Raw genomic sequence first — 57,671 nt, 5'->3', positions numbered from 1 at the left:
AATTTTAATTCAATATTTTGTTGTTGGTCTTGGATAAAGCTCACGACTTTGGAAGCAAGACGATTTTGTTTAACTGTGTAGTGGCGAAGCTGATCAAGCCAAGGTGTATTGCTTTCAACAATCTGATTGGCAAGCTGTAGGCTGACTTGCTGAATCTGAGGATTGTGCTGTAAGTTTTCTTGAAGGTAGTTGCGGAGTTGTTCAAGTTCTAAAATCTTGAACATCCATAATTCAAAGGATTCATCAGAAAGTAAATCATTGATAACGGTCTGGCTACCAATTGCATATTGATGAATTTTTTGCGCAACGACACCAATAAACTCAAGAATATCAGCGCCCAAATTCAGTTCAAATGCGTATTTTTGAACAACTGAAGATAGTTGTTCGAGTTGTATCACGTTTTTTAAAAGAATTTTGTCAGCATTCTGATAAGTTTGAGAAATAAAATTTTGAATAAATTGAGGATTTTTTTGATCGAGTAATTGTTGTTTGGTATAGCGAACTTGCTCAAGCAAAAGTGCTTGAGCAAGTTCCTGAGCAAAGCTCGCTGGGAGTGAATTATCCACATTCACGGGGCTTATACACCAGGTTTCCAGCCGTTTACAATCGGATAGCGACGTTCACGACTGAATGCACGTGAGCTGATACGCGGTCCAATTGAACCTTGACGGCGTTTGTATTCATTACGGTCAACCAGACGAATCACTTTTTCAACAACTTCACGTTCAAAACCTTTGGCAATGATGTCTTCTTGGCTTTGTTCTTCTTCGATATAGGCGTATAGAATTGCATCGAGTATATCGTAAGCAGGGAGTGAATCTTGATCTTTTTGATCTGGACGGAGTTCAGCTGATGGCGGACGAGTAATCACACGTTCAGGAATCACAGGCGTTTCTGAAATGCTGTTACGGTATTTCGCCAATTCAAACACAATGGTTTTATAAACATCTTTAAGGACAGCAAACCCTCCCACCATGTCACCATATAAAGTACAGTAACCCACAGAAAGTTCTGATTTATTGCCTGTTGAAAGCACTAAATTACCAAATTTATTGGATAAACCCATCAATAATGTACCACGTGCACGTGCTTGAAGATTTTCTTCTGTTGCATCAGCAGGTGAGTTGCCAAAGAATGGGTATAGTGTTTGCATGAAACTATTTACAATCGGGTGAATTTCAGCGATGCCAAATGTAACCCCCATACGCTTGGCTTGTTCAGTGGCGTCTTCAACACTAATTTGAGAGGTATAGGTATACGGCATCATCACTGCTTGAACTTTATCCGCACCAATTGCATCAACAGCAATCGCAAGTGTTAAAGCAGAGTCGATACCGCCGGATAAACCAAGAATTACACCAGGAAAGCCTGAACGTTGAACATAATCACGTGTTGCTAAAACTAGACCTTGGTAAATCTCGGCCATCGTACTTAAAGCAGGTACAGTTTCGACAACTTGATAACTTTTATTTTCAACTTGGTATTCTGCAAAGTAAAGATCTTCAGTGAAACTTGGTGCCTGTAATGCAACCTCACCTGATTGGTTAATCACAAAACTTGTGCCATCAAAAATAAGATCGTCCTGTCCACCAACTTGATTGACATAGACCAAGTGCAGATTCAATTGTTTTGCTAATTCCTTGAGCGTTACGATACGGTGCTGAGGTTTGCCAACTTCATAAGGTGAAGCATTCAGTACCAGTACGCTTTCGACATTCAGTTGAGCCAGCTGTTGAACTGTATTGAGCGACCAAACATCTTCACAGATCAATACACCAAACTTATGCCCCAAGTATTCAAAAACGAGATGTTGATGACCTTCGTTAAAATAACGTTTTTCGTCAAACACACTATAGTTAGGTAAATTTTGTTTATTATAAATACCCAGTACTTGACCATCTTTCATGACAGCAGCAGCATTATAGCGTTGACCGTCTTCCGTAAGATTCACAAAGCCAAAGACCAAAACGATATCTTTGATCGCAGCTAATTTTTCAAAAGCCTGTGCTGTACGTTTAGCTAAGCTTGGGCGTAGAAATAAATCTTCAGCCGGATAACCGATAATAGAAAGTTCAGGAAAAACAATAATTTCAGCATTCTGTTTTTTTGCTTCATTGGCTTGCTCAATCATCTTTTGAACATTTGAATCAAGATCACCAATGAATGGAGAGAATTGCGCAAGAGCAATTTTAAAACTTTTCATTTAAACCAAATCCTATTCCAATAGGGTAATTTATATACATTTTGTTGATTTTTAAAATGTAGTTATTCAACGTATGTATATATAGACACAACAAAAACTGCCAAAGGGCGAAGCTATAAAATCATCAAAAAATCATCAAAAATCTTTATTTTTTTGCAATGCAAAAATTTCAGACATTGAGTATTTTAACTAAAAAAATGTCAGAAGCTAGTGATTCATCAAGTTTATTCAGTACAGCATCAATGACACCATGAATTTAGAGTATTTTATTTGTAGAAACTAGTGATTTTTCATTATTTTTTGGTTTTTATATCGGAATTGATATTCTTTTTGAAGAAATTATGAAATAGATCACAAAAAAGTTCGAATGAAACTAAAAGTTTCAAATTTTAGTTTGGATTTACTGCAAAATGATATTTTTGATCCGATTTAAATAGATATCTTTAGCGATGTCGCCTTGCTGTTCGATATTATAGTCAAAATAAGATTTTCCCTGAACCAAGGTATAGCGGTAAGGATTATATCGTCCAAAACTAAGATACATTGCAGACTGTAAAATTGCGCCTTTTAGCAGTACCTTTTCATGACGTTGATATTGATAGACGTGTGCCATTTCATGAATGAACACAGCTTGATAGGCTAAACTCATGCAGGAAAAATCTTCACAATAATCAGCATCTTTTAAATGTATATAGCCATTCGGTGCCATTAAGATGCCGACAGGTTGCCATGGCAGGTAGGGATGATTCATGATTTTAACCTGATCGTAATCAATCAGGTCACCAAACACAGTCTGGCTAATTCGGATTTCCCCATTCGTCAATGGGCGATATTTAAACTGATCAATTTTGAGTAGTTTTGCCAAACGCCAAAAATAATTCAACATTGTTATTAGAGGTGATTAAAATAAAGTGAGCATCAGTTTAGCATTGAATACAGAGTAGCCAAATAGGAATTGCTTGTGAATCGATCAAAATGTTTTAAGGGATATTAATGAAAGAGTAAACTTTTAATATAAATAACTTATTATTTTTTATAAGTTTCTACTCAATGTATTTAGAAGATTTATCTTAGTATCAAATATAAATTTTTTATGAAAATACTCACAACCTGCATTTTTAATTTTGTGAAATTTCAAGTACTTTTTTTGCTTTATTTAATTGTATAATAATTTGATCCTCATCTAATAAAAAATCTCCTCCACCTGGAACATATAAAGCTATCATTAAAATTAAATCATCAATTACTTCATTATCAATACCTAGGTTATTCAACAAGAAATCAATTTCTTGAGCATTTTTTATTGAAATATCTTTTTTTTCAATAAAGTTTTGAATTCTATCATTCAGTGTAATTAGTTTCATATTATTTAGCTCTTGGATTTATCACAGTGATAATTCTATTACCTGTTTGGGCATCAACTACAACTTGAGGACTTCCTAACATATTTTTATTTTGAATAGTTAAAGTATCTCCATAAATATTGTAAGTCATCTTTCTAATATTAGTCGCTCCATCAAGTACGGCATCTATCTCTTTTGGAGACATTGGTATTCTTCCTTTGGGTGGATAAACCATTCTTTCAGCAGCATGAAAATTAATAGAGCGACCAGCAGGAGTTGTAGTTGTACCTAAAATCTGTCTAGTTGCATAAGCGCCATCCCATAAAATAGGGCTCGCCCCTTGTAATGCTGATGGAGTCAACCACACTACAGGTGAAATTGATGCACTATTCTGTACTATATTATAATAGCTTAATTCCGCAGTCGACATTGAAGCTAATCTTGCTGAGAATAGTAAGGAAGCTCCTCCATAACCAGCTATAGCAGCATCACCAATACCGCTAGGTAGTAAATTGTTTGCATTAGGTGTATCGGATCTAAGATTGTCAGCAATCCATAATACTAGTGGAACAAAAGCAACTTGAGCAGCCTGACCACTAGGATCTTTGAAGCTATAACTGTCATTCCAGCCATATTGATAACGATTGGTCTGTCCATGCCCATTTATAATGAAAGTCACAGGATCAGGCTGATAAAATCGACCTAATACTGGGTTATAGTAGCGTTGCTGCAAATAAATCCAATCATTTGTATCTTGAATTCCCCCAACAAAAGCATTTGGATTCTTTAAATTACTTGGTTTTTTGTATTGCAGTTGTTGACCAAAAGGTGTGTATTGATAAGACTGGCTTACAACCCCTTGTTCATTAATCACTTTTAAAGTCGAAGCATCAAAGTTTTGAACATGGTATTGAATTCTATCTTTAGCAAAAGATAAGGAGCTGAATATTAAGGTAATACTTATTATGATCAAATTAAATAAGTATCGATAATAATTTTTCACCATAATTTGCCTATATATTTTAATACTCAGTCTAATTATTTTATTTAAGATATCATAAATAGTGAATTTACCAATATTAAAAAAACTAGGTCAAAATGAATGATTAAAAATGTCCTTGCGGGTCATTATTTATCCGCAAATACACTCATTTAAGGCGCTTGTCGGACACTTTGCTGAATAGTCATAAATTGCCAATCAAATGACCGTAAATGCTAATGGTCTTTCGATCATTATGTCTTAATTTCGCCATTATAAAAGCATGGTTTTGACTGGAAATGTGAATTTGTATTGAATTTTTAGACAAAGCTTTGCGCCATAGATAAACAGATGAGGTTTTATATGTTGCTTGCTAAACCAGTCAAAAAGGTCTTTGCAAAAGTTTTTCCAAGCCCATTGGTGGATTTAACTGAGCAGGTCGCTAATATTCCCATTCGTCACTTTGATTTCAAATTCAGCCCTGATGAGCTGGATGTTAAATTTTTTATGCAAAAAGAATGGGCAACAGCTTATTTTGCTGCACTTTCCATTTTTTTGACCTATGGTGAAGAGCTGGTGATTGAAACTGCACGCCACCATCGTGACCAAATCAAAGATCCGATCTTAAAACAGCGTTTAACCAGTTTGATTGGTCAAGAGGCGATTCATTCTAAAGTCCATGAAGAATACAATGAAACCATGATTCCCAATCACTTGCCTGTGCAATTGTACCGCTTTCTTGCAGAGCAAGTATTCAACAACACTTTCCTGAAATTCCCGCAGCCCTTAAAGCTTTCAATGATGGCTGGAATCGAGCATTTCACTGCTGTTTTTGCCCAATATGCAATGACGCACCAAGACATTTTCAATCATTCTCTTGATGAAAAAACACGTGCCTTGTGGTTGTGGCACATGCTTGAAGAGTCTGAGCACAAAGATATCGCATATGATACTTATCAAGTCCTTTCTGCAAACTACAGCTTACGTATTTTAGGATTTTTTATTGCATTGATTACGCTTGGGTTAGGTGTAGGTGCCGGCGCATTATTTTTACCTTTTTTACGGCGTCCGAAAAATACATTGAGCCTAAGTTTTTGGAGAGAAGCCAAGGGCAGTTGGGATTTACTTTTTGGCTTAAAAGAGGGGGTATTTGGAAGTAGTTTAGGGCATATTTTTGACTATCTACGCCCAAGCTTTCATCCGAATGATCATGATACCAGTGAGTTATTGGCGTATTTCAAAAAAGAATTACTAGATCCTGTGACAGGAACATTAAGTCCTTATTTTATTAAAGAATTCACGCCAGCGATTCGTAGCTCATCTACACACTAAACTGCATACCTTATAAAGAGGAGTAACTGAATTGTTGCTCTTCTCTCATGTCTTAAAAAGAATTTTTGATCAATTGTGATTTCTCAAGAAATTACAGAGATTGTCTTCATGGGACATTTTCTATCTGGAAGAACAAGGCTAAGGACTGATTGTTAGACAATCCGTTGTGGTTGTCATAATTTGCTAATCGAATGTCTGCATATGCCAATGGTAATTGACAAAGCATATCGTAATTTTTAGCAATCAAATTAGAGTTTTTACTCAAAAGGCAAGCTGTGTCATGTTTTAAATAGAACTGTACATGGATGACCAGATTAAATGAATAAAGAGTATTTGCTATGTTCATGAAACCGTTAAAAAATGCTGTCGCTAAAGTGTTTGCATCAGCACCATTTAGTTTGGAAAATCAAACGCCGATTATCCCTATTCGACATATGAAATTTGATTTTGATCCAGCAAAAATAGACCACAAATTTTATATGGATGCCGAGTTAGCAAGTGCCTACTTTGCTTCACTGTCAATTTTTTTGACACGCGGCGAAGACTTGGTGATTGATACAGCACGATATCATCGTGATTTCATCTCCGATCCTTTACTGAAGCAACGTGTAACATCATTGATTGGTCAAGAAGCCATTCATTCCAAAATGCATGAAGAGTTAAATGAAGCTTATCTAATTCGTGATTTGCCTGTAAAACTTTTCCGTACTTGGGCCGGGTGGGCGTTTGAATATGGATTTGAGCGTCTTCCACAGCCAATGAAACTTTCATTAATGGCAGGGATTGAGCATTTCACCGCTGTTTTGGCGGAATACATGATGAATCATGAAGAAATTTTCTTCCGTTCTCAAGATGAAAAACAGCGTGCAATCTGGATGTGGCATATGCTTGAAGAATCCGAGCATAAAGACATTGCCTTTGATGTTTTTCAAGAATTATCAAATAACTATCTATTACGTATTGCAGGATTTTTCCCTGCATTGATCACGATTCTTGTTTTGATTTCAGCTGCTTCATTTTTGGTTCCTTTCTATCGAAATCCAAAGAATTTAATCAGCTTACGTTACTGGAGAGAGATTCCTTATAATTTCGGTCTGATTTTTGGTTTAAAAGATGGTGTTTATGGCAGCAGCTTTAAGCATATTTTTGATTATCTACGTCCAGATTTTCATCCCAATGATCATGATACCTCGGAATTTTTGGAATATTACAAAGAAAAGTTGCTGAACCCAGAGACGGGTATTCTTACGCCTTATTTGACCAAAGAATTTTATCCGACATTGCGTTCGTAAAATAAAAAAACATATGGATTGAAGAGATATGGGATTTTTTTCTAAAAAAGTAAAACCTAGTCAAAACGCTTACGCAGTGGTGACTGGTGCAGGTAGTGGAATCGGACGTAGTTTTGCCATGGAACTTGCCAAGCGTGGTGGAACGATTGTTTGTGCCGATATTAATTTAGATGCTGCTCAAGAAACGGTAAATTTGATCGAATCGCAAACCACAGGAAAAGCTTTTGCTGTGCAATGTGATGTCGGATTGAAAGAGCAAGTCAAAGCGCTTGCTGAACATGCTGAACAATTAATGAATCATCCTGTGAGTCTGGTCATTAATAATGCGGGTGTGGGTTTAGGCGGTAAGTTTGATGAGGTTTCTTTAGAGGATTGGCAATGGTGTATGCATGTCAATCTTTGGGGGGTAATTCACGGCTGTCATTACTTTGTTCCCAAGTTTAAACAACAGGGTCGAGGCGCAATTATTAATGTGGCTTCAGCTGCTGGTTATACCGCAGCACCGGAAATGACGGCTTATAACGTGACCAAATCCAGCGTGTTGGCTTTGTCGGAAACTTTATCCGCAGAACTCCGCAAAGACAACATACGTGTCAATGTGTTATGCCCAACACTGGTCCCGACCAATATCATGAAAAATGGTCGTTTACCGGGGCATTATGCAGGGCTTGCAGATGATCTGCTAATGAATCATGCATTTACCACCAGTGATCAAGTTGCCATCAAGACCTTAAATAATTTGGATGCAAATAAGCTGTATACCATTCCTCAACCTGATGCAAAGCTGTTCTGGATCATGAAACGTGCTTCACCAGCATTGTATGCCAAGGTATTGGGCATTGGTTATCCACTATTTAATAAATATGTAAAATAAGATTTGAGTAGACGAATATGACAACAGAAACGACTCTAGATACGCTTCCAGAAGATAAAAGCGTTAAAAAGACCACAACGCAAACAACGCTTGAAGAGATGAAACATGTGACTCAACCGACTAAGGCACAATCACAAAGCTCACAAGATAAACAGGATGAATTAAAACCTGCGGCGAAGCCTGCTCAACGCTCCTCTACAGTTAATAAAAACGAGATTCAAACACCAGCTAAAGTTGCGATTAAGTCTGCTCAACAAAAAGTTGCAACTCAAACAAGCGTAAAATCAGCAAAGTCTGAGCAGACTGATGAGAAAAAAGTAACCGGTGCCCAGAAAAAACAGCCCGTACATATCTACGATACTATTGTTGTCGGGGCAGGTATTTCTGGGATTGCTGCGGCTTATCAAATGAATCAAGTGGGCTATCATGACTACGTTGTACTGGAAAAAGCCAGCCGTGTGGGCGGGACTTGGCGTGATAACAATTATCCAGGTTGCGGTTGTGATGTGCCCTCTGCACTTTATTCTTTTTCATTTTCTCCTAGCCATAAATGGAGCCATCTGTTTGCCAAACAGCCAGAAATATTAAGCTATCTAGAAGAGGTAGTGGAAAAATACGACCTTGGTGAGAAAATTGAATTTAATAATGAATTGATCAGTGCTAAATGGGATGAAGTACAACATATTTGGCATTTAGAAACATCTAAAGCTCAATACCAAGCCAAGACGGTGATTTTTACTACAGGTCCAATTACTGAACCTTCAATGCCTAAATTAAAAGGTATTGAAACATTCAAGGGCGAAATGTTTCACTCTGCACGTTGGAACCATGAGTGCGACTTAACGGGTAAGCGTGTGGCTGTCATCGGTACGGGCGCTTCAGCGATTCAATTTATTCCACAAGTTCAACCTCTAGCAAAACAATTGATTGTGTTTCAGCGCACAGCACCATGGGTGCTTCCTAAGGCTGATATGGAGTTAAATGAAACGGCGAAAGGAATTATTTCTAGGTTTCCGGTCATTCAACAGACCTGGCGTAATAGTATTGCGCAGATTTTAAACGGGATTAACTTTGGTTTACGCAATCCGAAAGTACTGAAACCTGTGAATTTTTTAAGTAAACAATTACTTAGATTACAGATTAAAGATGAAAAACTGCGTAAAGACGTCACTCCTAATTTTACCATTGGCTGTAAGCGTTTATTGTTTGCGAACAATTATTATCCTGCTTTGCAGCAAGACAATGTGACGCTTATTCCTCATGGTTTGGTGGAAATAGACGGCAATACGGTGATCGCAGCCAATGGTGAGCGTCATGAAGTTGATGTGATCATTTGGGGAACAGGTTTTGAAGTTTCTCATCCACCGATTGGTAAGCGTGTTTATGATGCTAATGGTCAGGTTCTTGCAGAACGATGGAAAAACAGTTCTCCAGAAGCGTATTTGGGAGCAAGCATAGAACATGTTCCAAATGCATTCTTGGTCTTGGGACCCAATATTCTGGTCTATGATTCATTTATTGGAATTGCAGAAGCGCAAGTCGGCTATATTGTCGATGGTTTACTCAAAATGCGTGATCAGAAGTTCACCCGTTTTGAAATTAAAGGTGATGTAATCACACAACATAATAGACGTTTACAAAAGCATTTAAAAACAACGGTATTTAATGCTGGCGGCTGTAAGTCCTATTATTTGGATGAAAATGGACGAAACTTTGCGGCATGGCCTTGGTCATTGCAAGAGCTTCGTAATCAGTTAAAGCAACTTGACTTAAATCATTACACGGTGACTCGAAAAGAATAAAATATTTGTTAAACTGTGTATGGTTATGCGAAAGCCCTAAATTTATTTAGGGCTTTTTTTGTTGGCGTGTAGATTTTACATGCAACCAAATGACTATGATTTCTGCAATAATTAAGTTGATTACCCAAGCTAACCAAGATTCTAGTTGATAGATATGTATAGGTGTCAGCCAATCAAAATAGGGCTGTAAGGTGTACAGCCCCATTTTCCATGTTCTTAAACTCAGTGCAGAAAGGCTGAGTGCGAAGCTGCGAATCATCCAGTCACGATGTAGCATCCAGCGTTTTTTTAATAAAAAATATAAAGCCGATAATGTGGTGATTGCCCACAGTAAGCTTAATAAAACAAAGCTGATTTGTGTAGAAAGACCTCCGGCTGCTGAAAAAGCCAAAATCAAGCCACTCGGTAAGGAGAACCCTAAAATGGTAATCAAATAGAGCCAACCGCTAACCCGATGAATTTTAGGATAACGTGTGCGAAAAATGCGAAAGAACTGTGTAAATCCAGCAATCAGTACCAAGCTGCTACTGACCACATGGATTTTAAAAGCCGATTGCCAAGGTTGAGTATTAACGACATCCTGCTTAAGCAACAAAAAATGCTGGTCTGTGCGCCATGGAAAATACTGTATACATATTGCCACCATGAGGTAGCATAAATAGGCATAAATCAGCAGTGAAATTGCAGCTAGACTCATATAGATAAAGCTTTTTTTTGCTTTGGTCATTATTTCTTGTAATACAATGGGATTGAGAAATTATAATCAAAGATTGATTCAAGCACAGTGATTATATTTGGAGAGAATTTGATTATTTTTACATGGTAGTCCACCACAAAGCGTATAATTTGATTTAAAATTACCATGAAAATGAATCAAATACTGTCATAACAATAGGAATAACAATGAATAAGCGATTAATAACATGCATAGGGTTAGCTGCAATTTTCACTCAAAGTAGCTATGCGCTGGATATCCAACAATTACCAAAATCTTGGTCAGGAAAATACGATGAGCAAAAAATTGGTGTATTTATCCAATCCATAGATCGTAATCAGGTCAAAGGATATAGTGTTCTGGGTAAAAATAAACAAAGCTTCTCCGGTAAGGTGCAGACCACAGCGCAAGGCTATAAAATTACTGCAACAGAAAGTGGTCCGCCATCAAGCAGTGGTGTATTTAATTTTGTTGTAAACCATAATCAACCCAATGTACTGGAGTCGAGTTGGGAATCTTCAACGGCAAAAGTTAAGCCCAAATATTTTGATTTGAAACCACAGCAATGTCGCTATCAAAAAGATGTGGGCGATTATCCTGTTGCTTCTCAGCGTTTATTGAAAGATCAAGATATACAAATTCCTGCTGAAGAGTTGGATTGGATGCGTAATGAAATTTATGCACGACATGGCTATTCATTTGCTAATCGAGAAATTGCCAATCAATTTGCCGATCAAAACTGGTATATGCCATGTAGCACCAATGTAGAAAACCAGTTGACTCAGATAGAAAAAACCAATATCCAACGCATTAAAAAAATACGTCCCTACATGGCTAAAATGGAATGGGGGCGTTAAGCACCCAATGGACCATAAAATCTGAGAATTTATCTTATGCATCATTTTTCTTCAGTTCGATGGAGTAGTGCGGTTTTTGTTCTATGTTCATCTGCCATGAGTTTTGCAGCAGCACCTACAGATCAAGCAGTGATCAACAGTATTACGAATTTGAACGATTCACAAGCGACACCAGCCAAAGCGATAATGATTGATCAGATGAAAGAGATTCATTTGTTGTCGGGAGAGCTGGCTTATCTGTCTGGTGTAACATTTGAAAATGCCGGGCGAAATTTTTGGGGCGGCTACATATTGACTCGCCCGAAGCTGAAACAATCACGAATACTTGAGTTCGGTGGTCAAGCCAATGATTTCACGGTACATACTGTGCAGTATCGGGCAAAACCAATCGATTTGGTTAAAATAGAATCCGCAGGTTCGGGGCAGGGGGAGGTTTCCCAAACGACCGATTTGGTCTATTTTGACGGGTGGAAAGCGAAAATTATTGCAACTGTTGAATCCTCTAGTGATCCTGGACGATTTAGTGAGCAGCTAGGTGAGGAAGATTGTAAAACAGGTCAAGAAATTGTCTCGAGTTTAAAGATTTTATCTGCGAGCAATGAAATTATTAAAACCATTCAATCATCGAATGCGTGTAAAAATGCAAAAGTTACAACCAAAACGGAAAAAATTAAAATCGTGTTATGAGCCATTTATTGCAAATAAAGCTTATGTCAAAAAGTATACTTTCTTGTATTAATTATTTTTAATCAATGATATACCACTTTTAAAAAGCCAAAATGGGAAAAAGATTCCTGTTTTTTTCAAAGCGCTTAAAATCAAAGATTTTGAGCGCTTTGTTTGATATAAAATGTTAAATTGCTTGGGTATGCTCATTCAACCAGTTTAAAACATCACCTTGTAAGTGAGGGGCTAATCGCTCTCGAACAGTTTGATGGTATTGATTGAGCCATGCTTTTTCATCATCATTTAACAGCTCTACAATAATACAGCTCAGGTTAATCGGGCACAGTGTCAGTGTTTCGAATTCCAGAAACTGACCATAAGTCGTATCTTCAAAATGCTTAATTTTATTGACGACAAGATTTTCAATTCGGATGCCATACTTTCCTTGATGGTATAAGCCTGGTTCATTAGAGCTAATCATACCTTCATGCATCTTGGTAAAAGATGTCGCTGGCGCATAATAAGAGATGACTTGAGGTCCCTCATGTACATTCAATGCATAGCCTACACCGTGACCTGTACCATGACGATAATCCAAACCATATTTCCACAGGGTTTGACGTGTGATCGAATCTAGAAGGGGTGATGCGATGCCTTCTGGGAAAACAGTTTGAGCAAGTGCAATATGACATTTTAATACAAGGGTATAATCGCGCTTTTGTTCAATACTTGTGTTGCCGATAGGAACAACTCGGGTGATATCTGTCGTACCATCTGCGTATTGCGCACCTGAGTCGATGAGCAATAAACCATTACCTGCAATATCACTAAAACTTTCTTCTGTTGCTCGATAATGGGGTAGCGCACCATTGGCATTAAAACCTGCAATCGTGGAAAAACTTAGTCCTAGAAAGCCTTGTTGCTGTGCACGGAATCCAGTGATCATTGTGTCGATCGTCAACTCATTGATGGATTCGCCATTTGTTGCGGCTGTATCGAGCCAATGAAAAAAATGGCACAACGCAACCCCATCTTTGATCATGGCGTGACGTATATGCTGAATTTCCGAGGGGTGTTTTTGGGATTTAAATAAAGTGCTGGGATTGATATCTTGAATGAGTTGATTATGCTGCTCGATCGCCTGTGCATGGGAAATAGAGACTTTATTTGAATCAATGAGGATTATTTGCTGTTGCAGATTGCTTAAATACTCAATTGTTTGGGCATAGGGCAAGAGTTCAATTTGTTCACTTTTTAACTGGTTTTTAAGCTCATCCGAGAGTTTGTGAGCATCCACAAAAATAGTGGTACGCTCAGCACTGATATATAAATGTGCTAAAAATACTGGATTATATTCCACATCACTGCCTCTGCAATTTAATATCCAAGCAATATCATCGAGTGCAGAAATAAAATGCCCCGTTGCTTTTTTCTGAATCAGTTTGTGACGGATCGCAGCTATTTTTTCTAAGCGTGTTTGCGCATTTAAATCATCTGCCATTTGCCAAATGGGTTGTAGGGGCAGTGCTGGGCGTTCAGTCCAAATTTCATCAATTAAATCCAAGTCTGTTTGAATGAAGAAACTGTGTTTTATTGCAAGTTCTGATAAAGCGCTGTATTGCTGAGTGGAAATGGTATTTCCATTGACTGAAATTTTTGCATCTTTGGGTAAATGTTGTGAAAGCCAAGACAGATGTGTTGAAGCCGGATCGGGTGTCTGCTTTTGTAAAACGTAACCTGTATTTTCCAGTTGCTGTTCCGCTTGTACCCAATATCGACCATCTACCCATAAACCTGCAAAGTTTTGAGTGACTACAATTGTGCCGACTGAACCTGTAAAGCCTGTCAGCCATTCACGTATTTTCCAGTAATCAGGTAGATACTCTGACATATGTGGATCAGCACTCATGGCGATAAAAGCGTCCTGCTGATATTTCTTCATGATTGTACGAAGGTTTTCTAGTTTGTTGGCAGGTGACGAAGCGTTCATACTTTTTCCAATTGCATATCAATAGATTTTTGAGAGGAGGGCGTTTGATTGAGTAATTTACGAATTGGTTTCTTCATTAACCATAGAACGAGTGCACCAAGAAGTAAAGCGATGACACATCGCATAAACAGGAGGGGTAATTGGTCAACTTCATGGATAGAAACATGACCACCGATTAAACCTGCCATCAGGTTTCCTAAAGCAGAAGCTGTAAACCAAAGCCCCATTACTTGTCCGCGAATGATGGTTGGAGCAAGCTTAGTCATCGTTGAAAGCCCAACAGGGCTTAAGCATAATTCACCGAGTGTTAAAAGCAGCAGACTGGATGTAATCCACAATGCAGAAACAGTTCCGCCATTTTGGGTGATCAAGTAACTGGCAATGCTCATCACGAGGAAACCACCCGCAGCGAGAAGTAAGGCAATAATCAATTTGGTGATATAGTTAGGATCACGATTTTGTTTGCCCAATTTAACCCAAAGCCATGCGAGAAATGGTGCAAAAATGATAATGAATAGCGGATTAATCGACTGAAACCAAACGGCGGGTATTTCAAAGCCAAAGAATTGGCGGTTTGTAAAGTCTTGGGCGAAAAGATTGAAAGATGTTGGTTTTTGTTCAAATGCAGACCAGAAAAGTGCAGCGGTGATCAGTAAAATAAAACAGATGATCATTTGTTTTTTCTCAGTACTATTCAAACCGGCAAAGAGCAATAGATAGCTGAAATATAAGGCTATACAAATACAAATCGTGATATATGTGGCGATCTGAATTGGATCAATGTTAATTATACCAAGAGAAACTAGACTGATAATCAACCCAACAACTGCAATAAAACCTATGATTATTTGGGGGGCTTTAGGATGGTAATGAACAGGACGAGCCCAGTTATTTTCACTGCATTGCCCATGATTAAATTGTTTTAACTGAGGCACAGTGATTAACTTAAAAATCAGCAAGGCGATTAACATTCCGACGCCACCGATTCCAAATCCCCAGTGCCAACCATGTTCTTTCACCAATAAACCCGTCAAGAGTGGGGCAATCAATGAACCTAGATTAATTCCCATATAAAAAATGGAAAATCCTGCATCACGCCGTGAATCTTGAGCCTGATATAATGTGCCAACAATGACGGAAATACAGGTTTTAAATAGACCAGAACCGATCACAATCAACACTAAACCAAAATAAAAAAAGAAATGTCCAAATAAGGCTGCCAATGCAATGGATAAATGTCCGAGTGCGATGATCAGTGAACCGTACCACACTGCGCGCTCCTGACCGAGATAATTATCAGCAACCCATCCACCCAATACGGTCATCAAATACATACTGCCTGCAAATAAGCCCACAATTGCTGATGCTGTTGGGCGATCTAAGCCGAGTCCGCCATCAGCTACTAAAGCCGCCATATAGAGGATTAGTAAAGGGCGAATCCCATAATAGGAAAAACGTTCCCAAAGCTCGGTAAAAAATAAACCTTTTAAGGGTTTGGGGTGACCAAAAAATGCTTGATCTTGGTCGTTTACTTGTTTGGATAAATGTTGGGACATCTTCAATTCCTTTGAAAATGTATGATAAAAATTTTTTAAACAATATATAAAATAAAGTTATCTTTTTGGAATTTTATAAAGTAGTGATTTGTAAGTTTATGGGAAAACCATAAGCCTAAGTTCTCTAGGCTCATTATTGATATTGTTATGACCTGATTCTAAATGAATTTTTAAATAAATAGATCCTATACCGATTGATATGAATAGCCAATAAAAAACCACCCCAAAGGGTGGTCTCTTGTTCGATCTGAACGCGTAACGAATTAACGTTTGATATCGCGTTGAGTTTCGCCAGTATAAAGCTGACGAGGACGACCGATCTTGTACGGACCGCTGTGCATTTCTAACCAGTGGCTGATCCAACCAACAGTACGTGCAAGCGCAAAGATCACAGTAAACATTTCTGTTGGGATACCAATCGCTTTAAGGATGATACCTGAGTAGAAGTCTACGTTCGGATAAAGTTTACGTTCGATGAAGTACGGGTCGCTGAGCGCAATACGTTCAAGTTCCATTGCAAGCGCAAGTTGTGGATCATTGATACCAAGTGCACTTAACACTTCGTCACAAGTCTCTTTCATCACTTTCGCACGTGGATCGAAGTTTTTATAAACTCGGTGACCGAAGCCCATAAGTTTAACTTCTTTGGTTTTAACTTTTTCCATGAACGGCGCAACATTTTCTACAGTGCCGATTTCATCAAGCATCTTAAGAACAGCTTCGTTCGCACCACCGTGAGCAGGTCCCCAAAGAGCAGCAATACCTGCAGCAATACAAGCGTATGGGTTTGCACCAGTAGAACCGGCTAAACGTACTGTAGACGTAGACGCATTTTGTTCATGGTCAGCATGAAGCGTAAAGATACGGTCCATTGCTTTCGCAAGAATAGGGTTAACTTTATAGTCACGATCTGCTGGAGTAGCAAACATCATGTACAAGAAGTTTTCAGCATAGCTTAAATCGTTACGTGGATATACGAACGGTTGACCGATTGTATATTTGTACGTCCAAGCAGCTAAAGTAGGAATTTTAGCAACTAAACGAACTGCAGTGATTTCACGGTGATCTACGTTTTCAACGTCAAAACCATTGTGATAGAACGCAGATAACGCACCCACTACACCACACATCACAGCCATTGGATGAGCATCACGACGGAAACCATTGAAGAAACGGCTTACTTGATCATGAACCATAGTGTGGTTGCGGACTTTGTTTTCGAAGTCTGATTTTTGTTCAGCAGTTGGAAGTTCACCGCTTAACAATAAATAGCAAGTTTCTAAGTAAGAAGCTTGAGTCGCAAGTTGAGCAATAGGATAGCCACGGTGTAAAAGAACGCCTTTATCACCATCAATGAAAGTGATTTTAGACTCGCAAGAAGCTGTCGCCATAAAACCAGGATCAAAAGTAAAGTGACCTGAAGCCAACACATCCTTAACGTCGATTACATCTGGGCCCAATGTGCCGCTGTAAATTGGTAATTCAATTTTTTTGCCATCAAGCTCTAGAACGGCTTTCTTGCCAGTTGCTGCAGACATTCAATAGATCTCCTGTCCTGGTGGATATTTTATCTAACTTGCTTAGTCATCTTGTAATGCACAAGTCAGACGGATCAAAAATTGCTATTTAGCTTAGTGAGTACTGAAATTTTGTCAATTATACTTATGGATGAAAAAGTCATGTTTTCATCTACAGTTAGTCCAACTTCAACCAGTCGGATTCAACATCAAATTTCAGAGTCGGTCAGTATAATAAGGTAAATTCAGAGTCAGGTGCAGAAAAATAATTAGGATTGCTAGACAGGAAATGGCATTTTTGACCAATATTTTGATGCTTTTGTAAGTTGAATTCCTCAGATTTCATGTTTTAAAAACATCTAAATTTCATGACTTACATAGCTTTTAATGTAATGGCAGTATGAAAAACATCCAAATAAATTGATGAAATATTTATTTTCATTTTAGTGCTTAATTGATTAAAAAATAGTTTTTACAATCTTATTTTGGGTATAAAAAACATCCAAAACAACTGTTAAATCAAGTTTTGTCTGCTGTTAAAACAAGCAAATATGCAGCATATTGATCAATCAAAATTGGATTATTCACAAACTAAGTCGTTCTTTCTTATTGTAAAGCTTCAGGTCAAATCACAGAATAAAATGATCTACATCAAAAATCAAAATAGAGCCATATTTAGAATCGACATAATAGGTATCTAAATCACTATAAATAGATGATTCGAGGTTACGATGTTGGGGGGAGAAAAGGAGAGGACGCTTTTGTCCGTATTGTTGTGCTTTAGTCTAAAATTATCAAAATAATATAAGTCGTGATTATCTCTAGAAGTATATTGTTTAAAAATGATAAAAAATAAAGAGATAGCGAAAAATGCATCAATAAAATCATGATCTTTGTGATACAAATGGATGTAAATGATTCTTATTTGAGTGTTTTTTAAAGAAAAAGCTATTTTCCACGGTTTGTAATTTGACAGTTCACGTTTTATAATTCAGTGTCGTTTAAAGTTCAGGCAATTTTATTTGTTTGACAATGCTAGCTTTCCTTCGAATTAATTCCAACAAACTCCGGATGGAGTTTTTACTTACAGGATGCCCGCTGTGAAAAGCAACAGACCTGTCAATTTGTCCATGGGTCAAGTTTTAGATGTAAACTTAAAATCCCCTGTGGCTATTGCATCAATTCTACACCGTCTTTCAGGTGTCATCGTATTTTTACTCGTACCGGTACTTTTGTGGCTTTTAGACAAGTCTCTGTCTTCGCCTGAAGGTTTTGCTCAAGTTCAGGCAATCTTTGGTGGCTTCGTTGTACGCTTTGTCGTATGGGTATTTGTCGCTGGTTTATTATTCCATTTCATTATGGGTATTAAGCATCTACTTGCTGACCTAGGTTTTGCTGAAGAGTTGCAAAGTGGTCGCGTAGCAGCAACTATTGCATTAATCTTGGCTGTGATAGCAATTATCGCATCATTCGTATGGATTGTTCTCTAATGAAAAGTGCTACAGGTTTAACGGGGTCAGGTTCTCGTGATTGGTATATCCAACGCGTAAGTGCTGTTGTTCTAGCTGTTTATACTGTTGTGGTATTAGGTTGGATTCTGTGCAATGGCGGATTTAACTATGAGCAATGGTTCGGCTTTATGATGACACTTCCGATGAAGATTTTATCTTTGTTGGCAGTCTTATCTCTTGTTGCGCATGCTTGGATTGGCATGTGGCAAGTATTCACTGACTATGTGACTACTCGTCAAATGGGGCCTTCAGCTTCAGGTTTACGCATCGTGTTAACTTCAGCAGTAATTATTGCTGTAATTGCATATGCGATCTGGGCAATCCAGATTTTTTGGGCGAATTGATAGGAAGATGTCATGGGCGCTTTAACCCCTAAAGAAGATTATTCAAATATTCCAAGCCAGTTCTTCGATGCAGTCATCGTTGGCGGTGGTGGTTCAGGTATGCGTGCTTCATATCAACTTGCTCAAGCAGGTTTGAAGGTTGCAGTGCTAACTAAAGTATTCCCAACACGTTCTCATACTGTTGCGGCACAAGGTGGTATCGGTGCATCACTTGGTAATATGCAAGATGATAACTGGCATTATCACTTTTATGACACGGTAAAAGGTTCTGACTGGTTAGGTGACCAAGATGCAATCGAGTTCATGTGTCGTGAGGCACCTAAAGTTGTTTACGAGCTTGAACACTTGGGTATGCCATTTGACCGTAACGCAGATGGTACAATTTACCAACGTCCGTTTGGTGGTCACTCTGCGAACTACGGTGAAAAACCGGTACCTCGTGCCTGTGCTGCTGCTGACCGTACAGGTCATGCACTACTTCATACGCTTTATCAAAGCAATGTGAAAATGGGTACTCAATTCTTCGTTGAATGGATTGCATTGGATTTAATCCGTAACGAAGCAGGTGATGTACTCGGTGTAACTGCAATCGACCAAGAAACAGGCAAAATTGCAGTATTCCAAGCCAAAGCAACGTTGTTCGCTACAGGTGGTGCGGGTCGTGTTTACCGTGCATCTACCAATGCCTATATCAATACGGGTGATGGTCTTGGTATGGCTGCACGTGCGGGTATTCCATTGCAAGATATGGAGTTTTGGCAATTCCACCCAACGGGTGTTGCCGGTGCGGGTGTATTGTTGACTGAAGGTTGCCGTGGTGAAGGTGCAATCCTTCGTAACAAAGACGGCGAACCGTTCATGGAACGCTATGCGCCAACCTTGAAAGATTTGGCACCACGTGACTTCGTATCACGTTCCATGGACCAAGAAATCAAAGAAGGTCGTGGTTGTGGTCCTAAAGGTGATTATATTCTTCTTGATATGACGCACTTGGGTGCGGATACAATCATGAAGCGTTTACCTTCAGTGTTTGAAATTGGTAAGAAATTTGCCAACGTTGATATTACCAAAGAGCCAATTCCAGTAGTACCAACAATCCATTATCAAATGGGTGGTATTCCAACCAATATTCATGGTCAAGTGGTGATTCCTGAAGCAGCTAAAAATGAACCAGGCTTCTATGCTGGATTTGATAAAGCAGCCAATGAATATACAACCAATGGCACAATGAATTACACAGTACCTGTAAAAGGGTTCTATGCAATTGGTGAATGCTCATGTGTATCTGTACATGGTGCAAACCGTCTGGGTACCAATTCACTTCTTGATTTGGTTGTATTTGGTAAAGCTGCGGGTGAGCACATCATTGACTATGTGACAAAACACCATGGTGATGATTATCAACCACTTCCAAATGATGTGCTTGAAAACACTTTGAAACGTATTCGTCATTTAGATGATTCGACTTCTGGTGAAAATGCTCAAGAAGTTGCCGATGCGATTCGTGACATTGTTCAGGACCATGCCGGTGTATTCCGTACTCAAGCCTTGCTTGATGAGGGCGTGAAGCAGATCCTTGCGATTGAACCGCGTGTTCGTAACATCCATTTGAAAGACAAATCTAAAGTATTTAATACTGCACGTATCGAAGCCTTAGAAGTTGAAAACTTATATGAAGTCGCAAAAGCAACCTTGATTTCTGCTGCTGCGCGTAAAGAATGTCGTGGTGCACATACGGTCGTTGATTATGAATTACCAGCTGATGATGCGCACTATTCATACGGTCGTCGTGATGATGAGTGGATGAAACATACATTATGGTATTCAGCGGATAATCATCTTGAATACAAACCTGTACGTTACAGTCCATTGTCTGTAGACCCAATTGAACCTAAACCACGTACATTCTAATCGGGAGAGATAAGATGAGTAGAGGTACTCGTACGTTCGAAATCTACCGCTATGATCCTGATAAGGATAAAGCGCCGTATATGCAAACTTTTAAACTGGAACTGACAGATAAGCACCGTATGTTGCTTGACGCACTTCTGGCATTGAAAGTACAGGACGAATCATTAACATTCCGTCGTTCTTGCCGTGAAGGTATTTGCGGTTCTGACGGTGTGAATATCAATGGTAAAAATGGTCTTGCTTGCTTGTGGAACCTGAACGATTTACCTGAAAAAATCGTCATTCGTCCATTGCCTGGTTTGCCAGTGGTTAAAGATTTAGTTGTGGATATGAATCAGTTCTACGATCAGTATGACAAAATTCAGCCGTTCCTGATCAATAATCAACCTGCACCACCTAAAGAGCGTTTACAGTCTCCAGAAGAGCGTGAACACTTAAATGGTTTGTATGAATGTATTCTGTGTGCATGTTGTTCAACTTCATGTCCATCATTCTGGTGGAACCCTGATAAATTCTTGGGTCCTTCGGCATTGCTGAATGCATATCGTTTTATTATCGACTCTCGTGATACAGCAACTCAAGATCGTTTATCACGTCTTGATGACCCGTTCTCATTGTTCCGTTGCAAAGGGATCATGAACTGCGTATCTGTATGCCCTAAAGGTTTAAATCCAACAAAAGCAATCGGTCATATCCGTAGCATGTTGCTTGACCAAGCAGGTTAATACGACGTCAATAAAGAGCGTACATCTTTGGTGTGCGCTCTTTTTTTTATGCACATTCCTCAAGGTGAGGGAGTGTTGTTTTTTATTGTGGAGAACTTGGTTGAGAGCGTTGAAAAAAGCAGAATTGACCCGATATAAATGGAGGGATAATAATTGATTATTTCTTGTATGTATTTCGCTAATTTATAGATGGTATGTGTCAAAAAAATCAATTGAAGTGGCAGATCATGTTACGATTTAACAAACCACTATATGTAAAAAAGTGACTTTGTTTTGGGTACATTTTTTCAACATAAGTGTGACTCAGAACGGTTTATAAATCTTTTAGATAGATGCCGTTTAGAACCGCTTTAGAAAAAGCAAAAAGCCTTTTGTTTTTTCTAAGTCGATTTGCAAAAAATTGCTCAGCCTCGGTTGAGTATATAAGTGAGTGATGATGCCAATGAGGGCGTTATGATTCATTGTATGCATTAGTAATAAGCTAATGTTTATAACGCCCCATGGTCATTAGTACCTGATGGGTGAATGTCAATTTACCGATTTGGCATTATCAATCATGGGAGTGCTTAAAAAGCACCCTCTAATGTTTTTGCAATAGGAAATGGGTCCACAAATGCAAGAAGTTGCTGACGCATTGCGTCTTGATACTGAACTTTCCGCTGACAGTGCAGCGTATATTGAAGAGCTTTACGAACAGTACCTTTCTTCTCCAACCTCAGTAGGTGAGGATTGGCGTCAATATTTCGATAAATTCCCTAAAGGCGACCAACCGCACGGAAATATTCGTGAGCAATTCTTATTATTAGGTCGTAATTCAAGTCGTGTTCAGCCAGTTGTTCAAAGTGAAGTAAGTACTGAGCATGAGCGTCGTCAAATTGGTGTATTGCAACTGATTGCAGCATACCGTAACCGTGGTCATCAAAAAGCAAAACTTGATCCACTTGGTTTGGCTAAACGTGAAGATGTGCCTGATTTAGACCTTGCTGCTCATGGGTTAACAAAATCTGATTTAGATACAGTGTTCAATGCGGGCAACTTGGCGATTGGTAAAACTGAAGCGACTTTGGGTGAAATGGTCAACGCAATGGAAGCAACTTACTGTGCTTCGATTGGTGCTGAATACATGCACATTGTTGATACCAAAGAAAAGCGTTGGATTCAACAGCGCCTTGAAAGTGCACGTGGTCAATTTGGTTTCTCGGCAGAACAAAAGAAACATGTACTTGAGCGTTTAACAGCGGCTGAAGGATTGGAAAAATATCTTGGTAACAAATATGTTGGTGCTAAGCGTTTCGGTGTAGAAGGTGGTGAGTCTTTCATTCCGATGGTGAACGAACTGATTCAGCGTGCTGGTTCAGTCGGCTGCAAAGAAGTCGTAATCGGTATGCCACACCGCGGTCGTTTGAACCTGCTTGTCAATATCATGGGTAAAAACCCTGCTGATTTGTTTGGTGAGTTTGAAGGTAAGGCGCTCAATAAAAAAGGTTCTGGTGACGTAAAATACCATCAAGGTTTCTCTTCAAATGTAATGACGCCAGGTGGCGAAGTTCACTTGGCATTGGCATTTAACCCATCACATTTGGAAATCGTTGGACCTGTAGTTGAAGGTTCGGTACGTGCCCGTCAAGTTCGTCGTAAAGATATTGGCGGTGATGATGTATTACCAGTGATTGTTCATGGTGATGCGGCATTTGCAGGTCAAGGTGTGAACCAAGAAACCTTCCAAATGTCACAAACTCGTGGTTATACCGTAGGTGGTACAGTCCATATTGTGGTCAACAACCAAGTGGGCTTTACAACATCTGATCCACGTGATGCACGTTCTACAGAGTACTGTACTGATATCGCGAAAATGATTCAGGCTCCGATTTTCCATGTTAATGGTGATGACCCTGAAGCAGTATTGTTTGTTTCCCAGTTGGCGCATGACTTCCGTCATACATTCCGTAAAGATGTTGTGATTGACATGTTCTGTTATCGTCGTCGTGGACATAACGAAGCCGATGAGCCGGCAGCAACTCAACCAATGATGTATCAAGTGATCAATAAAAAAGCGACAACACGTACGCTTTATGCAGATCAGTTGGTACAGGAAAAAGTATTAGATCGCGCTTCTGCTGATGCTTTAGTTGAAAAATACCGTGAAGATCTTGAAGCTGGCAACCACGTAGCAAATGCATTGGTACTTGAACCAAACAAAAAAATGTTTGTGGATTGGACACCATACCTGGGTCATGAATATACCGATGATTGGGATACGACATTCCCGATTGAGCGTTTAAAAGAACTGGGTACAAAAATGCGCGAGCTTCCTGAGGGCTTCGTGATGCAACGCCAAGTATCGAAAGTGATTGATGATCGCTTTAAGATGCAAACCGGTGAAATGCCACTTAACTGGGGTGCAGCAGAAACGCTAGCGTATGCTTCTATTCTTGATGATGGCTACTTGGTTCGTTTGACGGGTGAAGACGTTGGTCGTGGTACATTCTCACATCGACACGCAAAACTGCATAACCAAGTGGATGGTTCAGTATATATTCCGCTGTGTCATATCAAGGAAAACCAGCCCCGTACTGCAATTTATGACTCGCTATTGTCTGAAATGGCGGTACTTGCATTCGAATATGGCTATGCAACGACCTTACCAAAAAGTTTGGTAATCTGGGAAGCTCAGTTCGGTGACTTTGCAAACTGTGCCCAAGTGGTGATTGACCAGTTTATCTCTTCTGGCGAGACCAAATGGGAGCGTGTTTGTGGTTTGACACTTCTTCTTCCGCACGGTTTTGAAGGTCAAGGTCCAGAGCATTCATCTGCACGTCTAGAGCGTTTCTTACAGTTGTGTGCTGAAGAAAATATGCAAGTGATTACTCCAACGACACCTGCACAAATCTTCCATGCAATGCGTCGTCAAGCGGTACGTCCAATCCGTAAACCATTGATTGTGACTTCGCCTAAATCATTGCTTCGTCACAAACTTGCAACATCAACGCTTGATGAGCTTGCAACTGGTACATTCCAGACCGTGATCGATGAAATTGATCAAATCAATAAACAAGATGTAACACGTGTTGTACTTTGTGGTGGTAAAGTTTATTACGACTTACTCGAAAAACGTCGTGAAGAAAACTTGAACATTGCAGTAGTACGTGTTGAACAATTATATCCGTACCCAGAAAAACGTCTTGCAGAAGTTCTTGCTACTTATCCAAACGTGAAAGAACTCGTTTGGTGTCAAGAAGAACCGAAAAACCAGGGCGCATGGTTATTCATTGCTCCTCGTCTATATGAAGGTGTAATGAAATCTGGTCAACAAATTCAAATTAGCTATGCAGGACGCGAAGCTTCAGCTGCACCTGCATGTGGCTCACCATATTTGCATGCAAAACAACAAGCTCAGCTCGTAAATGACGCTTTGGCGATCGTGGCTGATCAATCAGGAGAATCTAAATAATGGCAACCGAAATTAAAGCACCTGTGTTCCCAGAGTCAGTTGCTGACGGAACAATCGCAACTTGGCACAAACAACCAGGTGAAGCAGTATCGCGTGATGAAGTGATCTGTGATATTGAAACGGATAAAGTTGTTTTAGAAGTTGTTGCTCCTGCTGATGGTTCTATTTCTGCAATCATCAAGAATGAAGGTGATACAGTTCTTTCTGCTGAAGTGATTGCAACATTTGAGGAAGGTGCAGTTTCTGGTGCAGCTCAAACTCAAGCAGTTCAATCTGAAGAGAAAGTTGAGCAAGCTGCTGCACAAACTCAAGCCGGTAATGCACCTGTTGTTGAACGTGCTCAAGTGCAAGATCAAGCGCCAGCAGTACGTAAAGCACTGACTGAAACGGGTATTGCTGCTGCTGATGTGGATGGCACTGGTCGTGGTGGGCGTATTACTAAGGAAGATGTTGCAAATCATCAAGCCAAACCGGCTGCTGCTCCTGCAACACCACTGAGTGTTGCCGTAGGTGAGCGTATCGAGAAACGTGTTCCAATGACCCGTTTACGTAAACGTGTTGCAGAACGTCTTCTTGCTGCAACTCAGCAAACTGCAATGTTGACTACGTTCAATGAAGTCAACATGAAGCCAATCATGGAAATGCGCAAGCAATATAAAGATGCTTTCGAAAAACGCCATGGTGCACGTCTAGGCTTTATGTCATTCTTCGTTAAAGCTTGTACTGAAGCGCTTAAACGTTATCCAGCCGTAAACGCATCAATTGATGGCGATGACATCATTTATCACGGTTACTATGACATCGGTGTAGCGGTTTCTTCTGACCGTGGTCTTGTTGTTCCTGTGCTTCGCGATACGGACCGCATGAACTATGCTGAAGTTGAATCTGGTATTGGTGCATATGCTGCAAAAGCACGTGAAGGTAAATTGTCTATCGAAGAAATGACTGGCGGTACGTTCACGATTACCAACGGTGGTACTTTCGGTTCATTGCTTTCAACACCAATTTTGAACCAGCCACAAACTGCAATCTTGGGTATGCACAAGATCCAGGAGCGTCCTATGGCAGTCAATGGTCAGGTTGAAATTCTTCCAATGATGTATTTAGCACTTTCTTATGACCATCGTATGATTGATGGTAAAGAAGCCGTTGGTTTCTTGGTAACTGTAAAAGAGTTACTTGAAGAACCAGCTAAACTTATCCTTGATCTTTAATTCTATAGAATAACATCACAAGCTTAGGGTGATCCTCTAGGCTTGTTCTTGGAGATAAGCATGTCTCAACAGTTTGATCTTGTTGTAATCGGCGGTGGACCAGGTGGTTATGAAGCGGCAATTCGTGCTGCACAACTTGGTTTTAAAGTTGCGTGTATCGAAAAACGCGTACACAAAGGTAAGCCATCTTTAGGTGGTACTTGCTTAAATGTTGGATGTATTCCTTCTAAAGCATTATTAGATTCTTCACATCATTATGAAGATACCCTTCATGGCTTGGATGTGCACGGCATTTCAGTTGAAAATGTACAACTTGATCTTCAAAAGCTTCTTGCTCGTAAAGATAAAGTTGTTGATAACTTAACTGGCGGTGTTGCCCAGCTTCTCAAAGGGAACGGTATCGAATGGTTGCAGGGTACTGGTAAATTACTTGTGGGTAAAAAAGTTGAATTTACGCCATTAGAAGGTGGTGAAGTTCAAGTTTTAGAACCTAAATATGTGATTCTTGCGACGGGTTCTGTTCCTGTAAATATTCCAGTTGCAAAAGTAGACGAAGACTTAATTGTTGATTCTACTGGCGCACTTGAATTCCAAGAAGTGCCTAAGCGTTTAGGTGTAATTGGTGCTGGTGTAATTGGTCTGGAACTGGGTTCAGTATGGCGTCGTCTTGGTTCTGAAGTTGTTGTGTTTGAAGCATTAGATGCATTCTTACCAATGGCTGATAAAGCTTTGGCAAAAGATTATCAAAAACTTTTAACCAAACAAGGTTTAGACATTCGTATTGGGGCGAAAGTTTCCGGTACTGAAATCAATGGTCGTGAAGTGACTGTTCAGTATAGCCAGGGTGGTGAAGACAAAACTCAAACTTTCGACAAACTGATTGTTTGTGTGGGTCGTAAAGCATATGCAGAAGGTTTATTGGCTGAAGATTCAGGCATTAAACTAACTGAACGTGGTTTGGTAGACGTTAACGATTGGTGTGCAACATCTGTTGATGGCGTATATGCGATTGGTGACTTGGTTCGTGGTCCAATGCTTGCACATAAAGCAATGGAAGAAGGTGTAATGGCTGTAGAACGTATTCACGGTCATGCTGCACAAGTGAACTACGACACAATTATTTCTGTCATCTATACACATCCTGAAGCGGCATGGGTTGGTTTAACTGAAGAACAGGCTAAAGAAAAAGGCCATGAAGTTAAAACTGGTCAATTCCCATTTGCTGTGAATGGGCGCGCTTTGGCTGCAAATGAATCAGCAGGTTTTGTTAAATTTGTTGCCGATGCAAAAACTGATCGCTTATTGGGTATGCATATCATTGGCCCTGGTGCTTCTGATATCGTTCACCAAGGTATGATTGCACTTGAATTTGTATCTTCTGTTGAAGATTTACAATTGATGACTTTCGGTCATCCAACATATTCAGAGGTGGTTCACGAAGCTGCTCTGGCGGTCGATGGTCGTGCGATTCACGCCATCCAACGTAAACGTAAATAAAACAAAAAAGAGCGGTTTCGACCGCTCTTTTTTACTTCTGATGGTTGTTTTTAATTGAATAATCATCTAAGAATACAACAACAATTTTTAATAAATGCCAATAGTTATTGTGATGGAAGTCTAAGTATTGGTGTGTCATAACAACGTGAAAAGTAGTAAAAGGTAAAAGATGAATCTACATGAGTATCAAGCGAAAGCGCTGTTGAAAAAATATGGTATGCCAGTTCAAGAAGGCATTTTAGTGACCACACCAGAAGAGGCGTCAACAGCATTTGATCAAATTGGTGGCAAATTCGCTGTGATGAAAGCCCAGGTTCATGCTGGTGGCCGTGGTAAAGCGGGTGGTGTGAAAGTAGTTAAGTCAAAAGAAGAAGCAGCTGAATACGCAAAAAATTTATTGGGTACACGTTTAGTGACCTATCAAACAGATGCGAATGGTCAGCCTGTAAATAGTATTCTTGTTTGTGAAGATGTATACCCAGTTGAGCGTGAATTGTATCTCGGTGCAGTCGTTGATCGTTCGAGCCGTCGCGTGACCTTTATGGCTTCGACAGAGGGTGGCGTGGAAATTGAAAAAGTTGCAGAAGAAACACCTGAAAAAATTATCAAAGTTGAAGTTGATCCGTTGGTTGGCTTATTACCATTCCAAGCACGTGATGTTGGCTTTCAGTTGGGTCTTAAAGACAAACAAATTAATCAATTCGTGACAATCATGACAGGTGCTTATAAAGCATTTGTTGAAAATGATTTTGCACTGTTTGAAATTAATCCACTTTCAGTCCGTGAAAATGGTGAAATTTTATGTGTAGATGCAAAAGTCGGTATCGACTCAAATGCCCTATATCGTTTGCCTGAGATTGCAGCAATGCGTGATAAATCTCAAGAAAACGAACGTGAGCTAAAAGCATCTGAGTTTGATCTAAACTATGTTGCGCTAGAAGGTAACATTGGCTGTATGGTGAATGGTGCAGGTCTGGCGATGGCGACCATGGACATTATTAAACTGTATGGTGGTCAGCCTGCTAACTTCCTTGATGTAGGGGGTGGTGCAACCAAAGATCGTGTAATTGAAGCATTCAAAATCATTCTTTCAGATAGTTCAGTGCAGGGTGTGCTGATCAATATCTTTGGTGGTATTGTTCGTTGTGACATGATTGCTGAAGCGATTATTGCAGCGGTTCAAGAAGTAAATGTCACTGTACCTGTGGTTGTCCGTTTAGAGGGCAACAATGCAGAGTTGGGTGCAAAATTACTGGATGAATCAGGTCTAAAATTAATTTCTGCAAGCGGTTTAGCCGATGCGGCAGAAAAAGTTGTTGCTGCAGTGAAAGCGTAAGGAGTATCAATCATGAGCGTATTAGTAAACAAAGACACAAAAGTATTGGTACAAGGCTTTACGGGTAAAAATGGTACATTCCATTCAGAGCAGTCAATCGCATACGGCACAAAAGTTGTTGGGGGTGTAACACCGGGTAAAGGCGGTCAAACGCATATCGGTTTGCCTGTATTCAATACCATGCGAGAAGCAGTAAAAGAGACAGGTGCAAATGCAACCTCTATCTATGTGCCAGCTCCATTTGTATTGGACTCAATCGTTGAAGCGATTGATTCAGGTATTGAATTGATTGTTGTGATCACTGAGGGTGTACCAACTTTAGACATGCTGAAAGCAAAGCGTTATCTTGAAACTTATGGTAATAACGCGCGTTTAATTGGTCCTAACTGTCCAGGAATCATCACACCGGGTGAATGCAAGATCGGAATCATGCCGGGGCATATTCACCAACCAGGTAAAATCGGGATCATTTCACGCTCTGGTACATTGACTTATGAAGCTGTTGCCCAAACAACCAAGCTTGGTCTAGGTCAGTCAACTTGTATTGGTATCGGTGGTGACCCAATTCCGGGTATGAACCAAATTGATTGCTTAAAACTTTTCCAAGAAGATCCACAGACTGAAGCGATCATTATGATTGGTGAGATTGGCGGTACTGCAGAAGAAGAAGCTGCGGAATACATCCAATCCAATGTGACCAAGCCTGTGGTAGGCTATATCGCGGGTGTTACGGCGCCTAAAGGTAAACGTATGGGGCATGCAGGTGCGATTATCTCAGGTGGTAAAGGTACTGCTGAAGAGAAATTTGCTGCATTTGAAAAGGCAGGCATGGCTTATACACGTAGCCCTGCTGAACTAGGTTCAACCATGCTTGATGTGTTGAAAAAGAAAGGATTGGTTTAATCCCAATATTTTAAGAAGATTCAAAAAATGAGAGCCTCGAAGCTCTCATTTTTTATTAGATGGTTTAAGCAGCTTGATTCACTGTCGGCTTGATCGTTAGCCCTTGACTAGACCGCCATCAACGATGAGGTTTTGCCCTGTTACAGCCCTAGACCAAGGCGATAAAAATAACAATATTGCATCAGCAAATTGCTCCGGGGTGGTAACTTCCTGTAATGGCGTTGATGCAGCAATCAAGTCAAAGACTTGATCAGGTGTGGCACTGCTGGCATCAGTTTTACGTAATAGACCACCAGAAAGCATATTCACATTAATTCCATATCGTCCAAGATCATGAGACGTCGTTCGGGTAAATGCCAAAAGTGCTGCTTTTGCTGCGGTATAATCATGATATGGAACCACGGGATTCTGTACGAGGTTCGTTCCAATATTAATGATACGACCAAAATGATCTTTCTTCATATCTGCTAAGGCAGCTTGAGTTGTATTTAATGCGGCTTTGACTGCACTGTCTAATTGCTGCTGCATGTTGTTCCAGCTCAATGATTCTACTCTAGGGCGCAAGTCGCCATCAAATTTAAAAGACAATAGTGCATTATTAATCACGGAAGTAATGGCATGACCATAATGTAATTTGGCTTTTTTGAACATGTTGTTGACTTGTTCTTCATCAGTCACATCTGCTTTATAGATAAAAACCTGTTCAGCATGCTCTTTGGCAAGTTGCTGCGCTGATTCTTCGCTGTTGAAATAATTGACAACGACTCTTGCACCTTCTCGAATTAAAGCATGGGTAATTGCAAGACCTAAGCCACGTGCACCCCCCGTAACGAGAATAATTTGATCACGTATTTCCATGCGAATCATCCATTGAATTGAAATAAGTTAAATTTTAACTTCACTTTAAATATGATACATTTAATATAATCTATCACATATTTTCCGCATTTATATAAACCACAAAATTCTTCATAAATTGACCATCTTACTTATGCGATTTTTCTGCAATTTTTATTTCAAGCTGATTCTTCTATTTGGATTTAATTCACAGCTTTACGCCTTCGATCAAATGATCATGATACCTGAATCTGTTACTATGGAAAAACCGGGGTATCAGCAAGATGCTCAAGAATCAGATATTGAATTGGAACAAGATGCTTTATTTCATATTGAAAATCCAGAAAATCACTTAAGTTCTATTGATGAAGCAAAAGATCAAAATGAAGATTTTTTACAGCAAAGTGAAATTCAGAAAAAATTAGCGGAGGAGCATGATCAGCAATTGGCAGATTACTCAATCTTGAGCAACCCATTTTATGAAAATGATCGAATTCGGATTTTTAATTATACGGCTTATAATGTACAGCAGCTAAAAACTTCGTTGATCAATCCAAATTCAAACAGTGCCTCTGTAAATGAACTTTATCTGTCCTTTGGTTATGGTATGGAATTTAAGATCAATGCGTTGAATAAAGTCGGATATGAATATATTTCAAGTTTTCCATATGATCGTGGGCAACTCTTACGACTGTTTTGGATTCGAACATTAACTTATTAATTTAAATAATCTTTTTTCAAGAATTTGAGTAATGTGAATAAATCATGTTGAAATCACTACACGTTGATACATAAGCTTGCATTGGACTTCACAATGCATGGTTAAGCTAAAGCCAATAAGGTGAATAGGTATCAAGACCATGATGAAGAAAATTATTTTGCTGAGTGTTTTAGGTATTTCCTTAACGGGCTGTATTGTTGCACCATATGATGATGATCATCGTGGCGGACATGGTCGATATGATCACCGTGATCGTGACCGTTGGGATCATCGCTATGATCGAGATCGAAATGATCGTGATTGGAATTGGAATAAACGTTAATCTTTAAATCGATCACAGTCGCATTATGTTGAATGGATATTCATTTAATGCGTTGAGACTGAACCTCAATTACGGCTACATCAGATGGCAATGAGAAAAGGTATTTATTGAGAATTCAACCATGTCTTATTCTTGCTGAGAAATAAGACATGGTTTTTTATGCAGTGTGTTATAAACTCAACGGTTTATTTAATGACTCATGTATAAATTTAAACCGAAATTTTTTTAAATAAGCCTGCTTGTACCACACCGGCTTTGGTTTGTTTTTGCAGTTGCCAAGTTGAAGGTAAATTTAGTTGGCTGAGAGCACGATCTGCTTCAACATAAATCAATGCTTGATCCGCTAGATATAGGTCTGCTTTTTGAGCCAATTCTTCCCATAAATTCAAACTATAAGGTGGATCTAAAAATATCAAATCAAATTGTTCATTAAGGTTTGACAATGCTTGTTGGGCAGTCTGAACCTTGAGTTGACAATTTTCAACTTTGAGCAGTTGGATATTTTCTTTTAAAAATTTTGCCTGTGTTGTATTGGGTTCAATCATCAATACATGGCGAGCGCCACGAGATAAGGCTTCAAAACTCAAAGCGCCTGAACCTGCACAAAGGTCAAGAACTTTGGTATTTTGAATATCCCACATCAACCAATTAAACAAAGTTTCTCTAACACGATCTGGTGTAGGACGCAGTCCATCGATATCCGCAAAAGAAAGAACTCGGCGTTTCCATTCCCCACCAATAATACGTAATTGGTTTTTTACTTTATTATTCACTGATATCAGCCTCATTAGATGGTGGAGTTGAGGTATTACTTTGTCTTTGTGTATTGCTGTGGCTCTGTCCTGAATTGGCTGTTGAGTTTGGCTTTGGTTTCGGCATAGCATTTGGATCAGCTGCAAGTGAAACATCACCACTTGGTAACTCACCCGGCTTGATACCGGCAGTCATCAAACCACCGCTGACCTGATGGTTGAGTGGAGCGATTGGATTTTTCTTGCGGGTTAATAACCAATAGTCAAAAACTGGACGGGCAATTTTTGCAGCAGAGCCACCATGACGACCATTTTCCCAAATGACGGCTATGGCAATTTCAGGATTTTCAGCAGGGGCAAAGCCGACAAATAAACCGTGGTCCAATTGTCTTGACGTGAGAGCCGCCTCATTATAGCGTTTACCTTGGGCAATACTCTTCACCTGTGCAGTTCCTGTTTTACCCGCGATTTGATACATAGGTGTACGGATACCACGTCCTGTACCAGACTGAATGACATCGACCATTGCTTCACGCATTTTTATCCAGTCTTCGTCCGTGCCGCTAAAATTGATTTTTCCTGTAGGCGCATTATGGACAGGATGTTTTTTTGCACCTTTCGATTCACGTAAAACATGAGGGGTAACATGTGCACCATGATTGGCGGTAATTGCTGTTGCCATGGCAAGTTGAAGCGGTGTCGCAGTAAATGCACCTTGGCCAATACTCACAGAAATCGTTTCACCCTTGAGCCATTTGCTTTTACGGGTACGCATTTTCCATTCTGGACTTGGATAAAGCCCCGTGCTTTCACTCGGTAGATCTACACCTGTTTTTTCACCAAAACCAAATTGACGCATCCACTCGTTCATACGGTCGATACCCATTTGATAGGACAAAATGTAGAAATAGGTATCACAAGAAACCACGATGGATTTATGTAAGTTGACTGAACCATGTCCAGTTTTTTTCCAGTCACGGAATTTATGCGAATCGCCAGGCAAATGGAAATAACCCGGATCAGAAATTGCAGTGCCCCAATCTACTGTTTTAAAGTGGATACCTCCTAAACCTTCCATTGGTTTGATCGTTGAACCTGGTGGGTAGGAGCCTTGAACAGCACGGTTATAAAGGGGCTGATCGAGATTATCACGCAAGGCGGTATAGTCATCATGCCCAATTCCGGTCACAAATAAATTTGGATTGAAGCTTGGACTGGAGACGAGTGCTAAAATTTCACCTGTGCGTGGATCAATGGCAACAATCGCACCGCGACGATCTTTAAGTTGTTCAGCAGCTACGGTCTGTAAGCCATAATCAAGTGAAAGGTAGAGATCATTGCCACGCGTCGATTCTTTACGACCTAAATGACGTAGTACATTGCCATGGGCATCTGCCTCGATAGACTCATAACCCGGCACACCGTGTAATAGGTCCTCATAAGATTTTTCAACACCAATTTTTCCAATCAAGTTGGTACCGGCATAGCTGTCTTTATCAATTGCTTTAAGTTCTTTGTCATTGATACGTCCAACATAGCCAATCACGTGTGCAAATAACTCACCATGTGGGTAATAACGTGTCATTTGGGTTTCAATATCTACCCCTGGGAATTGAAATTTGACTTCACTGAAGCGTGCAATATCTTGTTCTGTAAGGTTAAGTTTTAAGGTAACCCGTTCAGTCTTTTTAGACGTTTTAATTCGGCTATTGAAACGATCTATATCTTCTTGAGAGAGATTTAAAATCGGAATTAAACGTTGAACGGTACCTTCAATATCTTCGACATCAGCCTTACTCAAAGTTGCCGTAAAAACTGGATAGTTGTCTGCCAATAAAATACCATTGCGGTCATAGATATAACCACGTGCCGGGGCAATAGGCTGTAAACGGATACGGTTTTTATCCGATGCTTCGCTAAACTCCTGGTGATGGAAAATCTGCAGATAAGCATAACGTGCAATCAGCAAACACATAAAAAATGAAACAATACCAATCGCAAAAAAAACACGACTGCGAAAGATGCGTTTTTCTTGTTGGACATTTTTTAAAGGAAACTGCTGCTTCATACGTCGTCGGCTTTAGATACTGAAAATTGGTGAATGCGAGGGCGAAACATTTTACCCTAGATTGAGGATTAAAAAGTAAAAAACACAAATAACTCGTAAAAATTTATGTTAACTAAAAATTTGGACAAATCATGTTGTATATCAGGGTATGGATTTGACCTTAGCGACATTAAATTTATAGCGTTTTGTATATGAGTGCTAAAATAATTCTGTTAAAGTCGAGCATTAAGGATAAAGAACTCGACCTAAGTTAAAGTTAGGGGTAATGGAGAAAATAATGAGAAAAATATTTCCCTTATTAATGTTAGTTGCTGTAGGAAACTTCGCACATGCTGATGTTAAAGAATATTTGCCGGATTTGAAGGGAATTTTACCGGAGGCGAAGATTAAGCCAGAGGATGCATCTAAATGGAATTTTGGTGCAGGTGTGACTCAGCAGATGGTTCACTTCAATGCTGAATGGGTCAATCCTTATGGAATTGCATATACGAAATTAGGTGCTTTTTATAACGGTGATCATGAGTTTGCTGGACAGGTCGGTTATCGAATTCCTGTTGCATTAAATGGCACTGACAAAAATGGATTCTATGTGGGGCTTTATGGTGGTTCGCTTAAAAGTAAAAAAGTAGACGGAAGCGATGAAGTTCAATATGGTGGTGGTGCTGATATTGCTTATGTTTTGTTGAATAAAGAACGTATAAGCACATTTAGTGTGGGAATGGGTGCAGGAAGTGAACTTCATAATAAAAATGGAGATATGATCTTGGAAACTCGTCCTCAGATACAATTCGCTTATACTTTAAGTGTAGGTTTTTAAAATTTTATGATTTTATACAGATCCTTCGACCGCCAATAGAAATAAATACGAGAGTCATGCATGTTGGAATACGTTAATGGTTTGTGGCACGCTTTTACAGCTAGACCCGATCATCTTGCTATCTTAAGTATCATTCCTGTGACAGCCTTTGTAACTTGGGCACACGTTTGGATGGCACTGAAAATGGTATTCTATCCAATTACGTTTTGGGGATTTCATTTAGGTCCTTTACCCGTAGGTTGGCAAGGTATTGTGCCGCGTAAAGCTGGACGGATTTCTGGCATTATCACAGACAATACTTTATCGAAACTCGGTTCTTTGCGTGAATTTTTAGATGCCATGGATCCAGAGGATATGGCGCGTATCATCGGAGAACAGGTTGGCTTTGAGCTTGAGCATCTGATCGATGAAGTGATGTTGGATCGCAATGCTGTCTTGTGGGAAAATTTACCTTATTCCATCAAACGTCGTATTTATGGACAAGCACATAAGCAATTACCAGGTATCTTAAAAGAACTTGTGACCGAACTGACCATGAACGTTGAGTCACTGGTCAATATGCGTGATATGGTGGTCAATCAAATGGAAGGTGACCGCCGTTTGATGGTGCGTATGTTTTTGAAAGTCGGTCAAAAAGAAATTAACTTTATTTGGCATATCAGTGCTGTTATTGGAAGTTTTTTCGGTATTTTTCAAATGTTTGTGTATGTTTTTGTGCCACAGCATTGGACTGTTCCATTCTTTGCAGCCGTATGGGGCTTCCTCACCAACTGGATTGCAATCTGGATGGTATTTAATCCCGTTGAACCACATTACATTCGTTATCCACAATTTTTTGAACGAACAAAAAATCGAAAATTTCCATGGATTAAACCTGTTATTCCTCGAATAGGCACATATAATGTTCAGGGCGCGTTTATGAAACGCCAAGAAGAAGTGTCAGAAGTCTTTGCAAGTGTAGTGACTGAAGACCTCATTACGTTAAAATCGATCATGACAGAAATGATGTATGGTCCAAAGAAAGACAAAACGCGCCGTATTGTGAAGCGTCATATTAACGAAATTATGGAAACTCCATTGGTTCGTACGTCTTTACAATTGTCTTTGGGACCAAAAGAGTATGCAAAACTCAAGACAGACTTGATTGATCGTTCAATTGAAATTACGATGGTGCCTGTTTGCGACCCAGCGTTTAATGCGAGCCGTGCACAGAAAATCTTTCAAATGTTTAGAGAGCGGATTAGAGAGTTAACCCCGAAAGAGTTTCAAAATTTATTACGTCCTGCATTTCAGGAAGACGAATGGATTTTGATTGTACTGGGTGGTGTTACTGGATTTTTTGCGGGTCTAATACATTTATTTGTGGCTTTCTTATAAAATTGATGCCATTACGATGATAAGTTTTAATTTGTCATGGCAAACGGTATCATAAATATTGTTTTAAATGAGGATGTTTTTTTATGCGCATTATATTACTCGGACCACCTGGAGCAGGTAAAGGTACACAAGCTCAGTTGATCTGTAAGCGCTACAATATCCCACAAATTTCAACCGGTGATATGCTCCGTGCTGCGATTCGTGAAGGTACTGAATTAGGTCTTAAAGCTAAAAGTGTAATGGAGTCAGGCGGTCTAGTATCTGATGAGCTTATTATCGGTCTGGTGAAAGAACGTATTGCACAACCTGATTGTGTGAATGGTTGTATTTTTGACGGTTTCCCGCGTACGATTCCTCAAGCTGAAGCTTTGGAAAATGAAGGCATTACGATTGATCATGTGATTGAAATTGAAGTGCCTGATGAAGAAATCGTGAAACGCCTTTCTGGTCGTCGCCAACACCCAGCTTCTGGTCGTGTTTATCATACGATTTACAATCCACCAAAAGTGGAAGGTAAGGATGATGAAACGGGTGAAGATCTTGTGCAGCGTCCAGACGATGAAGAAGCAACGATTCGTAAGCGTTTGGGGTCTTATCACAACGAAACTGAACAATTGGTCGGTTTCTATCAAGGTCGTGCAGCTTCTGGGGAAAATGCACCGACTTATAATAAATTAAACGGCTTACGTCCAATCGAAGATGTTCAAAAAGACTTATTTGCAGTTTTAGATAAATAATTCTGCAGGTTGAAACCTGATTTTTAAAGTTTTGACAATCGAAGAGACCTGATTCATATTAGGTCTCTTTTTTATTAGCGTGACGTTTAGCATGAAGCTTGTATTAATTGTCTTGGTCATTATCAGTGTCTTGGTTTTATTGGGATTGTTGTATATGAGCTTTAAATTGTTACGTAAAGCACAAAAAGAAGAGCTTCAGCAGCGCCGTGAAATGAGAAAATCAGGTCAATATCAAGTTCATCCTCAAGTAGCGGAGGAATGGAAACGACTTGAAAAAATGAAGAAAGATTTGGAAAATAAAAAATAAATCATCAACGGCGCAATTAGCTGAATTAAGCCGATTTGATTTCTTTTATAGCTCCAAACTCATATTTGTCAGGCCAATTACACACGTCTGATACCACACATTCATGACATTTTGGCTTACGCGCGATGCAGCAGTAGCGGCCATGCAAAATGAGCCAATGATGTGAGTCGATGATAAATTCTTTTGGAATGACTTTGATCAGGCGATGCTCAACCTCAAGTACATTTTTACCAACAGCAAGACCTGTGCGATTACCGACACGGAAAATATGTGTGTCTACAGCCATAGTCGGTTGGCCAAAAGCAGTATTCAAGACAACATTTGCTGTTTTACGACCTACGCCCGGTAAGGCTTCTAAATCGGTACGATTATCAGGAACCTGACTGTTGTGTTTCTCAATTAAAATTTTACATGCCTTAATCACATTTTCTGCTTTGGCATTATATAAACCAATGGTTTTGATATATTCTTTTAATCCCTCCACACCCAATGCATAAATCTGTTCAGGGGTATTGGCAACTGGAAATAATTTATCGGTAGCTTTGTTAACACTGACATCGGTCGCTTGAGCCGATAATGTGACCGCAACCAAAAGTTCAAACGGTGTTGAATAATTCAGTTCAGTTTTTGGATCTGGACGCTGTTCACGGAGCCTTTCAAAGAAAGTCTGAATCTGTTGTTTTGTCATATTTTTTACAGTCATTCAGTTTCTCCTTGTAAATCAGATAATTTTACCAAAAGTTGATCAAGCTGAAGCTGCTTGTTTTGATCTGCCCGTACACTGAGCTGCTTTTCCAGTTTTTTAATTTGGGTACGTAGTTTAGCCAGTTCAATGGTGGTTTTTGCATCTATAACCATTGGTTTTTTTTGAGGTGCTTCTACCATTTCAATCGTCGGTAAAGACTGACTGTTTTGAGTAATCTGTGCAAATAACTCTGTATCAATTTCAGCACGAACCACAGGTCCTTTTCGATGAATACGCTGTTTTTCTTCGCGTTGGATATGTGCATAGTAGCGACTGCGTAAATCGTTTTGTTCTCTTATACGTTGTTCATTATTTGGGGTGGGGTGAATATCTTCTACTAAGTCGATGCAGTCTACAGGGCAGGGAGCAATGCATAATTCACAACCTGTACAAAGATCAGTCAGTACAGTGTGCATTAATTTTCCTGAACCAATAATGGCATCTACAGGACACGCACTTATACATTTTGTACATCCGATACATTCATCTTCACGAATCACCGCTTTCATCCGTTGTGGGCGACCATCACTTTGAATTGGCCAGACACTCGGTTCTGCAATAAGTTTATTTCGATGAAGTAATTCTGCCAAAGCATCAGCAACTGGTTGTCCTCCAGGAACGCATTTATTGGCATCTTCACCTTCTACAATGGCTTTGGCGTAGGGTAAACATCCATCACGGTGACCGCAGAGTCCACATTGTGTCTGCGGCAAAATTGCGTCTATTTGCTGAATGATGGAGAGAGATGGATTCATGTGAATAAAGACTTTAAGCAAAAACAAAAGTTGTGTAAAACGTCGCGATGATGTGGATTCTAGCATGTTTTGTGCTGAAAATCTTTGCTCTAAATTGGCGCTATAAGTGCGCTAATTTAGATCAATATGGTGGTGTTTTTTGTGGCATAAAATGCCAATAATTAGACAGTTTTTTATCCCTTGATTAGAAATTATCATATTGAATTTAAATATTATTTGAAAAAACATTTGAAAAAAGGTTGTGGATTGTCCACAAAAGCGATTAAATACTTTGCGCCAAAATTTATCATTTTATTGAAAAGTTTGACCTTTTTTGTATCATTTTCTGCTGAGGAATGAACGTTGAAATATAGTAGCCTGAATGACTTTTTAAATTACGTAAAAGCACGTGATCCAAATCAACCAGAGTTTTTGCAAGCTGTGGAAGAAGTGATGACCAGTTTATGGCCATTTATTGAAAAGAACCCAGAGTATGCTGAACAAGGTTTGCTTGAACGTCTTGTAGAGCCTGAACGCGCTATTCAATTTCGTGTTTCTTGGGTCGACGACAAAGGTCAAACACAAGTTAACCGCGCTTTCCGTGTCCAATATAATTCTGCAATTGGTCCATTCAAAGGCGGTATGCGTTTTCACCCATCTGTAAACCTATCGATTTTGAAGTTTCTGGGTTTTGAGCAAACGTTTAAAAATGCTTTAACCACCTTACCTATGGGTGGTGGCAAGGGTGGTTCTGACTTTGATCCTAAAGGCAAGTCAGAGGGTGAAATTATGCGTTTCTGCCAAGCATTAATGATCGAACTTTATCGCCATTTAGGTTCAAACACAGATATTCCAGCGGGTGATATTGGGGTGGGTGGACGTGAAGTCGGTTATATGGCTGGGATGATGAAAAAACTCAGCAATGACACTTCCTGTGTATTTACGGGTAAAGGCTTGTCTTTTGGCGGTTCATTGGCTCGTCCAGAAGCGACAGGCTTCGGTACAGTTTATTTTGCTGAAGAGATGCTTAAAACTCGTGGTGATAGCTTTAAAGGTAAAACGGTCGCTATTTCAGGTTCAGGAAATGTGGCTCAATTTGCAGCAGAAAAAGCAATGTACCTGGGTGCAAAAGTAGTTTCTCTTTCTGACTCGAATGGTACAGTCTATGTAAAAAATGGTTTTAGCAACGAACTTCTTGCTGAAGTGATGGAGCTTAAAAACGTAAAACGTGGACGTATTTCCGAATTTGCTTCGAAACATGGCTTCGAATATTTAGAAGGTCAACGTCCATGGTCTATTCCATGTGATATTGCTTTGCCTTGTGCAACTCAAAACGAATTAAATGAAGAAGATGCAGCAGTCTTGCTTCAAAATGGTGTGATCTGTGTTGCTGAGGGGGCAAATATGCCTTCGACATTAGAAGCTGTTGAAAAATTCGTTGAAGCTAAGATTCTTTATGCGCCAGGAAAAGCATCAAATGCGGGTGGTGTGGCAACTTCTGGTCTTGAAATGTCTCAGAACTCGATCCGTTTGGGATGGACTTTTGAAGAAGTGGATGAGCGTTTGCATGCCATTATGAAAGAAATTCATCGTAACTGTGTCAAATACGGTACGCAAGAAGACGGTACAGTCAACTATGTAAATGGTGCAAATATTGCTGGTTTTGTGAAAGTTGCTGATGCAATGTTGGCGCAGGGCGTATTCTGATTTAAAGAAGCAATTTTCATATTGGATCGAAAGTTTTTATTCTACCGAGTTAAGTGATTAGCTCGGTTTTTATTTGCTCAAGATACAATACGTGTTTAAGGCTTGGCTGTAGTTTCAATAATTGAATCAAGTGTATACTGAAATTGAGATTGATCTGCTGCTGGATGCAAAATTTCGCTACGTTTTACTTTAATAATTTGCGTTGATTGAGGATCGTGTGTAAAACCATCAATACTCTCATAGAAATAGCTCGGTTGTTTTTCGATATATATTTTTTCTCCAGCTGGATTTAGGGTTAATTCACGCACTAATAGACAGGTTTGAGGTGCGACGCCTTCACATGGCTTGGTCTCCGGAGCAACTTCTAAAACAATGATCTTGGGTTGACTCGAAGTACTATGCACTTGCATAGTCTGATTTTTAATGGAAGTTGTTGATTGCGTTGAAGGGTCTTTGGTGCATGCAGACATCAATAATGGGCAAAGCAGCACAAGACTTAATTTATAATTCATCATATTTACCAAATATTGGGTTGAACAGTAGTTATTCAACACGAAGCTAGATCTGCATGAGCCTGAATGAGTTATTGGTCTGTCAGTTGAACGATCTATTAAAATGGTGAGAAATTTTAGATTTTTTTTAATAACGCATCAGACAGTTGAATAGTTTTAAATCATTAACAATGTTGGATATTAAGTCAAAACATTTGACGCAAAAAAAGCTGAAGTTAAACTTCAGCTTTTTATCAAATCAAATTATTTTACAGTTTCACGCTCAATAATCATGTCTTGTACATAAGCATATTTGGACTGATCAGCAGCAGGGTTTTTAATTTCATAACGCTTTAAACGTACAACTTGACGTTCACCTGGGTTATGTGTAAAGCCTTCGATTTGGTCATAGAAATATGTCCAATCTTTGTCTACCTGAGTTTTTACACCGTTGTCAGCATATTTGATTTCACGTACTTGAAGACATTGCATTTTCATCACGCCAGCAGAACACTCTTTAGTTTCTGGAGCAATTTCTAAGAAAATGGTTTCGCCTTGGCTTTGATATTTGGTTTCAGGTGTCATTTTCCCTGTAAACACAACCTTACCACCTGTAGCATTCAACAAGGTTAAAGTTGGGCTTTCAGTATTGGCTGTATCCAGTACGAATGCTGTTTTACCTGCTTGGAACAATGAAGCAGCAAAGCTTTCCTGCTTCATTAATTCAGGTGAACACATCATATTGGTTGATGCAATATTACCTGTAACAAGCAAACCATTTTCAACTTTTGCACTTGTCATCAAACGGTTACAGCCAGTCGCAACACTTAAGCGTTGATCAGCAAAGTTAAGCACGATCGGTTGTTTAGTTTCAGCTGGTTGGTATGACCACTGATAAGCATCCAAAGTTTGTTGTGCAGTACCTTGTTGTTGTAATACTTTCACAGCGGTATCACCTAATTTTTGAATATCACCCGATTGACAAGCAGCAAGCGCTAAAGGAAGTACGGCTAAAGCTAAATATTTGAATTTCATATTCTATTCACGTTATTAAAACTAGGCATAGGATAAAGCATTGTCCATAAAAAGATATGGAGACAGTTTATTAGTTCAGTTTCAAAATGTATCCATATAACTTAAAATTAAACAATACTTAACAAATTGTTATTAATTGTAGTCAATTTGAGCCCATTCAGCAATTTAGTCGAAGCGATAAATGTCCATACCTAATGCGCCCATGGAGAAACTGCTGTGTACAATGCTAAACCGATGCCCAGTTCCCATTGCAAAAAATAAAGGTGCAAAATGTTCAAGTGTTGGATGATTTTTTTGGATATAGGGTAAAGAATCCCATTGCAAGACTGCATCATAATCACTGTGATTTAATTTACTGACCACATAGTTCCTAAAGCTTGAAGCCCATTCAGGAACATGATGATCTTTTTCATGCCATGACAATTCTCTTAAATTGTGGGTAATGCTACCTGAGCCTATCAGTAAAATTTGCTTTTCACGTAATGGAAGAAGGGACTGACCAATGGCATAAATTTGATCAGCATTCATGGTCATCGGTAAGGAAATTTCAATCACGGCAATGTCAGCATCTGGATACATATGTAACAGAGGCATCCATACGCCATGATCACGAGGACGAGTACTATTCGCATGCGCTGGGATCTGCGCCTCAGCAAGTAAATGCAAAATTTCTTCGGCGAGCTCCGGGTTTCCCGGTGCAGGATAGCGAATATCATACAGTGCTTGAGGAAAGCCTCTAAAATCATGCCATGTTTCTGGTCGCACGCCCGTATTCACTTCAAGTGCATTGCTTTCCCAATGTGCCGACATCACGATGATTGCTTGTGGTATAGGGAGGTTGAGGGCAAGCCGATGTAAAGCAGGACCGACTTGTTCGGGATCAAGTGCAAGCATGGGCGAACCATGGGAGATAAATAAACCGGGAAGTGTTTGTAAGTTCATATCTTTGCGCCTAATGATCGTTGAATAAATCGGAAGTTCATTCTAACTCAATGAATCATTGGGCGTCAGAGTTCTACTTCAAGATCCTGTTGCATGAATACAACATCTTTACTCAAACTGAAACTGCATATGACAAACTCTCTAGGAGTATCAATCGTGATCTCTAAGGTTAGCCTGCACGATGATAAGGATGATTATGATTGATACTCATCGCACGATACAGCTGTTCGATTAACATGACGCGTACCAATGGATGGGGGAGAGTTAGCTTGGAAAGCGACCAATGCCACGCTGCTGCTTTGCGAACTGCTTCAGAATGACCATCGGGTCCACCAATTGCGAGTACCACATCATTACCTTCTAACATCCAACCTTTCATGGTTTCAGCCAGTTTTTCTGTACTGAATTCACGACCGCCAACCTCAAGTGCGATTAATGTTTCACCTTGTTTGAGTTGACTCAGGATACTGTCACCTTCAATTTGACGATATTTTAAAATATCTGCTTCTGAATCATTTTTGCCACGTTTAGCCATAGGCAATTCAATAATCTGAGTCTGTACAAAAGGTTGAATTCTTTTGAAATAATCTTCAAAACCAGTCAGTACCCAGGCTGGCATTTTTTGACCAATAGTCAGAATACGGATTTTCATATTAACAATTTCAAACGTGGTAATTACGCTATTATAACTTGATATTGGTTATTCTCAGGCATACAACAAAAACTGTTTTTCCCGATTGCTGTTTTTTTAATGATGTGTATAGCAAAACTGTTTATTGAGCTTATTTATGTTGATGCATTGTCTAATGATCAGAATTTTAAAACAAATTATCCCGATGCTTGTGCTGAGCTTGGCGTTTCCAATAGGCGCTATGGCAGCTCAACTACTCAATATTCAGCAAGCTGAACCTGAGCGGCTGAACAGCTATTTAAAGCAGGTGATTCATCCTCAGGCTTTTAGAAACTATCAAAATGTTCGAGAGCTCGATCGAGTTGCTGCATTTATTAAGCAACAAGTTGAGCAATTTTCAATTCCTTGTGAATATCAGCCCTATTTCGTTGATGGTAAAAACTACCGTAATGTTATTTGTCACTTGCAAATGGGGCACGCCCAAAAAGTGATTCTTGGCGCGCATTATGATGTGTATGGAAATTTCAAAGGTGCGGATGATAATGCTTCTGGTGTAGCGGGATTGATTGAAACAGCACGAATTTTGGCAACAAACCGGAGGCAGTTAAAGCAGAATGTAGATTTTGTTTTCTATACACTTGAAGAACCTCCTTATTTCCGTACGGAACACATGGGCAGCTATATTCACGCCCAATCGATATTAAAACAGAAAGATCTCATTCAAGCGGTTTATATTTTAGAAATGATAGGGTATTTCGATCATAAAAATGTGCAAGATTACCCATCAGGATTAGCGCCATTTTATCCAAAACATGCAAATTTTATTGGTGCCGTCAGTAATTTTAATTCACGTGCGATAGGGGAGAAATATTGTAAGGCTATGAAAAATCTAAAGCGTTTAGATTGTCAAAGGTTGATTGCACCGTCATTTGTCAAAGGCGTAGATTTTTCTGATCATTTGAATTATTGGCGCTTCGATATTCCTGCTATTATGATTACAGACACGGCTTTTTTTAGAAATAAGCATTACCATACTCAAGAAGATACAGTTGAAAAACTTAATTTAAATAAAATGGCTGATGTGGTTGATGGTCTGGTCAATACTTTGTTGAAGGACTAATCCTCGTTGTATTTTCCATCAGTAAAATTGCTTTAAATAAGGAGGGCTTATGCAATCTGGTGCAATGCAATTACTCTCCATGTGGATGAAAGAGCGTAAAATTCAACATCAATCTGAGCATACCTTGGATGCTTACTTCCGTGATGTATCGAATTTTATTGATTTCTGCTATGACAGACAGCTTGAATTAAAACAAGTAGAAGCGTCAGACTTGCGTGAATATGTGGCTTATCGGGTTGAAAAAGATCAGCTTTCAACCAGTAGTCTGCAGCGCCATTTGACTTCGATTCGTCAATTTATGAAATGGGCAAAGCAAGGCGGTTATCTGGAAATCAATGCTGCTGATGATTTTCAATTGAAACGTCAGCCTCGCCCTTTACCAGGTATGATTGATATTGAAACCATCAATCGAATCATGGACCAAGCAGAACCTGAAAAACCAATAGAAAAGCAATTATGGATGAGAGACAAAGCTATTCTTGAGTTGCTCTATTCCAGTGGTTTACGGCTCGCAGAAATACAACGTTTAACAATCCGTGATATTGATTTCACTCGGCATCTATTAAGAATTACGGGGAAAGGCAATAAAACCCGTGTCGTTCCTTTCGGTTCAAAGGCTAGACAGAGTTTGCTTGAATGGTTGAAAGTCTATCGAATTTGGCAAGGCGAGTTTAGTCCTGATGCTTTTGTTTTTATTACTCAACGGGGCAATAGTATTACACCTCGACAAATTGAAAATCGTGTAAAGTATCAAGCCTTACGAGCAGGTGTAAATGTTGATTTACATCCTCACTTGCTGAGACATTGTTTTGCCAGTCATATGCTGTCTAATAGTGGTGACTTAAGAGCGGTTCAAGAAATGTTAGGGCATAGTAATTTGACCACGACTCAAATTTATACGCATGTCGATTTCGATCGTTTGGCACAAGTCTATGATCAAGCACACCCAAGAGCATCAGCTGCAAAAATAAAATAAAAATGAATAAAATAACGCTGAATAATTTTTTAATTCATGTGACTTGAGTGAAATTCAATATTTAATTGATGAATAAGGGAAAATTGATTGCGAAGGCTTGTCAAATTATTGTACGCAAAAAAGTAACTTGTAAATAAACCGTTTATGAGAAAAAGCTGGCTGTTGAAAGGGAACAATATAACTATTGGGTTATAGTTTAACTGGATAATTTTTACAGTACTGATTGGCGCATTGAGCCTGAAATCTAGGGTTTCGATTAAGGATAAAATCAATAAAATTTAAGATTTTTAGGCAACCATATCCTCTAATTTTAAGTCATTTTTGTTAAAGCATTTATTGGCTAAACTCAACAAAAACGATTATAAGTTGAGTTTTGATGGCTATAGGCATTACTTGTTTTATGCAAATATATCTATTCACTATTCTGATTATAAGATGACTCAATACAAGCGGATCAGAGGCGAAACACCAGAGCGTTCGAATGATAATGGAAGTCCATCTAAGTTATCGAAACTCCCCATACATTGAGAACATGTACACAGACTAGACACATTTAGCACAGAAAAAAGTCGAATAGATAATTGTTTTTAAAAATGCTCTCATGTATATCTAAGTTTCGTATTTATCAAATACATTTTTTATTGATTCAATTTTGTAAAAAATTTAGGTCTTTCAATGATCCCCGAACTTGAACAAAAATATAAGCAACTGACAGAAGCTCAAAAAGAGATTTTTAAGGGCTATGGCTTACGTCAAATTAAGCATTTTGTAGAATTTAGCTTACCCAAAATTGAGGCAACTTTGCCTGAAGCGGGAAAAGTATTGGGAATTAATGCTGAAGGAAAAGTCCAAGCAATCAATACCCAAACCAACCAAACTTATTTATGGATATCCGATCAGCAATGGCAAGCCGCTCACACTGTTTCGAGCCATATTGATTTAAAAGAAGATTTTATCGAAATTTGGCAGGTACTGGAGCTTGAAAAACAAGATTTGATTGATTTAAGTCATATTCACCGTGATTTTCTGGAAAGCATTACCAAATAAAATATCTTAGTCTTGAAAATCCTGTTTTTTAATTCGATACAACTTTTCCTCGCGCAGTGGGTGATGATCTTCAAAATCAGGATGCAAAAAGTCATGTGAAAAACGCATTCCGATTTTTTCCATGACTTTTTGCGAAGCAAGATTATGTTTTGCAGTAAAAGCGACAATTTCTTCAAAACCCAATTCTTCAAAAGCAAATCTTAAACAGGCGTGTGCGCCTTCAGTTGCATAACCTCGATTCCAAAATTTGGGATCAAGTCGCCATCCAATTTCGATACATGGTGAAAAATCAAATTTTGATGGTTGTGGATGCATTCCAATACAGCCAATAAACTCTTGAGTTTCTAAGAGCTCTACAGCCCAAAGCCCCCAACCTTTAATCTCAATCAGATATTTGATTTGATTGGCTAATTCATCACTTTGTTGTCGATTTAATATTTTGGGAAAAAATTGCATTACTTCAGGATTAGAGGTTATTTTTGCAAATGCTTCTAAATCGGAAGGCTGCCATTGTCGAAGCAACAGTCGATCGGTGCATAATTCATAAATCATGGTGCAGGGGAGCTCCTTGTTTGCTTATTATTTATATAGCTGGCTCATAGCCATCGCTTGTTGGTTTTTTAAAGATGTGGATTAACTATACGATAAAGCACATGTTCTGCCAAAACATGTTGTCGATCTAAAGCAGGGTGTTTAAACAAGCAGACATAATGCATTCCCAATCGCTGCATTACTTTTTCAGAAGCTTGATTTGACACAGCAGTAAAAGCAACAATTTGTTCTAAAGTCAATTGCTCAAAAGCAAACTTTAAGCATGCTTGAGCCGCTTCTGTCGCGTAACCTTTATTCCAATAGTGGCGATCAAGACGCCAGCCAATTTCAACACAAGGTGAGAAGCTGAATTTTTCTGGTTGGTCAGCTAAACCAACAAAACAAATAAATTGTTGATTTTCCTTTAGCTCAACAGCCCACATCCCCCAACCATAACAGCTGATCAAATCTTGAAATTTTTCAGCTAAAAGATCACTTTGCTGTGTCGATAACGTTGATGGAAAATACAGCATGACTTCTGGCGCAGTGTTTAAATGCGCAAAAGGTTTTAAATCGCTTGGTTTCCATTGTCTCAGAATTAATCTTGATGTTTCTAGCTGAATTGGAGAATTAAATTTTTTCATGATGGTGTTTAATAAATTAACAATGATTTATTGATGGATAACCCACTATAAATCTTCTAAAGGAAGTTGGAAGCTTTGCTTGATGATTTGGCTGGGTACGTCTGTTTTGACACTGGTAATTCCATTTTTTTTGGTCAGATGGGTCGATTGAAATTTACGGTAACTTTCCAGATCAGGGACAACGACCTTTAACATCGCGTCACACTCTCCCAAGATGATATAGCACTCCATGACTTGTGGAAGCTCTTTCATTGCTTCAATAAACGTATCAATGGTTTCGGCATCTTGTCCCAACAGCCAAATGCGTGAAAATAAAATCAATTGAAAACCAATTTTTTGTGGATCAACCACAGTGGTGTAATTCTGAATAACTCTAGCATCTTCCAAGAGACGAACTCGTCTTAGGCAAGAAGAAGGCGATAAGCCAATTTCACGGGCTAAATCGTTATTTTGGATTCGACCATTGGCCTGTAAAGCCCTGATGATATTTTTATCAATACGATCTAGCTTTATTAGAATTGTCTTTGATGAAATTTTCATAAAATAGAATTTAATTTGAAAAATAATGATGATTATAGAATATTTGAAATCCTATTTTAAACGTTTTCGAAGATACTATTTTCTTCTCTCATCCAGACACAAAGGAAAATTGAGATGTCTGTATTTGTACTTTTTGCCTTGACGGTACTTCCGTTAATTTTCACACCAGGACCCGATATGTTATTTATCCTGTCACAAGTGATAGGTAAAGATGCTAAATCAGGCATGATGGCGACACTTGGCGTTTGTTCAGGATATCTGGTTCATTCAATATTGGTCGCACTCGGTATTGCAGCAATCATTGTGTCATTTCCGATTCTGTTTGAAACTATTCGTTACTTGGGAATCGCTTACTTGTTATATCTGGCTTTTCATTTAATGAAGTCTGTATTTAATACGAAACAAATACAGATTGAGCAAAAAGTGGTATCGAATCCCATTCATAAAGGTTTTTTTACCGCCTTGCTGAATCCCAAAGGAATGTTGATTTATTTTGCAATTTTGCCTCAGTTTATTGATAAGTCAGGAAATACGGTTACTCAGGGTTTTGTATTGTCCTTTATTTTCATCGCTTTGATTTTTGTGGTGTATTGCAGTTTGAGTTTTGTTGTTGCAAAAATGACGCAAAAACAAAAGATCAATGAACGTAATCAAAAATGGATTGATGGGGGTTCTGGAACATTATTGACCCTTGCAGCGGCTTGGTTAATCGTCAATTCATAAAGCCACAAAGATAAGACGGGATTCAAAAGGATGCCCGTTTTATCTTTTTTGTATTTTGTTACAAGTTTAATGTCAAAATAATCACAAATTTAATGAATAAACATAGTGAGTAAAATTGCTGAATCTGTCTGAAATGACAAAGCTAACATTTGTAAATTTATTTATGCCGGCATCCCGTTGATTGATTGATAATTTATCTTAATCATTTTGGTTATTTATACAGAATTTATACAAATAATGTTATTTATCAATATATAAATATTGTCGAAATAGTATTCTTATACGTCTTAATCAAACCATTTAGAAAAAATGTGAACTGTACGTTCAGGCTTTTTTAAGACTTTTTAGCGCTGTTTTGCGAATTGTGACTTGACCGAAATGCCAATCACATTGCAAGATAGGACACCTAAATAATTTTAAATGAAGCGTTATTATAACGCTTCTTAACATTTACTTTTGCTAAAACAGCCGAGGATTACATGAAGGCTCTTGTTGCTGTAAAACGTGTGGTTGATGCCAACGTTAAAGTTCGCGTTAAACCGGACAATAGTGGGGTAGACCTTACTAACGTTAAAATGTCAATTAACCCATTTTGTGAAATCGCAGTGGAAGAAGCGGTTCGCTTAAAAGAAAAAGGAACAGTTTCAGAAATCGTTGTTGTTTCTGTGGGTCCTAAAGAAGCACAAGAACAAATCCGTTCTGCAATGGCTTTGGGTGCAGACCGCGGTATCCTGGTTGAAACTACGGATGAAATTGGTGCTTTAGAAGTTGCTAAAATTCTGAAAGGTGTCGTTGAACAAGAACAGCCACAACTGATCCTTTTAGGTAAACAGGCGATTGATGATGACTCAAACCAAGTTGGTCAAATGCTTGGGGCGCTTCTTGGTGCAGGTCAAGGGACATTCGCTTCTGTAGTGACCGTAAATGGCGACAAAGTTCAAGTGACGCGTGAAGTAGATGGTGGTTTACAAACTGTAGAGTTAAACACACCTGCGATCGTGACCACTGACTTACGTTTGAATGAGCCTCGTTACGCTGCACTGCCAAACATCATGAAAGCACGTAAAAAACCGCTTGAGACGAAATCTCCTGCAGATTATGGCGTTACAGCAGCTTCTAAACTTAAAACAGTTAAAGTTGAACCGCCTGCAGAGCGTAAAGCTGGTGTACAAGTGAAGTCAGTAGATGAGCTTGTTGAAAAACTTAAAAATGAAGCGAAAGTGATCTAATACAGAAGGATAAAATCATGAGTATTTTAGTTATCGCTGAGCACGACAATAAGACACTTAACGGTGCAACTTTAAACGTTGTTGCTGCGGCTCAAAAAATCGGTGGTGATGTCACTGTATTGGTTGCAGGTTCTGGTGCTCAAGCCGTTGCAGATGCTGCTGCAAAAGTTGCTGGCGTAAGCAAAGTTTTACTTGCTGATGATGCTGCCTATGCAAATCAATTGGCTGAGAATGTTGCGAAACTTGTTGCTGAGTTGGGTAAAGGTTATACACATATCCTTGCTGCTTCTACAACAACAGGTAAAAACATTCTGCCACGTGCTGCTGCGCTTTTAGACGTCAGCATGATTACAGACATCATTGCTGTTGAAGGTCCAAAAACGTTCAAACGTCCAATCTATGCAGGGAATGCAATTGCAACAGTTCAATCTGATGAAGCAATTGTTGTGGCAACTGTCCGCGGTACTGCATTTGATCCAGTTGCTGCTGAAGGTGGTTCTGCTGCTGTTGAAACAGTTGCGTCTACAGGTGATGCGGGTATTTCTAAGTTTGTTTCTGAAGAAATCGTGAAATCAGAACGTCCGGAATTAACTGCAGCGCGTATCGTCGTTTCTGGTGGTCGTGGTGTTGGTTCTGGTGAGAACTACCATAAAGTACTTGATCCACTTGCTGACAAGCTTGGTGCTGCTCAAGGTGCTTCACGTGCTGCCGTTGATGCTGGTTTCGTTCCAAACGACATGCAGGTGGGTCAAACAGGTAAGATTGTTGCACCAGACCTTTATGTTGCAGTGGGTATCTCAGGTGCAATTCAGCACTTGGCAGGTATGAAGGATTCTAAAGTGATCGTTGCGATCAACAAAGATGAAGAAGCACCGATCAATGCAGTTGCTGATTACTGGTTAGTGGGTGATTTAAATACTGTAGTTCCTGAATTAGTGTCTAAGCTTTAATTCTAGAATTTAGTGTTCAAAAAGCGCTTGGGGCTTCCTAAGCGCTTTTTTATTCTTAAATTGATTCAAATAATACAATATAAAACAGATCATCATGATTGAGATTTTAAAACGCTTGTATTAAACCTTTATTTTGAATTTTAAGATTCAATAGATGTCTTTCAAAAATATTTTAAAGAACTGCAATTTGATCAATAGTTGATTGCCGCCGTTATCCCATTGAGCTAAAAAGCAGCTTCAGTACCCATAGTGAAAATGCCTGATGATCCATGTAGGAGATTTGATATGGGGAATTTATGCCCAATGAATTTTATATCCTTATATACACAATAGACCATCTTGAACAGGGAGATATAAACAAAGCACGGCTTTGTTTGCAGTACAAAAATACGGTGAACTAAAGAGAGGTTATGCCTATGCAAATCTATTTAAATTTTAGAAGTTAAACGTAACAGGAAAAGCTTAATATGATTAAAAATATATTCATTATGATGATTTTATAAATCAAGGGAAAGATATTTTATCGTATGATTTTTTCAGCAGAGTGATTATGTATCCTTTAAATAAGAAAAAAATTATATTCAGATGGCTTTGATATCTATAAATATAATACAAGTAAATTATCTGGATTTAAAATTTTTATTTTAAAAAAATTGAATGGAAAATTAATCCATCCATTCGTTTTTTTATAATTTCAATGACTTTATTTTCTATAATAGATAAGAAGGGAGTATTATGATATCAAGGTACTTAAAATAATTTGTATGCTTATAAATATAAAAATGAATTAAACATAACTTTAAAATGAAATTATAAAAGTCGTAGTCAATACATTTTAAATTGGATAGCAACTACCTTGCAAAACGCTACTCCAGAAATCATAGGTTTGAGCAAACAGAATACAGCATCATTAGGGTAATCGTTTTAAATCTGATTTTGAGCTTTATAAAATTGAAGTGCAAATACAGTTCAATTTTTAACATTATGCAAGGGTATTACAGAAAATATCCGTACAGATCAGCTTTATGAAACAAAAGAAATCATTTGATCCTGTACAAGCCCTAGACAATAATTTTAATATGCTATTGACGGGTGTGATATAGTCAGTTGATCTTTTCAGATTTTAACAGTCTCTGTAATCTGTGCGGGTATTGGTCAGCGTGCTAAATAATCAAAAAATCTGGACGCCAACCTGAACCTAAAGCTTTACGCAGATTAAATAATTCAACTTTAAATAGAAAAAACATGAAATGTCCTAAATGCAATGCTGAAAATATCAACGAAGCCGTGAAATGTGGGATTTGCGGTACACGGTTAAAACATGCCAAGCAGAGTAATATCTTTACTGATAGTGCACATGTGGAAGCATCTGTACGCCGGGAAAATAAAAAAACGCCGAATCAATTAAAACCAATCCCTCAGCCTCAGCCGAAATCATTGACAGAAACCCTTATGGACAAAAATGTTTCTGCCGAAGAGAAGGCTAGGATTTTCTTGGACTCTTGGCAAGACAAAGCCAAAGATACTTGGGAGGGTACACAGAATCCGAAGAAAAAGAAAAATTTAAAAATTGTATGGATACTTTTAGCAGTCTTTATGTTTGGTCCAGCTGTTTTAGGTGTGGTGGCAAGTGTAGTGATTCCCGCCGTGATGTCAGTGATTGGTATTGCAAATGTCGATCATTCTGATGCAGATGAAGCTGCTGAGGCGACGGATGTTGCAACGGCAGCTGCTGAAGGCGTAAATGTTGATAATGAAATAGATAGCATAAAAAATCAGTTATTTTCTCGCTACAGTGCCGTACAGGAGTTTCAGAAAGATATAGAGAAGTATTATCAGAAAACTGGAAAACTCCCTACGCAGTTGAAACAATTAGAACCCTATACTGAAACAGGCTTTAGTGATTATACTTATCAATATTTTGCAGTTGGTGAAAATGGATCAATCATTGGTTTATTTCGACTGGAACCAGAAAAAAAGATCTATGCTGTACCCGAAATTCGACAAAAAAAGATTGTAGGGTGGAAGTGTTATAGTATTGGAATAGATGATGATTTGCTCAAAGACTGCCAATACTTAGATCATGATCCATTTAAATCGTAGTTTATTATGAGCACAATCAAAAATACTGAACATCCAATGTTTGGCAGAATTTACATTTTTATTGTCTGCCTTTTTGCTTTAGTGATCGGTTTACCGTTATTTTTTAAAATGCAACATTCTATGTGGATGCAGGGCTTGCTGGCATATGGTTTTTTATTGCTCTTGATTGGATTTGTTCTCTATCATCTGGCATTTATCTATCGTGCAGACGATACCGATGTTCAAATGTGGATGGATCAATATGTTTTAAATGAGCCGACTTATTTACATCATGTGATTTTTCATTTTGTATTTTTTATGAGTTTAATGATCATTACACACTTTGTCTTTGTATTTTATAAATTATTTAGAACGACAGACTAACAGATTAAATGATGATGGATCCGGTCACCTGTCACATCAGTTCACTTGAAAATTAGTTGAATGAGAGATGGGCGTTAGACGGGTTTCGCGACAAGTGATTTGGTCTTAATACAGCAAATATAACTGAGATCAGTGATTTAAATATCGAAGTGTCTGATGGTAAGTGTTTTGTTGTTCTACTGCCGATTTTACCGGCTTTTTAAATCTCAAAAAAAACTGAAATTTGCTTAAAAATACTACAAAAAATCATGATTATAGTACGGATGGATTGGCACAAAAGCAATAGAATTTATGCTATACTGTACGACTGAATTTTACATTTTGGCTCAACTTTTTTTGAGCTAAATTTTGACTAGCTAGATGATATAAATGAACAGCAGCAATGAGTGCTGTTCGTAATAAGGAGTATGCATGAGCGTATCGGAAACTAGACCGATTGCCATTGAGGATGAACTAAAAAGCTCATATCTCGATTATGCCATGAGTGTTATTGTATCTCGTGCATTACCAGACGTGAGAGACGGCTTAAAGCCGGTTCATCGTCGTGTGCTGTTCGCTATGCACGAGTTAGGCAATGATTATAACAAAGCTTATAAAAAATCGGCACGTGTTGTTGGTGATGTAATCGGTAAATATCACCCACATGGTGACTCTGCCGTATATGAAACCATTGTTCGTATGGCGCAAGACTTTAGCTTACGTTATCAATTGGTTGATGGTCAGGGGAACTTCGGTTCTGTCGACGGTGACAGTGCAGCAGCAATGCGTTATACCGAAGTACGTATGCGCAAATTAACCCATGAAATGCTGGCTGACCTAGAGAAAGATACAGTTGAATGGGAAGATAACTATGATGGATCTGAGCGTATCCCTCAAGTTATGCCTACCCGTATTCCCAACTTATTGATCAATGGTGTAACAGGTATTGCTGTGGGTATGGCGACCAACATGGCGCCACACAACATAACCGAAGTTATCAATGCTTGTTTGGCATATGCGAACAATCCCAATATCTCTGTTGAAGGCTTAATGGAACATGTGACTGGTCCAGACTTTCCTACGGGAGGGATTATTTATGGTAAATCAGGAATTGTAGATGCTTACCGCACAGGTAAGGGGCGTTTACATATTCGCGGTAAATATCATTTTGAAGAAGATCAGAAAACAGGTCGCACCACAATCGTATTTACTGAAATTCCTTATCAGGTCAATAAAGCAAAAACCATTGAGCGTATTGCTGAATTGGTTAAAGAGAAAAAACTTGAAGGAATTTCAGAACTCCGTGATGAATCGGATAAAGAAGGGATGCGTATCGCGATTGATTTAAAGCGTGGAGAAAATGCTGAAGTCATCGTCAATAATTTATTCCTCAATACGCAATTAGAAAACTCATTCAGCATCAACATGGTCTGCCTCGATAATGGTCAGCCTAAATTGATGAACTTAAAGGATATTGTTGCGGCATTTATTCGTCACCGTCAAGAAGTAGTGACCCGCCGCACCATGTTTGAATTACGCAAAGCACGTGAACGTGGTCATATCTTGGAAGGTTTGACAGTTGCTTTAGCCAATATTGATGAAATTATTGAAACCATTAAAACTTCTGCAAATCCTACAGAAGCACGTGAACGTTTACTTGCGGGTGAATGGGCAGGTGGCAATGTTGTTGCGTTGCTGGAAAAAGCGGGAGCAATTTCGGTTCGCCCGGATGAAATTGAAGGTGAAGATCCAAATCGTCCATTTGGTTTAGAGGGTTTGGTTTACCGTTTGTCTCCAGCTCAGGTTGGTGCAATTCTAGAATTGCGCTTGCATCGTTTAACAGGTCTTGAACAAGACAAATTGCAAGCAGAATATTCTGAGATTTTGGCTCAAATTGCTGAACTTACTGCAATTTTAAATGACTTCAATTTGTTGATGGGTGTGATCAAAGAAGAGTTGGCTTTGATTCTTCAACAATATGGTGACGGTCGTCGTACTGAGATTGTTGAATCCCGTATCGATTTCTCTCGCGAAGATTTGATTCCTGAAGAACAAGTGGTATTGACTGTTTCTAAGTCTGGCTATGCAAAAACTCAACCTTTGTCTGACTATGCTGCGCAACGCCGTGGTGGACGTGGTAAGTCTGCTACGACGATGAAAGAAGACGATTATATTCAGCACTTAATTGTAACTTCAAACCATGCAACAGTGCTGTGCTTTACCAATGTTGGTAAAGTATATCGCTTAAAAGTATTTGAAGTACCGCAAGCATCTCGTGGTGCAAAAGGTCGCCCAATGGTGAACTTACTGCCATTGGATGCTGATGAAACGATTACAGCTATTCTTCCAGTGATTGATGCACCGAAGAAATTTACAGAACGCTTAACTGAATTTAGAAGCTTCGTGCGCACAAATGTTGCGAAGCTACGTGAAAATACCATTATCGATTCGCACTATGAAGCTCTAAAATCTGCATTTGCTGAATTAGGTGAAAATCCAGATGATTTATCAGATGCATTACGTAAGCAACTGAAAGAAATTGGATTGGAGTTATCTGCTTCGGATCTGGATGATGAGTTGATTGCTGAGTTCGCTGAACGTGTGGAAAGTGTGCGTAAAAACTTCTATGTATTTATGGCAACGGCATCAGGTACAGTAAAACGTGTAGAACTAGAGCAGTTTGGTAATGTCCGTTCAAATGGCTTGCGTGCGATTGAGTTGAAAGAAGAAGATACACTTATTGGTGTCGCAATTACCGATGGTGAACAGCAAATTATGTTGTTCTCAAATGAAGGTAAGGCAATTCGTTTCTCTGAAACTGATGCACGTGTAATGGGACGTACTGCGAAAGGTGTTCGTGGTATGCGCGTTACCCTGGCGGCAGCTCAGGCTGAAGATGATACGGAAACTGATGTGGATTCAGATGATGAAGATTCTTCAGACTCTAACATTGTCAGTCGTATTGTTTCGCTAGTTGTTGTTCCTGAAACTGGTGAAGTACTCTGCGCATCTGAAAATGGTTATGGTAAACGTACACCAGTAGATGATTTCCCAACCAAGAAACGTGGTGGTAAAGGGGTTATTGCCATCAAGACATCTGAGCGTAATGGTGAATTGGTTGGAGCGGTTGCAATTGATGAATCTAAAGAATTAATGCTGATTTCCGATGGTGGTACTTTGGTTCGTACACGTGCCTCAGAAGTCGCAAGAACAGGGCGTAATGCA

The 57,671-nt window shown here is 39.0% G+C and carries 52 protein-coding genes (2 of these 52 cut by a window edge); 31 read left to right on the top strand and 21 right to left on the bottom strand.

Going from position 1 to position 57,671, the window contains the following annotated elements; genetic code table 11:
• The 5 genes from IMO47_RS13590 to IMO47_RS19710 all read right to left on the bottom strand — a co-directional run.
• Positions 1–572: the 5' portion of a hypothetical protein gene (locus IMO47_RS13590; protein WP_196076289.1), read on the bottom strand. It extends 469 nt beyond the left edge of the window; 572 of the gene's 1,041 nt are visible here — the first part of the coding sequence; it begins with the start codon at positions 570–572; its stop codon lies beyond the left edge, outside the window.
• A 5-nt stretch (positions 573–577) separates the two neighbouring features.
• A complete protein-coding gene (locus tag IMO47_RS13585; protein WP_196076290.1) occupies positions 578–2,203 on the bottom strand; it encodes an NAD+ synthase in 1,626 nt (541 codons plus the stop codon).
• A gap of 400 nt (positions 2,204–2,603) precedes the next feature.
• Positions 2,604–3,089: a hypothetical protein gene (locus tag IMO47_RS13580; protein WP_196076291.1), complete on the bottom strand. Its 486-nt coding sequence runs from the start codon at positions 3,087–3,089 to the stop codon at positions 2,604–2,606.
• Positions 3,090–3,321: 232 nt separating this feature from the next.
• Positions 3,322–3,567 carry a hypothetical protein gene (locus IMO47_RS13575; protein WP_196077786.1) on the bottom strand — a complete coding sequence of 82 codons (246 nt, stop codon included), beginning with the start codon at positions 3,565–3,567 and terminating at the stop codon, positions 3,322–3,324.
• 1 nt (position 3,568) lies between these two features.
• On the bottom strand, positions 3,569–4,552 hold the full coding sequence (locus IMO47_RS19710; protein ID WP_227552147.1) for an RHS repeat-associated core domain-containing protein: 984 nt from the start codon (positions 4,550–4,552) through the stop codon (positions 3,569–3,571).
• Between the two features lie 336 nt (positions 4,553–4,888).
• Between IMO47_RS19710 and IMO47_RS13565 the strand changes: the two genes are divergently transcribed.
• The 4 genes from IMO47_RS13565 (at position 4,889) to IMO47_RS13550 (ending at position 9,825) form a co-directional block, all read left to right on the top strand.
• Complete coding sequence (locus IMO47_RS13565; protein WP_196075653.1) at positions 4,889–5,857, top strand: metal-dependent hydrolase; 969 nt, start codon at positions 4,889–4,891, stop codon at positions 5,855–5,857.
• 338 nt (positions 5,858–6,195) lie between these two features.
• On the top strand, positions 6,196–7,149 hold the full coding sequence (locus tag IMO47_RS13560; RefSeq protein ID WP_196075654.1) for a metal-dependent hydrolase: 954 nt from the start codon (positions 6,196–6,198) through the stop codon (positions 7,147–7,149).
• A 28-nt stretch (positions 7,150–7,177) separates the two neighbouring features.
• Complete coding sequence (locus tag IMO47_RS13555) at positions 7,178–8,023, top strand: SDR family NAD(P)-dependent oxidoreductase (protein ID WP_196075655.1); 846 nt, start codon at positions 7,178–7,180, stop codon at positions 8,021–8,023.
• Between the two features lie 17 nt (positions 8,024–8,040).
• Positions 8,041–9,825: an NAD(P)/FAD-dependent oxidoreductase gene (locus IMO47_RS13550; protein WP_196075656.1), complete on the top strand. Its 1,785-nt coding sequence runs from the start codon at positions 8,041–8,043 to the stop codon at positions 9,823–9,825.
• Positions 9,826–9,871: 46 nt separating this feature from the next.
• Here IMO47_RS13550 and IMO47_RS13545 read toward each other — a convergent pair whose 3' ends face one another.
• Positions 9,872–10,471: a DUF2306 domain-containing protein gene (locus tag IMO47_RS13545; protein WP_196075684.1), complete on the bottom strand. Its 600-nt coding sequence runs from the start codon at positions 10,469–10,471 to the stop codon at positions 9,872–9,874.
• A 257-nt stretch (positions 10,472–10,728) separates the two neighbouring features.
• Here IMO47_RS13545 and IMO47_RS13540 point away from each other — a divergent pair, with 257 nt between their 5' ends.
• Both IMO47_RS13540 and IMO47_RS13535 read left to right on the top strand, forming a co-directional pair.
• Positions 10,729–11,397: a YARHG domain-containing protein gene (locus IMO47_RS13540; RefSeq protein ID WP_196075657.1), complete on the top strand. Its 669-nt coding sequence runs from the start codon at positions 10,729–10,731 to the stop codon at positions 11,395–11,397.
• A gap of 36 nt (positions 11,398–11,433) precedes the next feature.
• Positions 11,434–12,084, top strand: coding sequence for a hypothetical protein (locus IMO47_RS13535; RefSeq protein WP_196075658.1), 651 nt, complete (start codon positions 11,434–11,436; stop codon positions 12,082–12,084).
• 166 nt (positions 12,085–12,250) lie between these two features.
• Here the strand turns inward: IMO47_RS13535 and IMO47_RS13530 are convergent, their stop codons facing one another.
• The 3 genes from IMO47_RS13530 to gltA form a co-directional block, all read right to left on the bottom strand.
• Complete coding sequence (locus IMO47_RS13530) at positions 12,251–14,053, bottom strand: aminopeptidase P family protein (protein ID WP_196075659.1); 1,803 nt, start codon at positions 14,051–14,053, stop codon at positions 12,251–12,253.
• Positions 14,050–15,609 carry a peptide MFS transporter gene (locus tag IMO47_RS13525; protein ID WP_196075660.1) on the bottom strand — a complete coding sequence of 520 codons (1,560 nt, stop codon included), beginning with the start codon at positions 15,607–15,609 and terminating at the stop codon, positions 14,050–14,052. The genes IMO47_RS13530 and IMO47_RS13525 overlap by 4 nt, the downstream gene beginning before the upstream one ends.
• 263 nt (positions 15,610–15,872) lie before the next feature.
• Entirely contained in the window at positions 15,873–17,147 is a 1,275-nt protein-coding gene (gltA, locus tag IMO47_RS13520; protein ID WP_004829431.1) for a citrate synthase, read from the bottom strand.
• Positions 17,148–18,226: 1,079 nt separating this feature from the next.
• On the opposite strand from gltA, the gene sdhC reads away from it, so the two are divergent.
• The 9 genes from sdhC (at position 18,227) to sucD (ending at position 30,018) form a co-directional block, all read left to right on the top strand.
• Positions 18,227–18,616, top strand: a complete 390-nt coding sequence (gene sdhC / locus IMO47_RS13515) for a succinate dehydrogenase, cytochrome b556 subunit (RefSeq protein ID WP_198426924.1) — start codon at positions 18,227–18,229, stop codon at positions 18,614–18,616.
• On the top strand, positions 18,616–18,981 hold the full coding sequence (sdhD, locus tag IMO47_RS13510; RefSeq protein WP_004717289.1) for a succinate dehydrogenase, hydrophobic membrane anchor protein: 366 nt from the start codon (positions 18,616–18,618) through the stop codon (positions 18,979–18,981). The genes sdhC and sdhD overlap by 1 nt, the downstream gene beginning before the upstream one ends.
• 12 nt (positions 18,982–18,993) lie before the next feature.
• Positions 18,994–20,892: an FAD-dependent oxidoreductase gene (locus tag IMO47_RS13505; protein ID WP_196075662.1), complete on the top strand. Its 1,899-nt coding sequence runs from the start codon at positions 18,994–18,996 to the stop codon at positions 20,890–20,892.
• A gap of 14 nt (positions 20,893–20,906) precedes the next feature.
• The gene (locus IMO47_RS13500) at positions 20,907–21,617 is read left to right on the top strand and encodes a succinate dehydrogenase iron-sulfur subunit (protein ID WP_004829428.1); all 711 of its coding nucleotides are present in this window, start codon (positions 20,907–20,909) and stop codon (positions 21,615–21,617) included.
• Between the two features lie 613 nt (positions 21,618–22,230).
• The gene (locus IMO47_RS13495) at positions 22,231–25,068 is read left to right on the top strand and encodes a 2-oxoglutarate dehydrogenase E1 component (protein ID WP_196075685.1); all 2,838 of its coding nucleotides are present in this window, start codon (positions 22,231–22,233) and stop codon (positions 25,066–25,068) included.
• Complete coding sequence (gene odhB / locus IMO47_RS13490; protein ID WP_196075663.1) at positions 25,068–26,282, top strand: 2-oxoglutarate dehydrogenase complex dihydrolipoyllysine-residue succinyltransferase; 1,215 nt, start codon at positions 25,068–25,070, stop codon at positions 26,280–26,282. The genes IMO47_RS13495 and odhB overlap by 1 nt, the downstream gene beginning before the upstream one ends.
• A gap of 60 nt (positions 26,283–26,342) precedes the next feature.
• Positions 26,343–27,779, top strand: coding sequence for a dihydrolipoyl dehydrogenase (gene lpdA, locus IMO47_RS13485; protein WP_196075664.1), 1,437 nt, complete (start codon positions 26,343–26,345; stop codon positions 27,777–27,779).
• 169 nt (positions 27,780–27,948) lie between these two features.
• Positions 27,949–29,115 (top strand): ADP-forming succinate--CoA ligase subunit beta, encoded by a 1,167-nt coding sequence (gene sucC, locus IMO47_RS13480; protein ID WP_196075665.1) that lies wholly within the window; start codon positions 27,949–27,951, stop codon positions 29,113–29,115.
• A 12-nt stretch (positions 29,116–29,127) separates the two neighbouring features.
• Entirely contained in the window at positions 29,128–30,018 is an 891-nt protein-coding gene (gene sucD, locus IMO47_RS13475; RefSeq protein WP_196075666.1) for a succinate--CoA ligase subunit alpha, read from the top strand.
• Between the two features lie 96 nt (positions 30,019–30,114).
• Here sucD and IMO47_RS13470 read toward each other — a convergent pair whose 3' ends face one another.
• On the bottom strand, positions 30,115–30,876 hold the full coding sequence (locus IMO47_RS13470) for a 3-oxoacyl-ACP reductase (protein WP_196075667.1): 762 nt from the start codon (positions 30,874–30,876) through the stop codon (positions 30,115–30,117).
• 217 nt (positions 30,877–31,093) lie between these two features.
• Between IMO47_RS13470 and IMO47_RS13465 the strand changes: the two genes are divergently transcribed.
• Together IMO47_RS13465 and IMO47_RS13460 are read left to right on the top strand one after the other, a co-directional pair.
• Entirely contained in the window at positions 31,094–31,576 is a 483-nt protein-coding gene (locus IMO47_RS13465) for a hypothetical protein (RefSeq protein WP_227552148.1), read from the top strand.
• Between the two features lie 139 nt (positions 31,577–31,715).
• Positions 31,716–31,898, top strand: a complete 183-nt coding sequence (locus IMO47_RS13460) for a hypothetical protein (protein ID WP_196075669.1) — start codon at positions 31,716–31,718, stop codon at positions 31,896–31,898.
• A 209-nt stretch (positions 31,899–32,107) separates the two neighbouring features.
• Here the strand turns inward: IMO47_RS13460 and rsmD are convergent, their stop codons facing one another.
• Together rsmD and mrdA are read right to left on the bottom strand one after the other, a co-directional pair.
• Positions 32,108–32,686, bottom strand: coding sequence for a 16S rRNA (guanine(966)-N(2))-methyltransferase RsmD (gene rsmD / locus IMO47_RS13455; RefSeq protein ID WP_196075670.1), 579 nt, complete (start codon positions 32,684–32,686; stop codon positions 32,108–32,110).
• On the bottom strand, positions 32,664–34,718 hold the full coding sequence (mrdA, locus tag IMO47_RS13450; protein ID WP_196075671.1) for a penicillin-binding protein 2: 2,055 nt from the start codon (positions 34,716–34,718) through the stop codon (positions 32,664–32,666). Before mrdA ends, rsmD begins: the two co-directional genes overlap by 23 nt.
• 277 nt (positions 34,719–34,995) lie before the next feature.
• On the opposite strand from mrdA, the gene IMO47_RS13445 reads away from it, so the two are divergent.
• The 4 genes from IMO47_RS13445 (at position 34,996) to IMO47_RS13430 (ending at position 37,956) form a co-directional block, all read left to right on the top strand.
• The gene (locus tag IMO47_RS13445) at positions 34,996–35,535 is read left to right on the top strand and encodes a hypothetical protein (RefSeq protein WP_196075672.1); all 540 of its coding nucleotides are present in this window, start codon (positions 34,996–34,998) and stop codon (positions 35,533–35,535) included.
• Between the two features lie 60 nt (positions 35,536–35,595).
• The gene (locus IMO47_RS13440; protein ID WP_196075673.1) at positions 35,596–36,912 is read left to right on the top strand and encodes a hypothetical protein; all 1,317 of its coding nucleotides are present in this window, start codon (positions 35,596–35,598) and stop codon (positions 36,910–36,912) included.
• Between the two features lie 83 nt (positions 36,913–36,995).
• A complete protein-coding gene (gene adk / locus IMO47_RS13435) occupies positions 36,996–37,649 on the top strand; it encodes an adenylate kinase (RefSeq protein WP_196075674.1) in 654 nt (217 codons plus the stop codon).
• A gap of 91 nt (positions 37,650–37,740) precedes the next feature.
• The gene (locus IMO47_RS13430) at positions 37,741–37,956 is read left to right on the top strand and encodes a hypothetical protein (protein WP_196075675.1); all 216 of its coding nucleotides are present in this window, start codon (positions 37,741–37,743) and stop codon (positions 37,954–37,956) included.
• Positions 37,957–37,981: 25 nt separating this feature from the next.
• On the opposite strand, the gene nth is transcribed toward IMO47_RS13430, so the two are convergent.
• Together nth and IMO47_RS13420 are read right to left on the bottom strand one after the other, a co-directional pair.
• Positions 37,982–38,659 (bottom strand): endonuclease III, encoded by a 678-nt coding sequence (gene nth, locus IMO47_RS13425; protein WP_196075676.1) that lies wholly within the window; start codon positions 38,657–38,659, stop codon positions 37,982–37,984.
• Positions 38,656–39,456, bottom strand: a complete 801-nt coding sequence (locus tag IMO47_RS13420) for an RnfABCDGE type electron transport complex subunit B (protein ID WP_196075677.1) — start codon at positions 39,454–39,456, stop codon at positions 38,656–38,658. Before IMO47_RS13420 ends, nth begins: the two co-directional genes overlap by 4 nt.
• A 342-nt stretch (positions 39,457–39,798) precedes the next feature.
• Between IMO47_RS13420 and gdhA the strand changes: the two genes are divergently transcribed.
• Positions 39,799–41,142, top strand: a complete 1,344-nt coding sequence (gene gdhA, locus IMO47_RS13415) for an NADP-specific glutamate dehydrogenase (protein ID WP_196075678.1) — start codon at positions 39,799–39,801, stop codon at positions 41,140–41,142.
• Between the two features lie 95 nt (positions 41,143–41,237).
• Here gdhA and IMO47_RS13410 read toward each other — a convergent pair whose 3' ends face one another.
• The 4 genes from IMO47_RS13410 to rlmH form a co-directional block, all read right to left on the bottom strand.
• A complete protein-coding gene (locus IMO47_RS13410) occupies positions 41,238–41,654 on the bottom strand; it encodes a DUF4377 domain-containing protein (protein WP_196075679.1) in 417 nt (138 codons plus the stop codon).
• 243 nt (positions 41,655–41,897) lie between these two features.
• Positions 41,898–42,668 (bottom strand): META and DUF4377 domain-containing protein, encoded by a 771-nt coding sequence (locus tag IMO47_RS13405; protein WP_196075680.1) that lies wholly within the window; start codon positions 42,666–42,668, stop codon positions 41,898–41,900.
• 165 nt (positions 42,669–42,833) lie between these two features.
• Positions 42,834–43,610, bottom strand: coding sequence for a class III extradiol ring-cleavage dioxygenase (locus IMO47_RS13400; protein ID WP_196075681.1), 777 nt, complete (start codon positions 43,608–43,610; stop codon positions 42,834–42,836).
• A gap of 169 nt (positions 43,611–43,779) precedes the next feature.
• Positions 43,780–44,262, bottom strand: coding sequence for a 23S rRNA (pseudouridine(1915)-N(3))-methyltransferase RlmH (gene rlmH / locus IMO47_RS13395; RefSeq protein WP_196075682.1), 483 nt, complete (start codon positions 44,260–44,262; stop codon positions 43,780–43,782).
• Positions 44,263–44,446: 184 nt separating this feature from the next.
• Between rlmH and IMO47_RS13390 the strand changes: the two genes are divergently transcribed.
• From IMO47_RS13390 to IMO47_RS13380, 3 genes are all read left to right on the top strand, one after another.
• Complete coding sequence (locus IMO47_RS13390) at positions 44,447–45,361, top strand: M28 family peptidase (protein ID WP_227552153.1); 915 nt, start codon at positions 44,447–44,449, stop codon at positions 45,359–45,361.
• 79 nt (positions 45,362–45,440) lie between these two features.
• Complete coding sequence (locus tag IMO47_RS13385) at positions 45,441–46,337, top strand: tyrosine recombinase XerC (protein ID WP_196075686.1); 897 nt, start codon at positions 45,441–45,443, stop codon at positions 46,335–46,337.
• A 675-nt stretch (positions 46,338–47,012) separates the two neighbouring features.
• A complete protein-coding gene (locus IMO47_RS13380; RefSeq protein ID WP_196076576.1) occupies positions 47,013–47,384 on the top strand; it encodes a hypothetical protein in 372 nt (123 codons plus the stop codon).
• 6 nt (positions 47,385–47,390) lie between these two features.
• On the opposite strand, the gene IMO47_RS13375 is transcribed toward IMO47_RS13380, so the two are convergent.
• The 3 genes from IMO47_RS13375 to IMO47_RS13365 all read right to left on the bottom strand — a co-directional run bounded on the left by IMO47_RS13375 (position 47,391) and on the right by IMO47_RS13365 (position 49,099).
• A complete protein-coding gene (locus tag IMO47_RS13375) occupies positions 47,391–47,936 on the bottom strand; it encodes a GNAT family N-acetyltransferase (RefSeq protein ID WP_196076575.1) in 546 nt (181 codons plus the stop codon).
• A 68-nt stretch (positions 47,937–48,004) separates the two neighbouring features.
• Positions 48,005–48,559: a GNAT family N-acetyltransferase gene (locus tag IMO47_RS13370; RefSeq protein WP_196076574.1), complete on the bottom strand. Its 555-nt coding sequence runs from the start codon at positions 48,557–48,559 to the stop codon at positions 48,005–48,007.
• 45 nt (positions 48,560–48,604) lie between these two features.
• Positions 48,605–49,099: an Lrp/AsnC family transcriptional regulator gene (locus IMO47_RS13365; RefSeq protein ID WP_196076573.1), complete on the bottom strand. Its 495-nt coding sequence runs from the start codon at positions 49,097–49,099 to the stop codon at positions 48,605–48,607.
• A 114-nt stretch (positions 49,100–49,213) separates the two neighbouring features.
• Between IMO47_RS13365 and IMO47_RS13360 the strand changes: the two genes are divergently transcribed.
• From IMO47_RS13360 to gyrA, 6 genes are all read left to right on the top strand, one after another.
• Positions 49,214–49,822 (top strand): LysE family translocator, encoded by a 609-nt coding sequence (locus tag IMO47_RS13360; protein ID WP_196076572.1) that lies wholly within the window; start codon positions 49,214–49,216, stop codon positions 49,820–49,822.
• Between the two features lie 479 nt (positions 49,823–50,301).
• Entirely contained in the window at positions 50,302–51,051 is a 750-nt protein-coding gene (locus IMO47_RS13355; protein WP_196075006.1) for an electron transfer flavoprotein subunit beta/FixA family protein, read from the top strand.
• 17 nt (positions 51,052–51,068) lie between these two features.
• A complete protein-coding gene (locus IMO47_RS13350; RefSeq protein WP_196075007.1) occupies positions 51,069–52,001 on the top strand; it encodes an FAD-binding protein in 933 nt (310 codons plus the stop codon).
• Between the two features lie 1,245 nt (positions 52,002–53,246).
• Complete coding sequence (locus tag IMO47_RS13345; RefSeq protein WP_196075872.1) at positions 53,247–54,104, top strand: zinc ribbon domain-containing protein; 858 nt, start codon at positions 53,247–53,249, stop codon at positions 54,102–54,104.
• Positions 54,105–54,110: 6 nt separating this feature from the next.
• On the top strand, positions 54,111–54,467 hold the full coding sequence (locus IMO47_RS13340; RefSeq protein WP_196075873.1) for a hypothetical protein: 357 nt from the start codon (positions 54,111–54,113) through the stop codon (positions 54,465–54,467).
• 411 nt (positions 54,468–54,878) lie between these two features.
• Positions 54,879–57,671 carry the 5' portion of a DNA gyrase subunit A gene (gene gyrA, locus IMO47_RS13335; RefSeq protein ID WP_196075874.1) on the top strand. Its footprint extends 225 nt past the window's final position, so 2,793 of the gene's 3,018 nt are visible here — the first part of the coding sequence; the start codon lies at positions 54,879–54,881; its stop codon lies beyond the right edge, outside the window.

Origin of the sequence: Acinetobacter sp. Res13-Abat-PEC15-P4-01 (assembly GCF_015676285.1) — a bacterium.
Classification (GTDB): domain Bacteria; phylum Pseudomonadota; class Gammaproteobacteria; order Pseudomonadales; family Moraxellaceae; genus Acinetobacter; species Acinetobacter nematophilus.
This window is presented reverse-complemented; position numbering and strand designations above follow the sequence as displayed.

What these genes read in the sequence shown, in the direction of transcription:
- IMO47_RS13585 (WP_196076290.1), bottom strand. Translation starts at nt 2,203, where the DNA reads ATGAAAAGTTTTAAAATTGCTCTTGCGCAATTCTCTCCATTCATTGGT.
- IMO47_RS13580 (WP_196076291.1), bottom strand. Translation starts at nt 3,089, where the DNA reads ATGTTGAATTATTTTTGGCGTTTGGCAAAACTACTCAAAATTGATCAG.
- IMO47_RS13575 (WP_196077786.1), bottom strand. Translation starts at nt 3,567, where the DNA reads ATGAAACTAATTACACTGAATGATAGAATTCAAAACTTTATTGAAAAA.
- IMO47_RS19710 (WP_227552147.1), bottom strand. Translation starts at nt 4,552, where the DNA reads ATGGTGAAAAATTATTATCGATACTTATTTAATTTGATCATAATAAGT.
- IMO47_RS13565 (WP_196075653.1), top strand. Translation starts at nt 4,889, where the DNA reads ATGTTGCTTGCTAAACCAGTCAAAAAGGTCTTTGCAAAAGTTTTTCCA.
- IMO47_RS13560 (WP_196075654.1), top strand. Translation starts at nt 6,196, where the DNA reads ATGTTCATGAAACCGTTAAAAAATGCTGTCGCTAAAGTGTTTGCATCA.
- IMO47_RS13555 (WP_196075655.1), top strand. Translation starts at nt 7,178, where the DNA reads ATGGGATTTTTTTCTAAAAAAGTAAAACCTAGTCAAAACGCTTACGCA.
- IMO47_RS13550 (WP_196075656.1), top strand. Translation starts at nt 8,041, where the DNA reads ATGACAACAGAAACGACTCTAGATACGCTTCCAGAAGATAAAAGCGTT.
- IMO47_RS13545 (WP_196075684.1), bottom strand. Translation starts at nt 10,471, where the DNA reads ATGGTGGCAATATGTATACAGTATTTTCCATGGCGCACAGACCAGCAT.
- IMO47_RS13540 (WP_196075657.1), top strand. Translation starts at nt 10,729, where the DNA reads ATGAATAAGCGATTAATAACATGCATAGGGTTAGCTGCAATTTTCACT.
- IMO47_RS13535 (WP_196075658.1), top strand. Translation starts at nt 11,434, where the DNA reads ATGCATCATTTTTCTTCAGTTCGATGGAGTAGTGCGGTTTTTGTTCTA.
- IMO47_RS13530 (WP_196075659.1), bottom strand. Translation starts at nt 14,053, where the DNA reads ATGAACGCTTCGTCACCTGCCAACAAACTAGAAAACCTTCGTACAATC.
- IMO47_RS13525 (WP_196075660.1), bottom strand. Translation starts at nt 15,609, where the DNA reads ATGTCCCAACATTTATCCAAACAAGTAAACGACCAAGATCAAGCATTT.
- gltA (WP_004829431.1), bottom strand. Translation starts at nt 17,147, where the DNA reads ATGTCTGCAGCAACTGGCAAGAAAGCCGTTCTAGAGCTTGATGGCAAA.
- sdhD (WP_004717289.1), top strand. Translation starts at nt 18,616, where the DNA reads ATGAAAAGTGCTACAGGTTTAACGGGGTCAGGTTCTCGTGATTGGTAT.
- IMO47_RS13505 (WP_196075662.1), top strand. Translation starts at nt 18,994, where the DNA reads ATGGGCGCTTTAACCCCTAAAGAAGATTATTCAAATATTCCAAGCCAG.
- IMO47_RS13500 (WP_004829428.1), top strand. Translation starts at nt 20,907, where the DNA reads ATGAGTAGAGGTACTCGTACGTTCGAAATCTACCGCTATGATCCTGAT.
- IMO47_RS13495 (WP_196075685.1), top strand. Translation starts at nt 22,231, where the DNA reads ATGCAAGAAGTTGCTGACGCATTGCGTCTTGATACTGAACTTTCCGCT.
- odhB (WP_196075663.1), top strand. Translation starts at nt 25,068, where the DNA reads ATGGCAACCGAAATTAAAGCACCTGTGTTCCCAGAGTCAGTTGCTGAC.
- lpdA (WP_196075664.1), top strand. Translation starts at nt 26,343, where the DNA reads ATGTCTCAACAGTTTGATCTTGTTGTAATCGGCGGTGGACCAGGTGGT.
- sucC (WP_196075665.1), top strand. Translation starts at nt 27,949, where the DNA reads ATGAATCTACATGAGTATCAAGCGAAAGCGCTGTTGAAAAAATATGGT.
- sucD (WP_196075666.1), top strand. Translation starts at nt 29,128, where the DNA reads ATGAGCGTATTAGTAAACAAAGACACAAAAGTATTGGTACAAGGCTTT.
- IMO47_RS13470 (WP_196075667.1), bottom strand. Translation starts at nt 30,876, where the DNA reads ATGGAAATACGTGATCAAATTATTCTCGTTACGGGGGGTGCACGTGGC.
- IMO47_RS13465 (WP_227552148.1), top strand. Translation starts at nt 31,094, where the DNA reads ATGATACCTGAATCTGTTACTATGGAAAAACCGGGGTATCAGCAAGAT.
- IMO47_RS13460 (WP_196075669.1), top strand. Translation starts at nt 31,716, where the DNA reads ATGATGAAGAAAATTATTTTGCTGAGTGTTTTAGGTATTTCCTTAACG.
- rsmD (WP_196075670.1), bottom strand. Translation starts at nt 32,686, where the DNA reads ATGAGGCTGATATCAGTGAATAATAAAGTAAAAAACCAATTACGTATT.
- mrdA (WP_196075671.1), bottom strand. Translation starts at nt 34,718, where the DNA reads ATGAAGCAGCAGTTTCCTTTAAAAAATGTCCAACAAGAAAAACGCATC.
- IMO47_RS13445 (WP_196075672.1), top strand. Translation starts at nt 34,996, where the DNA reads ATGAGAAAAATATTTCCCTTATTAATGTTAGTTGCTGTAGGAAACTTC.
- IMO47_RS13440 (WP_196075673.1), top strand. Translation starts at nt 35,596, where the DNA reads ATGTTGGAATACGTTAATGGTTTGTGGCACGCTTTTACAGCTAGACCC.
- adk (WP_196075674.1), top strand. Translation starts at nt 36,996, where the DNA reads ATGCGCATTATATTACTCGGACCACCTGGAGCAGGTAAAGGTACACAA.
- IMO47_RS13430 (WP_196075675.1), top strand. Translation starts at nt 37,741, where the DNA reads ATGAAGCTTGTATTAATTGTCTTGGTCATTATCAGTGTCTTGGTTTTA.
- nth (WP_196075676.1), bottom strand. Translation starts at nt 38,659, where the DNA reads ATGACTGTAAAAAATATGACAAAACAACAGATTCAGACTTTCTTTGAA.
- IMO47_RS13420 (WP_196075677.1), bottom strand. Translation starts at nt 39,456, where the DNA reads ATGAATCCATCTCTCTCCATCATTCAGCAAATAGACGCAATTTTGCCG.
- IMO47_RS13410 (WP_196075679.1), bottom strand. Translation starts at nt 41,654, where the DNA reads ATGAATTATAAATTAAGTCTTGTGCTGCTTTGCCCATTATTGATGTCT.
- IMO47_RS13405 (WP_196075680.1), bottom strand. Translation starts at nt 42,668, where the DNA reads ATGAAATTCAAATATTTAGCTTTAGCCGTACTTCCTTTAGCGCTTGCT.
- IMO47_RS13400 (WP_196075681.1), bottom strand. Translation starts at nt 43,610, where the DNA reads ATGAACTTACAAACACTTCCCGGTTTATTTATCTCCCATGGTTCGCCC.
- rlmH (WP_196075682.1), bottom strand. Translation starts at nt 44,262, where the DNA reads ATGAAAATCCGTATTCTGACTATTGGTCAAAAAATGCCAGCCTGGGTA.
- IMO47_RS13390 (WP_227552153.1), top strand. Translation starts at nt 44,447, where the DNA reads ATGCTTGTGCTGAGCTTGGCGTTTCCAATAGGCGCTATGGCAGCTCAA.
- IMO47_RS13385 (WP_196075686.1), top strand. Translation starts at nt 45,441, where the DNA reads ATGTGGATGAAAGAGCGTAAAATTCAACATCAATCTGAGCATACCTTG.
- IMO47_RS13380 (WP_196076576.1), top strand. Translation starts at nt 47,013, where the DNA reads ATGATCCCCGAACTTGAACAAAAATATAAGCAACTGACAGAAGCTCAA.
- IMO47_RS13375 (WP_196076575.1), bottom strand. Translation starts at nt 47,936, where the DNA reads ATGATTTATGAATTATGCACCGATCGACTGTTGCTTCGACAATGGCAG.
- IMO47_RS13370 (WP_196076574.1), bottom strand. Translation starts at nt 48,559, where the DNA reads ATGAAAAAATTTAATTCTCCAATTCAGCTAGAAACATCAAGATTAATT.
- IMO47_RS13365 (WP_196076573.1), bottom strand. Translation starts at nt 49,099, where the DNA reads ATGAAAATTTCATCAAAGACAATTCTAATAAAGCTAGATCGTATTGAT.
- IMO47_RS13360 (WP_196076572.1), top strand. Translation starts at nt 49,214, where the DNA reads ATGTCTGTATTTGTACTTTTTGCCTTGACGGTACTTCCGTTAATTTTC.
- IMO47_RS13355 (WP_196075006.1), top strand. Translation starts at nt 50,302, where the DNA reads ATGAAGGCTCTTGTTGCTGTAAAACGTGTGGTTGATGCCAACGTTAAA.
- IMO47_RS13350 (WP_196075007.1), top strand. Translation starts at nt 51,069, where the DNA reads ATGAGTATTTTAGTTATCGCTGAGCACGACAATAAGACACTTAACGGT.
- IMO47_RS13345 (WP_196075872.1), top strand. Translation starts at nt 53,247, where the DNA reads ATGAAATGTCCTAAATGCAATGCTGAAAATATCAACGAAGCCGTGAAA.
- IMO47_RS13340 (WP_196075873.1), top strand. Translation starts at nt 54,111, where the DNA reads ATGAGCACAATCAAAAATACTGAACATCCAATGTTTGGCAGAATTTAC.